45 protein-coding genes (1 of these 45 running past the window's edge) are annotated in these 57,671 nt (G+C 42.5%); 19 read left to right on the forward strand and 26 right to left on the reverse strand.

Annotated elements, in window-relative coordinates; genetic code table 11:
- The first annotated feature begins 141 nt into the window (after window positions 1-141).
- The 9 genes from DW103_RS04980 to DW103_RS05020 all read left to right on the forward strand — a co-directional run bounded on the left by DW103_RS04980 (window position 142) and on the right by DW103_RS05020 (window position 13,457).
- Entirely contained in the window at window positions 142-6,165 is a 6,024-nt protein-coding gene (locus tag DW103_RS04980; RefSeq protein ID WP_147381179.1) for a YDG domain-containing protein, read from the forward strand.
- Window positions 6,166-6,434: 269 nt separating this feature from the next.
- The gene (locus DW103_RS04985) at window positions 6,435-7,298 is read left to right on the forward strand and encodes a sugar phosphate isomerase/epimerase (protein ID WP_122274568.1); all 864 of its coding nucleotides are present in this window, start codon (window positions 6,435-6,437) and stop codon (window positions 7,296-7,298) included.
- 129 nt (window positions 7,299-7,427) lie between these two features.
- Window positions 7,428-8,156 carry a DUF4271 domain-containing protein gene (locus DW103_RS04990; protein WP_122274569.1) on the forward strand — a complete coding sequence of 243 codons (729 nt, stop codon included), beginning with the start codon at window positions 7,428-7,430 and terminating at the stop codon, window positions 8,154-8,156.
- The gene (locus DW103_RS04995) at window positions 8,153-8,920 is read left to right on the forward strand and encodes a uroporphyrinogen-III synthase (protein WP_199652969.1); all 768 of its coding nucleotides are present in this window, start codon (window positions 8,153-8,155) and stop codon (window positions 8,918-8,920) included. The genes DW103_RS04990 and DW103_RS04995 overlap by 4 nt, the downstream gene beginning before the upstream one ends.
- Window positions 8,910-9,296: a ribonuclease P protein component gene (gene rnpA / locus DW103_RS05000; protein ID WP_122274571.1), complete on the forward strand. Its 387-nt coding sequence runs from the start codon at window positions 8,910-8,912 to the stop codon at window positions 9,294-9,296. The genes DW103_RS04995 and rnpA overlap by 11 nt, the downstream gene beginning before the upstream one ends.
- The gene (gene yidD / locus DW103_RS05005; RefSeq protein WP_233545616.1) at window positions 9,296-9,517 is read left to right on the forward strand and encodes a membrane protein insertion efficiency factor YidD; all 222 of its coding nucleotides are present in this window, start codon (window positions 9,296-9,298) and stop codon (window positions 9,515-9,517) included. Before rnpA ends, yidD begins: the two co-directional genes overlap by 1 nt.
- Before the next feature lies 1 nt (window position 9,518).
- Window positions 9,519-10,193, forward strand: coding sequence for a TatD family hydrolase (locus tag DW103_RS05010; protein WP_122274664.1), 675 nt, complete (start codon window positions 9,519-9,521; stop codon window positions 10,191-10,193).
- A 116-nt stretch (window positions 10,194-10,309) separates the two neighbouring features.
- Window positions 10,310-11,602: a tyrosine--tRNA ligase gene (gene tyrS, locus DW103_RS05015; protein WP_122274573.1), complete on the forward strand. Its 1,293-nt coding sequence runs from the start codon at window positions 10,310-10,312 to the stop codon at window positions 11,600-11,602.
- Between the two features lie 298 nt (window positions 11,603-11,900).
- On the forward strand, window positions 11,901-13,457 hold the full coding sequence (locus tag DW103_RS05020) for a sulfatase (protein ID WP_122274574.1): 1,557 nt from the start codon (window positions 11,901-11,903) through the stop codon (window positions 13,455-13,457).
- Here the strand turns inward: DW103_RS05020 and lpdA are convergent.
- From lpdA to DW103_RS05050, 6 genes are all read right to left on the reverse strand, one after another.
- Window positions 13,452-14,801, reverse strand: coding sequence for a dihydrolipoyl dehydrogenase (gene lpdA / locus DW103_RS05025; protein WP_122274575.1), 1,350 nt, complete (start codon window positions 14,799-14,801; stop codon window positions 13,452-13,454). The two genes, DW103_RS05020 and lpdA, sit on opposite strands and share 6 nt — an antisense overlap.
- Before the next feature lie 10 nt (window positions 14,802-14,811).
- Entirely contained in the window at window positions 14,812-15,204 is a 393-nt protein-coding gene (locus DW103_RS05030) for a hypothetical protein (protein ID WP_122274576.1), read from the reverse strand.
- Window positions 15,205-15,217: 13 nt separating this feature from the next.
- Window positions 15,218-15,634: a PH domain-containing protein gene (locus DW103_RS05035; protein ID WP_122274577.1), complete on the reverse strand. Its 417-nt coding sequence runs from the start codon at window positions 15,632-15,634 to the stop codon at window positions 15,218-15,220.
- A gap of 18 nt (window positions 15,635-15,652) precedes the next feature.
- Window positions 15,653-17,029 carry a sulfatase gene (locus DW103_RS05040; RefSeq protein WP_122274578.1) on the reverse strand — a complete coding sequence of 459 codons (1,377 nt, stop codon included), beginning with the start codon at window positions 17,027-17,029 and terminating at the stop codon, window positions 15,653-15,655.
- 6 nt (window positions 17,030-17,035) lie between these two features.
- On the reverse strand, window positions 17,036-18,172 hold the full coding sequence (locus tag DW103_RS05045) for a glycoside hydrolase family 43 protein (protein ID WP_122274579.1): 1,137 nt from the start codon (window positions 18,170-18,172) through the stop codon (window positions 17,036-17,038).
- Window positions 18,173-18,405: 233 nt separating this feature from the next.
- The gene (locus DW103_RS05050) at window positions 18,406-19,107 is read right to left on the reverse strand and encodes a hypothetical protein (protein WP_122274580.1); all 702 of its coding nucleotides are present in this window, start codon (window positions 19,105-19,107) and stop codon (window positions 18,406-18,408) included.
- A gap of 200 nt (window positions 19,108-19,307) precedes the next feature.
- On the opposite strand from DW103_RS05050, the gene nadB reads away from it, so the two are divergent.
- Window positions 19,308-20,882 (forward strand): L-aspartate oxidase, encoded by a 1,575-nt coding sequence (gene nadB, locus DW103_RS05055; protein WP_122274581.1) that lies wholly within the window; start codon window positions 19,308-19,310, stop codon window positions 20,880-20,882.
- A gap of 27 nt (window positions 20,883-20,909) precedes the next feature.
- On the opposite strand, the gene DW103_RS05060 is transcribed toward nadB, so the two are convergent.
- The 10 genes from DW103_RS05060 to DW103_RS05105 form a co-directional block, all read right to left on the reverse strand.
- A complete protein-coding gene (locus tag DW103_RS05060) occupies window positions 20,910-22,361 on the reverse strand; it encodes a lipopolysaccharide biosynthesis protein (RefSeq protein WP_122274582.1) in 1,452 nt (483 codons plus the stop codon).
- 307 nt (window positions 22,362-22,668) lie between these two features.
- Window positions 22,669-23,694, reverse strand: a complete 1,026-nt coding sequence (locus tag DW103_RS05065) for a Gfo/Idh/MocA family protein (protein ID WP_122274583.1) — start codon at window positions 23,692-23,694, stop codon at window positions 22,669-22,671.
- Between the two features lie 11 nt (window positions 23,695-23,705).
- Window positions 23,706-24,857, reverse strand: a complete 1,152-nt coding sequence (locus tag DW103_RS05070) for a DegT/DnrJ/EryC1/StrS aminotransferase family protein (protein ID WP_122274584.1) — start codon at window positions 24,855-24,857, stop codon at window positions 23,706-23,708.
- A gap of 23 nt (window positions 24,858-24,880) precedes the next feature.
- The gene (gene metG / locus DW103_RS05075) at window positions 24,881-26,920 is read right to left on the reverse strand and encodes a methionine--tRNA ligase (RefSeq protein ID WP_122274585.1); all 2,040 of its coding nucleotides are present in this window, start codon (window positions 26,918-26,920) and stop codon (window positions 24,881-24,883) included.
- Window positions 26,921-26,970: 50 nt separating this feature from the next.
- Complete coding sequence (locus DW103_RS05080) at window positions 26,971-28,611, reverse strand: PCMD domain-containing protein (protein ID WP_122274586.1); 1,641 nt, start codon at window positions 28,609-28,611, stop codon at window positions 26,971-26,973.
- A 3-nt stretch (window positions 28,612-28,614) separates the two neighbouring features.
- On the reverse strand, window positions 28,615-29,343 hold the full coding sequence (locus DW103_RS05085; RefSeq protein ID WP_122274587.1) for an outer membrane beta-barrel protein: 729 nt from the start codon (window positions 29,341-29,343) through the stop codon (window positions 28,615-28,617).
- Between the two features lie 6 nt (window positions 29,344-29,349).
- Window positions 29,350-31,581 carry a DUF4493 domain-containing protein gene (locus tag DW103_RS05090; protein WP_158576670.1) on the reverse strand — a complete coding sequence of 744 codons (2,232 nt, stop codon included), beginning with the start codon at window positions 31,579-31,581 and terminating at the stop codon, window positions 29,350-29,352.
- Between the two features lie 12 nt (window positions 31,582-31,593).
- Entirely contained in the window at window positions 31,594-32,928 is a 1,335-nt protein-coding gene (locus DW103_RS05095) for a DUF4493 domain-containing protein (RefSeq protein WP_122274589.1), read from the reverse strand.
- A gap of 14 nt (window positions 32,929-32,942) precedes the next feature.
- Window positions 32,943-33,689 (reverse strand): DUF4493 domain-containing protein, encoded by a 747-nt coding sequence (locus DW103_RS05100; RefSeq protein ID WP_122274590.1) that lies wholly within the window; start codon window positions 33,687-33,689, stop codon window positions 32,943-32,945.
- A gap of 3 nt (window positions 33,690-33,692) precedes the next feature.
- Window positions 33,693-36,347: a DUF4493 domain-containing protein gene (locus tag DW103_RS05105; RefSeq protein WP_122274591.1), complete on the reverse strand. Its 2,655-nt coding sequence runs from the start codon at window positions 36,345-36,347 to the stop codon at window positions 33,693-33,695.
- A 323-nt stretch (window positions 36,348-36,670) separates the two neighbouring features.
- Between DW103_RS05105 and DW103_RS05110 the strand changes: the two genes are divergently transcribed.
- Entirely contained in the window at window positions 36,671-37,516 is an 846-nt protein-coding gene (locus tag DW103_RS05110; RefSeq protein WP_122274592.1) for an AraC family transcriptional regulator, read from the forward strand.
- Window positions 37,517-37,571: 55 nt separating this feature from the next.
- Here the strand turns inward: DW103_RS05110 and DW103_RS05115 are convergent, their stop codons facing one another.
- Window positions 37,572-39,086: a GH3 auxin-responsive promoter family protein gene (locus DW103_RS05115; RefSeq protein WP_122274593.1), complete on the reverse strand. Its 1,515-nt coding sequence runs from the start codon at window positions 39,084-39,086 to the stop codon at window positions 37,572-37,574.
- 81 nt (window positions 39,087-39,167) lie between these two features.
- On the opposite strand from DW103_RS05115, the gene DW103_RS05120 reads away from it, so the two are divergent.
- Entirely contained in the window at window positions 39,168-40,181 is a 1,014-nt protein-coding gene (locus DW103_RS05120) for an ATP-dependent 6-phosphofructokinase (RefSeq protein WP_122274594.1), read from the forward strand.
- Window positions 40,182-40,193: 12 nt separating this feature from the next.
- On the opposite strand, the gene rnc is transcribed toward DW103_RS05120, so the two are convergent.
- Genes rnc through DW103_RS05135 form a run of 3 tightly spaced genes read right to left on the reverse strand, consistent with a single transcriptional unit; the run spans window position 40,194 to window position 42,600 of the window.
- Window positions 40,194-41,075 carry a ribonuclease III gene (gene rnc, locus DW103_RS05125; protein ID WP_122274595.1) on the reverse strand — a complete coding sequence of 294 codons (882 nt, stop codon included), beginning with the start codon at window positions 41,073-41,075 and terminating at the stop codon, window positions 40,194-40,196.
- Window position 41,076: 1 nt separating this feature from the next.
- Window positions 41,077-42,342 (reverse strand): beta-ketoacyl-ACP synthase II, encoded by a 1,266-nt coding sequence (fabF, locus tag DW103_RS05130; protein WP_122274596.1) that lies wholly within the window; start codon window positions 42,340-42,342, stop codon window positions 41,077-41,079.
- A 21-nt stretch (window positions 42,343-42,363) separates the two neighbouring features.
- Window positions 42,364-42,600 carry an acyl carrier protein gene (locus tag DW103_RS05135; RefSeq protein ID WP_122274597.1) on the reverse strand — a complete coding sequence of 79 codons (237 nt, stop codon included), beginning with the start codon at window positions 42,598-42,600 and terminating at the stop codon, window positions 42,364-42,366.
- A gap of 154 nt (window positions 42,601-42,754) precedes the next feature.
- Here DW103_RS05135 and purN point away from each other — a divergent pair, with 154 nt between their 5' ends.
- Entirely contained in the window at window positions 42,755-43,318 is a 564-nt protein-coding gene (purN, locus tag DW103_RS05140) for a phosphoribosylglycinamide formyltransferase (protein ID WP_122274598.1), read from the forward strand.
- A gap of 5 nt (window positions 43,319-43,323) precedes the next feature.
- Here the strand turns inward: purN and DW103_RS05145 are convergent, their stop codons facing one another.
- The 4 genes from DW103_RS05145 to DW103_RS05160 form a co-directional block, all read right to left on the reverse strand.
- A complete protein-coding gene (locus DW103_RS05145) occupies window positions 43,324-44,523 on the reverse strand; it encodes an MFS transporter (protein WP_122274599.1) in 1,200 nt (399 codons plus the stop codon).
- Between the two features lie 20 nt (window positions 44,524-44,543).
- Window positions 44,544-45,653: a 4-phosphoerythronate dehydrogenase PdxB gene (gene pdxB, locus DW103_RS05150; protein ID WP_122274600.1), complete on the reverse strand. Its 1,110-nt coding sequence runs from the start codon at window positions 45,651-45,653 to the stop codon at window positions 44,544-44,546.
- Between the two features lie 44 nt (window positions 45,654-45,697).
- Window positions 45,698-46,576 (reverse strand): hypothetical protein, encoded by an 879-nt coding sequence (locus DW103_RS05155; RefSeq protein ID WP_122274601.1) that lies wholly within the window; start codon window positions 46,574-46,576, stop codon window positions 45,698-45,700.
- 390 nt (window positions 46,577-46,966) lie between these two features.
- Window positions 46,967-48,472 carry a CotH kinase family protein gene (locus DW103_RS05160; RefSeq protein WP_122274602.1) on the reverse strand — a complete coding sequence of 502 codons (1,506 nt, stop codon included), beginning with the start codon at window positions 48,470-48,472 and terminating at the stop codon, window positions 46,967-46,969.
- Between the two features lie 215 nt (window positions 48,473-48,687).
- Here DW103_RS05160 and DW103_RS05165 point away from each other — a divergent pair, with 215 nt between their 5' ends.
- Genes DW103_RS05165 through DW103_RS05180 form a run of 4 tightly spaced genes read left to right on the forward strand, consistent with a single transcriptional unit; the run spans window position 48,688 to window position 52,566 of the window.
- The gene (locus DW103_RS05165) at window positions 48,688-49,293 is read left to right on the forward strand and encodes a DUF4254 domain-containing protein (protein ID WP_122274603.1); all 606 of its coding nucleotides are present in this window, start codon (window positions 48,688-48,690) and stop codon (window positions 49,291-49,293) included.
- Between the two features lie 7 nt (window positions 49,294-49,300).
- Window positions 49,301-50,356, forward strand: coding sequence for a glycosyltransferase family 9 protein (locus DW103_RS05170; RefSeq protein ID WP_122274604.1), 1,056 nt, complete (start codon window positions 49,301-49,303; stop codon window positions 50,354-50,356).
- Window positions 50,357-50,374: 18 nt separating this feature from the next.
- Window positions 50,375-51,403: a glycosyltransferase family 9 protein gene (locus DW103_RS05175; RefSeq protein ID WP_122274605.1), complete on the forward strand. Its 1,029-nt coding sequence runs from the start codon at window positions 50,375-50,377 to the stop codon at window positions 51,401-51,403.
- A gap of 20 nt (window positions 51,404-51,423) precedes the next feature.
- A complete protein-coding gene (locus tag DW103_RS05180; protein WP_122274606.1) occupies window positions 51,424-52,566 on the forward strand; it encodes a glycosyltransferase family 1 protein in 1,143 nt (380 codons plus the stop codon).
- 1 nt (window position 52,567) lies between these two features.
- Here the strand turns inward: DW103_RS05180 and DW103_RS05185 are convergent, their stop codons facing one another.
- Window positions 52,568-54,493, reverse strand: coding sequence for an LTA synthase family protein (locus DW103_RS05185; protein ID WP_122274607.1), 1,926 nt, complete (start codon window positions 54,491-54,493; stop codon window positions 52,568-52,570).
- A 21-nt stretch (window positions 54,494-54,514) separates the two neighbouring features.
- Window positions 54,515-55,537: a polysaccharide deacetylase family protein gene (locus tag DW103_RS05190; RefSeq protein ID WP_122274608.1), complete on the reverse strand. Its 1,023-nt coding sequence runs from the start codon at window positions 55,535-55,537 to the stop codon at window positions 54,515-54,517.
- Window positions 55,538-55,744: 207 nt separating this feature from the next.
- Here DW103_RS05190 and DW103_RS05195 point away from each other — a divergent pair, with 207 nt between their 5' ends.
- Window positions 55,745-56,722 carry an SDR family oxidoreductase gene (locus DW103_RS05195; RefSeq protein WP_122274609.1) on the forward strand — a complete coding sequence of 326 codons (978 nt, stop codon included), beginning with the start codon at window positions 55,745-55,747 and terminating at the stop codon, window positions 56,720-56,722.
- Window positions 56,723-56,754: 32 nt separating this feature from the next.
- Window positions 56,755-57,671, forward strand: partial view of a nucleotide sugar dehydrogenase gene (locus DW103_RS05200; RefSeq protein ID WP_122274610.1) — the 5' portion only. 373 nt of this gene lie beyond the right edge of the window; 917 of the gene's 1,290 nt are visible here — the first part of the coding sequence; the start codon lies at window positions 56,755-56,757; its stop codon lies off the right edge, out of view.

Consider the following 57,671-nt stretch of genomic DNA (forward strand, 5'->3'; position numbering starts at 1 on the left):
AAACAACACACCTGTTAACTTACATTGATGAATTGATGATTATAAAGTGCGGAAAGTAACTGGGGTAAAAGGGGTAAATAGCTTATAATAAATGTATAGGGAATAAACGATTAACAATTAACATTTTAAAATTTCACAATCATGAAGAAAAGATTACTCATGTTGTTATCAGTCTTTATGACGATAACAAGCGTAGGGTGGCTGCACGCGCAAAATGAAGGCTACACACAAGATGGTAATAATTACAAGGTAACCACAGCCAAGGGACTGCAAGCGGTATTTGCGAAGCTGAACAAAGCTACTACCGCACAAACTACCACAATCACGTTGGAAAATGATTTGGATATATCCGATGGTGCCGGAGTTACGGTTCAGGGACCGAACTTGGACTTCCAAGGTATATTCTATCTGACTGCCGATACTGACAAAATTGCATCTTTGACTATCGACGGGCAAGACTATGCGATAGCAGGGGAAAATACAAGCGGACAGAATTTCGATCCCTCCAAGAAATATGTTTTCTATTTGGATGGTTCCGGAGATAGTCCGATTACTTTTAAAAACCTAACGATTGAAAATACAAACATTTTGGCTTTCAATCTTTTCAACCTAAATAACCTGAAGTTCGACAAGGTGGCTTTGAAGAATAATGCAGAAGGAGGTTTACACCTGAATTCTGCACAACTGGAAGCTACCGGTTTTACAACAAGCGGGAATGGCAAATTCGCCGTTAAATTGTCTCGCGAAAGGGACAATAAGCCGAAGTTTACACTTGTAAGCGGAACAATTGGCGAAAAAAATGTTCCGCAAATCGCTTTCTTCGACAGACATGCTTATGAAGTTTGGTCTGGCAATCCTCAAAGTTCTATTGAGGATATTTCAAATGCAGTGGTAACTCCTGCCGGAGAAAGCTGGTATCGCTCTTTGCAGTATGCCAAGATGCACACTAGCAACAACAGCAACTTGGCATACGTTTGGACAAAAGACGATGCAAGCGTTTTAGTCAGTACAGCCGGACAGCTTGACTCTACCTTCAGTGTAGGTTTTGCCACGGCTACCGAAATCAATCTGGCTGCAGGAACATACGATTTGAAAAAGGTAGCAGAGGTTAAAGGTAATCTGGCAATAATCGGTGAGGACTCGACCAAAACAGTTGTTTCGCAAGGATTTAAGCTGAGCGGAACGGACAAACAAATCGTTTCTTTCAAAAATATGACGATTAAGGATGCTGCTACTGCTATTGAACTGACAAATCCGAAGGTTGATTTGACAATAGAGAACGCTGCTTTACATGGTACGTATGGCGTTAAATATAACAATTATACGGATACGCAAGCAACGGAAGCTCCAAGCTATACGGTTAAGAATTCGTACATTAAAGCAAATAAATATTATGCTTTGTGGACACGTTCGACAGGTAAATACACTTGGACAATTGAGAATTCTGTGTTGGAAGGTTGGAGTGCATTGTATACATCATTGGGAACTCCTAATATTACTGTTACTGATTCGAAATTGTACGGAATTACAACTTCGACAGCATCAGCTACCCCGGCTTATACCAATGGCTCCTCCGGAAACGGATTTGCTACGATTGTATTTGAAAGTACACAAAACGGAAATATAACGTTAGATAATACGGAAGTCAAATCTTCTTGGACAGCATCAGCTAAGGATATTCTGAACCCGGTTATTTTCCAGGTAATGGCAGATCAAACAAAGAATCCGAAACATTTTGGTGTTAGCGGTAATACCTTGACCTTAAAGAATAACTCTTCCATGTGGATAGAAAAGCCGGTGTTGACTCCTATCTTTATTTATCACGGAGCTTCCGATGATACTTATGGAAAAGAAGAGAACAACTGGGTCAATGTGGACAATTCTGTAAAATTCACTTACGGAGCAGAAAATAAGAGTGCCATGGTAGTGGCAGCGGCAGACGGAAAAATCCGTACGGCAGTTGCTCCCATACAGGATGGTATCGATAATATGAATTATTGGACGGCTGATGGAGACATCGTTACATTGCCGATTGCTACCATTGATTTGACAAAACAATGGGAAATAACAAATGCTGTGACTTTACAGGGAATTATTTCCGGAACAGATACAACTTCTATTGTGGCCGCTACAGAATGGGAAAAGTGCCCAGATAAGAACGATTCTACCTTGATTGAAATCAAGTCGGACAATGTTTCTTTTAAGAATCTGAACGTGAAAAATTCTATGCGTAATGGTATCAATGTATTTGAAGCCAAGAATGTTACCCTGAATAATGTAACGATACAGAACAGTAAAGCTGCCGGTATGGTAGTAAACAGCTCCGAAGTAGCTATCTCCAATTTCAAAACTTCCGGTAATAAGTGGGGATATGGTGTCAATGTGGATAAAGGTTCAAGAACAGATGCTCCGGAACCGTTACTGACTATCGGTTCGGGTTGCAGCTTTGGCGAAGCGATTGCCATCAAGTCTGATAATCCATCGGCATCCGATAAATATGTTTCTGGAAACGGATGGGTAAGGATTGAAAAAGAGGGTATTGCTTACTGGATAAATTCCGCAGCCTCCGGCATTAATTTCGCTATCACTTCTATCCCTGAAACTGTTGTTTACGGGCAGAAAAACCTGCCGCTGGTAGCCAATATAACAGGTGATAATGTTTCTATCACTGTTCCTGATAATAATGGTGTGGTATCGATAATAAAAAAAGACAGTGCACCCGACTCTTTGCAATTCTTGAAACCCGGGACAGTTGACTTGACTTTATCCGTGGGAGACACAACCGTTACCCAGAGCTTGACAGTCTTGAAAAAGACACTTACCGTTACAGGTATCACTGCAAAGAAGAGAGCTTATAATGGTAATACAACAGTTGAACTTGTTACAGACGATATTGTTGTAAAAGGTCTTGTCGGTGAGGATACTAAAAGTATTTTAGGAACTCTGACAGGCACATTAATGTCTGCCAATGCAGGGAATGCGGTACCGGTTAAAGTAAGTGCTACCTTAAGCAGTAAAGCCGACTATTACGAACTGGCAGAAATAACAGGCGTAACGGATACCATTACGAAAGTAGATTTGACGATTACGACTAAAAAACCATCTGCTGTCGACTACGGTCAAGTAAGCAATGTAGTCTTTGCTGTAGATAACACCGATCTCGTTAATAATGAAAATTTAGTCGATTTGTCAGGAAACCTTCAATTTGACTGTCCGGCAACCAATACTTCTTTGGCCGGTAAGTATCCGGTAACGCCCTATGGTTATACATCCGGCAACTACAATATTAAATATGTAGCCGACACATTGGAAGTACAAGCTATCGCTCCGACTGCCGAATTGACGGGAGTAAAGGTAAATTCGGTAGGTAAAAATGCATCGATTACCGTCAGCGGCCGCATTCTCTCGAACGGAGGTACGCCAAACGACAAGATAACAGCAGAATTTACACCGAAATTCGGAAGTACTACCGGTACGGCTAAAACCGTAAATGTGGCAAATGATGGAACATTCTCCGCTGATATAACCGGATTGTCTGATGCTGAATATACAGTCGAGCTTAAAGTAACAGGTAGTGATAAAACTTCTTCTGCAATAACATCTTCTGCCGTTGATTTGAATGCCCAATTACAGAATGTAGAGTTGGCGTCTATTCCTACTCGCCTGACTTATGGTAATTCTGTTGCCATATCAGCCAAGTCGACCGAAGCGGATGCCAAAATCGAATTCTCATTGGAAGGAACCTCCGGTGTTCTTGCGTTCAATAAAGATACAACAGCTGTAATTGCGACCCAAAAAGGGGAAGCTACTATCGTTGTAAAAGCTACGAAAGACCAGTTTGTAACCGCTGTTGCCAAACAGACCATCTCTGTAGAACCGAAGCTGGTAACCGTTACGGCAACAGCCGAGGATAAGGTATATGACGGAAAGACCGATGCGAAAGTTTCCTTCAAGGCAAGCGGTATTTTGGATAGCGACAAGAATACAGTCTCTCTTGCTTCTACCAGCGCTATCACAGCCGCCTTTACAGACAAGAACGTAGGCGACAAAAAGACCGTAATCCTGACTGGCGAATGTGAATTGGTCGGTAATAACGCCTCTAATTACACGCTTATCCAGCCGGCCAACCCGACAGCCAATATCACAAAGGCAACAATCAAATCTATCGCTGCCAATGCTGATGGTGTAAAGCGCAAATACAACGAAAAGACTTTGTCTTATAAGTTGGTAGCCGATGGTCTGGTAAATGGCGAAACGTTGACAACGAAAGACTTGTACTCCGGTACAATCAGTCTGAAAGAGAATAAGGATGGCGATGAATTGAATGGCAAATACACATTGACGGTTGATGCTACATTCCGTAATTACAATTATACAGGTAGCAAGACCATCACTGGAAATGTAGAAATAGAAAAAGGTATTCCTACGGTTATCACATTCAATACAACTGAGCAAGGAAAACCTGGCGGCTATATCGTGGATAAAGCAGGTTGGGCGGATACAAGATATGATATTGTAACTGTTGATGGCAGTGCTCACGCGATTTGTTATTATAATAATGACCAGAGTAGCGTAATCGGTAATACTGTGGATGCTAAGCAGACAGCTCCGGTATTGAATATTTCTTTGGGAGAGGCTACTTCAACTCAAACTGCCTCTGTTCGTCGTAACGCACTTGTTACCCGTGCGGGAAGCGCTAATAGCATGACCTATGGGGAAGAAAGAAAACTGACGATTTCTACAGGAGGCACTTTTACACTTACAACCGCTACCCCGTCTGTCCTTATCATAGATAACCAGAATAACATCACTGCGGTCGGAACAGGACAAGGTGCTATTTTAGCTGAGCGTACAACTGACGGTGCTATTGCCGAAATACTTATTTCCGTAGCTCCTAAGACGCTGGGCGTCACTTCTGCCAATGTAAATAAGGAGTATGACGGCACGACAACCGCCAACCTCTCCCTGACAGTGGCCGACAACATCGACAATGTATCGCTTGACTTGAAGGATATCTCCTTCAACTACGCATCCAAAGATGCAGGAAGTCAGAGAAAAATTGCTCCTTCTTTGGAATTGGCCCTGACGGGTGCGAACAGCAACAATTATGAACTGGATGCTTCATCGTTGACTACAGCTCTGCAAGGAACCATCTCTCCGCGTACACTGACCGTTACCAGCCAGGTAAGCAAGTTCTACGACGGTACGGCAACAATGACGCTGGATGACTATTCAGCCGAAGGTCTGCTGACGGAAGAAGCTGCTCCGAAACTGGAGGCTACATTTACAGGAACAGGAGCTGCAAATGTCGGTACGGCTAAGAATATGAAGTTGTCGTTGACAGGTAGCAACAACTACCGATTGGATGCTGATAAGAGTCCGAAGACCGGTAATATCGTCAAATCGACTTTGGAAGCTATCTTCCCGGAAAAGGCTACAAACGTAACCGACCTGAAGAACAAGCTTACATACGTCTTACATCAAACCGGTGATACGATTAAGGCAAATGCCGCCATCAACGCAAATATCACGGTGACGGGTACAGGTACGGAAAAGGACCCGTTTATGGTAAAGGCAACAGAAAACGACAACTGTACGTTTATCATCAACAATAAGTCCGTTGACAAAGCAGAAGTTCCTCCTGTTACTCCTCCGTCGGATATAGATGTGAACGGTATCGAGCTGGATGAAACTTCTCTGACTCTTCAGCTGAACGAAACTGCAACGCTTACCGCTGCCATCACTCCGGATAATGCAACGAACCAGAAAGTGGAATGGAGCAGTAGCGACCCGACAATCGTAAGTGTAGCTGCTACGGAAGCAGACGGAAAGATTGCGAAGATAACAGCCCTGAAGGCAGGTGAAGTAACAATCACCGTTACCTCTAATGATAATTTCAACTTCACCGCTACTTGTAAAGTGAAGGTGGAAGCACCTACAGGTCTGGAAGAAGCGTTGGCTAATTCGAAAGTATATGCGAAAGAAGGATATATCTATATCGAACCGCTGGCAGAAATGCAGGTAGTTGTAGTAAGTATGTCCGGTAAAGTAATATACAATAGTCGCATAAGCAGTCAAAAACAAATACCGGCTACCCCAGGCGTTTACGTTGTGAAACTGATAAGCGCTCATAAATCAATAACAACAAAAGTCGGTATATTTTAAATCCTATTCTTAAATAATTAATTAAAGAATAGTAAGTCAAGAAGAAAGGGGCGTCCGTGATGGATGCCCCTTTTTATATCCTGCCTTTGTCTTATGCAGGAATTGAAAACGCAACCGTATAGGTGATATCGAAGTAAGTAAATTCCTGCTGTATGAAATAAGGGACATTTTTTTTGCGGGGAAAACGAAATTGATGTATCTTTCCGGAATAAAAAGCAGGTACGGGCAGAGATGGCTTATGTATTAACCTTCTAATATATATATGTAATATGACAACACGAAGAGACTTTCTGAAAATAAGCGGTCTGTTATCAGGGGCATGTTTCCTCCCCGGTATTTTATCGGCAATTCCTGCCGAAACGCAGGCTAAGTTACCACATTTTGGGATTATTACGGGAAATACGGCCGGCAAATGGTTGGAAGAAAACCCGCGTAAAGCCTTGAAAGAGCTGGCAGCATTGGGCTATAGGGATTTGGAGTTCGGGGGAGATTTCGGGATGGGTGTCCCTGCCTTGAAAACTTTCTTGAAAGAATGCAAATTGAGGCCGGTTGCCGGTCCGACCTCCATGAATGCCATGCACGACACACAACAGTTGATGAAGGACATCAAAGCCTGCCAGGAGTTGGGGCAGGAGTATATTGTCTGCTACTGGCCCTGGACGGACGGAGGTGAAAACAAGACGCTGGACGACTGGAAAAAGGTGGCCGACAATCTGAACAAAGGCGGAGCCATCTGTAAGAAGGAAGGGCTGAAACTATTGACTCACAACCACGACATCGAATTTCGCCTGACGGAAGGCCAACTCCCCTTCGACACGCTTGTGCCGGCCCTGGACCCGGAGCTTGTCAATGTGGAACTGGATTTATATTGGGTAAATAAAGGAAATCAATCTCCCGAAACATTTATCCGGAAATATCCCGGACGCTTCCCTATCTTCCATGTAAAAGACATGGATAAGACTCCCGGACGCGGCTTTGCTTATGTGGGCGAAGGTTGTATCGATTTCCCTTCTATTTTCCGGTTGAATAAAACTGCGGGAGTCAAGCATTTTATAGTGGAACACGATAATCCGGAAAATCCCGAATTGTGTGTAAAAACGGCGGCACGTTATTTATCCGGTTTGAAATTCTGACTCTTATAAACTGAGGAGTCATGGAGTATCTTCCAAGCCCCACTTTAACAATAGATACCGGTAGCTTTTATTTCTTTTGCGTAAATCCGTAAATGAATCATTATCTTTGTACCCGAAAAATACAGGTGCATGGATTTGTTCGAAGGATATGTGGGGATTCGTCTGTGGGACGGGCAGTTGGTGGATGATATCATCTTTTCCTTGCTGCTTGCCCTGCTGATTGTTTTCGCAATCATATTCCGTACCAATTTCCGGTTGTTTGTGAAAATGCTTAAAGACGTGGCTTTTGTGAAAGAGCGGCCGAATATGTTTGACGAAGCCGTGAGGCGGGACAGTCCTTTTTTCCGGAACTTTATGGTTTTTCAAACATTGTTTCTTTGCAGTATTACTTTTTTTGTATTTGCAAGAATAAGAGGTTTTGTTCCCTATCCGGGCGAAAAAGGGGTATTGTATTCGATAGGTATTGCCTTTTTCGTTCTTTTTTTATTTTATCAGTTTAAGCAGTTTTGCTATTATTTACTGGGAACTGTTTTTGCTGACCCGGAACCTTATAGGCTTTGGAAAACAAATTATAATGCCATTATCGGGACGTGGGGTTGCTTGTTGTATATTCCTGTGCTTTGGTTGGTATTTGTAGGAACCTATTTAACAATACCTATTCTATTGTTTTGTATTCTTTATATTTTGTGTCGTTTTGTAATAATTTATAAGACAATACGGATATTTCACACGAAAAGTTCAGGTTTATTATATATAAGTTTGTACCTTTGCACCCAAGAAATTTTACCTCTGGTATTTTTGTACGAAGGTATGGTTTATTTGTATAACTTTATCGAGACAAGTACTCTATGGCATTGAACATCAAAAAGTTGCTGGTATCACAACCGAAGCCTGCATCCGAGAAGTCACCGTATTTCGACATTGCAGAGAAATATGGGGTTGAAATTGATTTCCGTCCGTTTATCAAAGTGGAGCCTCTTTCCTCCAAAGAGTTCAGACAACAAAGAATTTCCATTCTAGATCATACGGCTGTTATTTTTACGGCCCGTACGGCAATTGACCATTTCTTCCATTTATGTGGAGAATTGCGGGTTACTATTCCTGAAACGATGAAGTATTTCTGTATGACGGAAGCAATTGCTGTATATTTGCAGAAATATATTGTCTACAGAAAGCGTAAGATATTTTTCGGTCAGACCGGGAAACCGGAAGATTTGGTTACGGTTATCGGCAAGCATGCGAAAGAGAAGTACCTGATACCTGTTTCCGATGTGCACAAGGAAGACTTGATTGCTATGCTGGAAGCGAAGAAAATCAATTATACGAAAGCAATCATGTTCCGTACGGTAAGTAACGATTTCTCGAAAGATGAAGCGTTCGATTACGACATGTTGGTTTTCTTCAGCCCTTCAGGAATTTCCTCTTTGCTGAAAAACTTCCCCGATTTTAAACAGGATGACATAAAGATTGGCTGTTTCGGTCCTACCACGGCAAAAGCAGTGAAAGAAGCCGGATTACGTCTGGACATCGAAGCTCCGACCCCGGAAGCTCCATCGATGACGGCTGCTCTTGAATTGTATCTGAAAAAAGAGATGGGTAGTAACAAAAAGAATGGTAAATAAAAGGTATTCCCTTTCCAAAGAAGAGCGCCTGTCGTGGAAACGTTACATTGACCAACTGTTTGCGGAAGGACAATCGTTTGTTGCGTTTCCACTGCGGGTTGTTTATTTACCGCTGGAGGAGCAAATGCAGGCTCCCGTATCCATTCTGATAAGTGTCTCCAAAAAGAAATTCAAACGTGCTGTGAAACGTAACCTGATAAAGCGTCAGGTTCGCGAAGCTTACCGCGTACGCAAATACGATTTGATAGACCCGTTAACCGAAAAAGACAAGCGGATGTTGGTCGCTTTCCTCTATCTCGATAAAGAAATTCATCCTTTCTCCGATATAGAAAAAGCCATGACGAAAGCATTAAACATATTACGCGACAAAGCATGATAAAGCGTTTCTTTACCACACTTCTATTGTTGCCCGTCTATTTTTACAAATACTGTATTTCTCCCATGACGCCGGCATCGTGCAGATACACACCTACCTGCTCCGAATATGCTGTGCAAGCACTCAAAAAATATGGCCCGATAAAAGGTGCTTATCTGGCAATTAAACGAATCCTCCGTTGCCATCCCTGGGGTGGAAGCGGTTATGACCCTGTACCCTGAAATGACATACTACGACATACATACCCATCAACCCTCCGTTCGTCCGGAAGATATTGCTATCGTGAATACGATTGTTGAGGCCGGCCATTCTCCGGAGAGCGACGAGGCGGATAACCTGGAAGCCTCCCTTTCGCCGAATTACCGTTCCGTAGGCATTCATCCTTGGTATATAAATAACGTACACGTGCAATTGGCCGAACTGGAAATGCTTGTTTTTCAACCCGACGTGGTTGCTATCGGCGAAGCCGGGCTGGATAAGCTGGCGGAACCCCCGCTAAGTATCCAGGAAGAAGTTTTTCTGACTCAGATAGCTTTATCCGAGGAAGCAGGCAAACCGTTAATCATCCATTGCGTAAAAGCCTGGGCGGAAATCATAGAGATACGGAAACGGCTGAAGCCCCGTCTTCCCTGGGTGATTCATGGTTTCCGCGGGAACAGCGACCTTGCCAGGCAACTGCTTCGCCAAGGTCTTTATCTCTCTTTCGGCGAGCATTTCAATCCAGATGCGCTGCGGGTGGCATGGCCCGGAAGCCTTTTTGCCGAGACGGACGACAAGACGGACGACATACGTTCCGTCTACCGCCAGATAGCTTGTGCGCTCGATTTCTCTCCGGAACAAGTCGCAGCCCAAATAGCGGAGAACGTAAGAAATATATTCCCGTCCTTAAGTGTATGATTTACTGAAAAGCGGCTTATCTCCCTATATTTCTTAATTATCAATTTTCATTTATCAATTCTCAATTAAAAAGTCGTACCTTTGTCCCCATTCAATTAATACTATACTTTAAAACGATGAATTTTGTTGAAGAATTAAGATGGAGGGGCATGATTCATGATATGATGCCCGGAACAGAAGAACAGTTGCAAAAAGAAATGACTTCTGCTTACGTAGGTATTGACCCGACGGCCGACTCACTGCATATCGGTCACTTGGTATCGGTGATGATGCTGAAGCATTTCCAACGTGCCGGACACCGTCCTATCGCTCTTGTCGGTGGAGCCACCGGTATGATTGGCGACCCTTCAATGAAGTCGGCGGAACGTAATCTGCTGGATGAAGCCACGCTTCGCCATAATCAGGAAAGCATCAAGAAGCAGTTGGCCAAGTTTCTGGATTTCGATTCGGATGCGCCTAATGCTGCCAAGTTGGTGAACAACTATGACTGGATGAAAGATTATTCTTTCCTGAACTTTATCCGCGATATCGGTAAACATCTTACTGTAAACTATATGATGGCGAAAGACTCTGTAAAGAAACGTCTCAGTTCGGAATCGAGCGTGGGCATGTCTTTCACCGAATTCTCTTACCAGTTGTTGCAGGGTTACGATTTCTTGTACCTGTATGAACACGAGGGTTGCCGCCTGCAGATGGGTGGTTCCGACCAGTGGGGCAATATCACTACCGGAACGGAGCTTATCCGCCGTAAACTGAGCGGTGAAGCATTTGCTTTGACCTGCCCGTTGATTACGAAAGCCGATGGTGGCAAGTTCGGTAAAACGGAAACCGGCAACGTATGGTTGGACCGTCGTTATACCACTCCATACAAGTTCTATCAGTTCTGGCTGAACGTAAGCGATGCCGATGCTGCCCGTTACATCAAGATTTTCACGGCTCTGCCTAAAGAGGAAATCGAAGCATTGGAAAAAGAGCAGGAAGCAGCCCCGCATCTCCGCCCGTTGCAGAAATGTCTGGCTCAGGAAATAACAGTGATGGTACATTCCGAAGAAGATTACAATGCAGCCGTAGAGGCTTCCAATATCTTGTTCGGCAACTCGACTTCTGAGGCCTTGAAACATTTGGACGAAGAGACTTTGCTGGATGTATTCAACGGTGTTCCCCAGTTTGAGGTTTCCCGCGATGAACTGGGTGCCGGTGTGAAAGCTATCGACCTGTTCACGGAAAAAGCTGCCATCTTCCCTTCCAAAGGCGAAATGCGCAAGCTGGTACAAAGCGGAGGCGTAAGTGTGAACAAGGAAAAACTGGCAGACCAGGACGCGGTTATCGACTGTTCTTCCCTGCTCGACGAAAAGTATTTGCTGGTTCAGCGTGGTAAAAAGAATTATTACCTACTGATTGCAAAATAAGAAATTTGCTGAAAAGCTTGCAAGATAAGAATATTCTTCTTACCTTTGCATCGCTTTTAATAAAGCACAGGATTGTCTCATGGTGTAATGGTAGCACTACAGTTTTTGGTTCTGTCTGTCGAAGTTCGAATCTTCGTGAGACAACTCACAATCAAAGAAAACCATCTATTATCGCTCTGATAATAGATGGTTTTTCTTTTTGGGGAGAAGGGAATATAGCTCTGTTAGTTAACGAACTTTGTCATTTACAATTCTTTTCCTACATTTGTAACATTGGAGTTCTTTAATCTTAAATGCCATGAACACGAAATTATTCCTTTCATTAGCCATATTGCCATTGGCTACTCCCTTGCAAGGAAAAGAAGTTGCCGGGCAGGAGAATACCACTCGGCAGACACGTCCTAACATCATTCTTTTCTTAGTTGACGATATGGGCTGGCAAGATACGTCCTTACCTTTCTGGAAAGAGAAAACACACTATAACGAAGTTTACGAGACACCCAATATGGAACGCCTGGCTAAGCGGGGCATGATGTTTACGCAAGCGTATGCGTCCAGTATCAGTTCCCCCAGCCGGTGCAGTTTGTTTACCGGAATGAATGCCGCGCGTCACAGGGTCACGAATTGGACATATCCTAAAAATGCTTCTACAGACCGGAAGAGTGAGGTGCTGACATTGCCGGACTGGAACGTGAACGGTATTTGTCAGGTATCCGGTATCGCCCATACTTATCAAGCTACTTCGCTGGCACAATTGCTAAAGAACGGTGGCTATCATACCATCCATTGCGGTAAGGCCCATTTCGGAGCTGTCGACACACCGGGGGAAAATCCGTATCACATGGGCTTTGAAGTCAATATAGCCGGTCATGCCGGTGGAGGACTGGCCAGCTATTTGGGGGAAGCCAATTTCGGAAACCGTACGGATGGCAAGCCTAACCCTTGGTTTGCAGTGCCCGGCTTGGAGAAGTATTGGGGAAAAGATATTTTTATTTCCGAAGCACTGACGCAGGAGGCCGTGCAAGCACTCGATAAAGCCCGCCGGTACGACCAGCCTTTTTTCCTTTACATGGCCCATTACGCCATTCACGTTCCCATCGATAAAGACAAACGTTTTTATCAAAAATACCGCGACAAAGGTTTGACGGAAAAAGAAGCTGCCTACGCTGCCCTGATAGAAGGAATGGATAAGAGCCTTGGAGACCTGATGGATTATCTGGATAAATACCGTCTGACCGATAATACGATTATCCTCTTTATGTCCGATAATGGCGGTCTTTCGTCCGAAGCCGGATGGAGGGATGGCGTACTACATACACAAAACTCTCCTTTAAACAGTGGCAAAGGTTCGGCTTACGAAGGAGGCATACGTGAACCGATGATTGTCAGTTGGCCGGGTCATGTACAGCCGGGCAGTAAATGCGACAGTTACCTGATAATCGAAGATTTCTACCCTACTTTGCTCGAAATGGCCGGTATCCGCCATTACAAAACCGTCCAACCGATAGACGGCATCAGTTTTATGCCGCTCCTCGAAGGTAAGGACTCTTCTTCCAAAGGTCGTAGCCTTTACTGGAATTTTCCGAATTTGTGGGGAAATACGGGTCCGGGTATCGGAGCCACTTGCTCGGTCCGGGACGGCGACTGGAAATTGATTTACTATTATGAGACAGGAAAGAAGGAACTCTTTAATATCAAGGAAGATATAGGAGAAACACACGACCGGACAGAATCCCACCCAGCCTTGGTAAAGCGTTTATCCAAAAAGCTGGGTAAGTATCTGCGCAAAGTCGAGGCTCAACGTCCTTCCTTTAAGGCGACAGGACGACCTTGCCCTTGGCCTGACGAGCTATGAGAGACTTTCTTTTATGATTTCTCCTACAGTCGGATGCGGGAATACGATGGCTTTCAGTTCGTCCGCCTTCATCCCTTTTTCGATGGCGATACCGGCTATGACGATAAGTTCGGAGGCCGGATTTCCCAGCAGGTGAGCGCCTATAATCGTTTCATCTACCGCTAAAATCAGTTTGCAGACGCCGTTCCCCATTTCATTCTCGGCAACAAAACGACCAGAGAAAGCCATCGGTATTTTTTTCACGACATAAGGGATGCCCTCAGCCTGCAATTCCTCTTCCGTTTTGCCTACTCCGGCAATTTCAGGGTTCGTGTACACAACACCGGGGATGGCTTTGTAGCTCATACCTGCTTCCGGCTTGCCCAAAATATGTTTCACTGCCACTTCTGCTTCGCTTACAGCTGTATGGGCCAGCAAAGAAAAAGCCGTGATGTCGCCACAGGCATATACATTCGGGATGGAGGTCTGCATAAACTCGTTTACCTTGATGCCGTTACGGAAAGGTTCGGGGGCCAAGTTCTCCAGGCCGAAACCTTTAGTTACAGGTCGACGGCCTACACTCAACAGTACCTTTTCACCTTGGATAGCGAATGTTTCTCCTTCTTTCTCGACTGTCACTTCACCATCGTGTACAGCTGTTACCTTATGGCTCAGATAGAATTTGATACCTCGCTTGGCATATTCCGCCTGAAGCATTTCAGACAGTTCACGGTCCATCGGTCCCAATATCTTATCCATCATTTCCACCACATGCACTTCCGTTCCCATGCTGTTGAAGAAGGAGGCGAACTCCATACCGATAACACCGCCGCCGATAATCACCAACGAAGCTGGTAATTCCTTGGAAAGCAATGCTTCCCGGCTTGTCCAATAATCCGTCTCCGCCAATCCCGGAATGGGGGGGATAACGGTTTCCGAACCGGTACAAATCAGCAAGTGGGCTGCTTCGTAGGTCTCTTCACCGCAGGCAATCGTGATAGTACCATCGGCTGCACGGCTTTTTATTTCAGCTTCACCGTTCACGACAACTACTCCGTGTTCGGTCATTTTCATGCGGATACCGGCAGTCAGCTTCTTGACTACTTTATTCTTGCGGGCAATGATTTTAGGAAAATCGAATGTCGGGTTTTCCGCTTTTACGGCATATTTAGGCGCATGTTTAATCGTGTCATATACCTTCGCGGAATAGAGTAACGTCTTTGTCGGTACACATCCTTCATTCAGGCAGACACCTCCCAATGCGTTCTTTTCGAAGAGCAGGGTCGACAATCCTCCGGCAGCTGCTCGTTCGGCAGCGGTATAACCGGCAGGTCCTCCTCCGATTATGGCAACATCGTATTTCATGTTTTCAGATTTAATTAAGTTTTATATTCGGGTTAATTTGTAGTAATGTATCAATGAATAATTGTTCATCTTTCGGATAGTAGCAACGACTGCGTTCCCGGCCATTTTCCATTGCGGTGTAAAACAACGTTAAACCGCCTTTTTCTTTACATTCAATGCGTTTAACAAGCGGTATGCTGGTAATGCCATTCCCTGTTAATTGTTTATTGTCGGTAACCGAATAAGGAACTAATTGTATATAAAGAAGGAAAAACATGACTATTAGAACTGTTAGAGGACATATATTTGCCACCTTATCGGTATTAATTAATACAACTATACCCCAAAAGATAATGCTTACAAAAACAACAACCCAACCATAAATATGAGCGTCATAGATGTTTTTTTTTATTCTTTGTTTCATGATATTCTTGAAATTAGATGATAGGTTCTTTTATCTGTATCTCCGGATTATGCTTCCGAAGCAAATGTACGAAATCTTTCTTATTCACAGGTGAAATCAGCAACCACTGTTGTTTCCCCTTATAGATAATTATCCGGTCGAGCGACAATGCGTAACTGGAAACGGGCATTACCGTTGCTTCGAGTGCCGATATGTCCGCTATGGCAATCCGCTTTTCCGGGAAAATACTGCAATGGGCAATCAGCATCCCGTCGGCCGTAATCTTATACCAGGTGTTCAGGAGGACGTGCAACGTCAGCATGGCTATTGCCAGCATCCCTACCATCAGCACGATATTCGTCCCGAGGAATACCTTAACGCATCCCGCTATTATTAACACGATTGCCAGGTGATACCACCAACCTACCTTTGATTTGAATACTCTATCCATGTCTCTACTTTTTGTTTCCTAACCTCCGTGATTTTCTATCTCTTTCCGCACCTTTCTTTTTGCAAAATACCAATCGATTACTTTTTCGCTTAGTTCCGAGCATAATTTAGGATACTTATCGGCTATATTGGTTGTTTCGTTCGGGTCTTTTTTGATATCATATAGTTCTAAGCCCGTCTTATCCGAGTTAATCAACAGTTTAAAATCTCCTCTGCGGATAGCTAAATGCGAGCTTTGATGATGCTTCTTTGGAGGTTTGTTGAAGAAACGGTTTCGTCCGAAGTCCCACATCATATCTTTTTTTCGCTTCTGTGCTTTGATGCCCAAGAGTGCTTTACTCATATCTTCTCCGCTATAATTATAGCCTTTGGGTTGCTTGGCACCTGTTATGGAACAAAGGGATGGGAAGATATCGACGGCATTAACCATTGTTTCATTTTCTGTTTCACCAGCTTTGATGTGCCTTGGCCAACTGATTATGAAAGGCATATTTACTCCTCCTTCGTATAAGCTAATCTTAGAACCTCTTCGTCCGCCGACTCGTATCTCATCGAAAGTAGGCATGGCTCCGTTATCGCTGGTAAAAATGACTAATGTATTTTCCCGGATACCCAACATTTCAAGTCCTTCCATTAATCGGCCTATTTGCTTGTCGTATTCTTGTAATACAGCAACAAAGTTCTCCTTACTTACCCACGATTTTTTATCTTTGTAATATCGGGCTTCTGGTATCCATGGGGTGTGCATATCATCCGGCCATAGATTGACGAAGCAGGGTGCATCCTTATGCCTGGAAAGGAAGTCAAGCGTTCGGTCGACAAAATAGGCGGTACGATTCCATCTTTGGATACTATCTTGCTCACTCCATATCCAATTTGATGCCGTAATAAGAGGGTCTGGGTCCGGACCTTCGTAAGTCGTTACATATTCATCGAAACCATATAAGGGGATTTGAGGAGCGTCATCTACATCACGCCCGCCTCCCATGTGCCATTTCCCAATGTGGGCGGTCGAATAGCCGACTTCCTTGAGCGATTTAGCTATTGTCGGGGCGGAAGTAGCCAGATAATCGAACTGTTCACAATTTGTATTTGATTTACGGTCGTTCAGAAATGTATTGATACCCCATTCCGTCGGGAACATGCCTGTCGTAAGTCCTACGCGCGAAGGGGAACTAACCGGGGAGGAGGTATAGTAGTGATTGAATTTCAGCCCTTGCGATGCCAGTTTGTCGATATTGGGGGTCATCACCCAACCACTGTTGTAACAGGACAAGTCGCCAATACCCATATCATCCGTATAAATGATGATAATGTGAGGCTTTTCCGTAGAAGTAGCCATTGCCATATTTGTCGCAAGTCCGCAAGCACCTAATAGTAAAATTGAACTTCTCATGATAGTTTACTTTTGTACGGTTTCAAGTTTCTGCGGCGTAGTGGTTGGGCCGTCCACATAAAGGCGTCCTTGTTTGTCCACGCCCATTTTATCGATGAAGACTACCCGTTCATCGCCCGTTTCCTGTGTCCGTCCGTGATAAACACAATACATTTGTTTCCCGTCCAGCGAGTAAGTGACGCTGTTATGGCCGGTTCCCGTAACGGTTCCCCCTTGCTCGACATTCTTTTGCAAGACAGGGTTGTCGGGAGATTTCACAAAAGGTCCTAACGGGTGTTCGGAGGTTGCGTAACCTACTGCATAATTCTTCCCTCCGAAGAAGTTGGCGGAATACATCATATAGAAAGTGTCGCCTTTCTTAAAAGTATAAGAACCTTCTGTCCAACGGCGGTTTACCTCACCGGAGGTCACGGAGCGGCTTTCCCATTCGGACTGCTTATCGTCGTTGGTGACGGGCGGACGGAGGATTAAGACCGGTTCGCCGATTATAGCTGTAAAGTCCGGCTTGATTTCTACCCCGTAAATCCAGCTTTCCTCTATCTCGTCGAACATCCCCTGTTCCTTTGCCCATGTAGCTACCTCGCTTTCCACCGGGTGTTTGTAGCAGCAACGGGAGAAGTAGAGATAGCAACGTCCGTCGGAGTCTTCCACGATATTCCCGTCGATAACCGGATAGCCGGGGTCGAAGAGTGGGCGGTCGCTCATTTCCTTGAAAGGGCCGGTCGGTTTGTCGGCAACAGCCACTCCGATGCGGAAATTCTCTTTTTCGTTGGTCGGGTTCTCCTTCCAGTCGGCACTGAAGAACATATAGAACTTGCCGTTGCGTTCGTACACCTCTGGCGCCCAGAAGTTGGCCACAGCCCATGAGCCGGGAATATTCCCGTGGTAGACTTGTCCTTCGGCTTTCCAGTTTACCAGGTCGGGAGAGGAATAGGCACAGAAACCGTCCACTGCCCCGGCCCCGGTTCCATACATATAATATATACCGTCCGATGCAAGCAATACGTAAGGGTCACCAAACTTTACCGGCAACGGGTTTGTGTACGTGATATTTTCCTGCTTATCCGCTTGCGTGCGGTATACACAGGAGGTTGTTGCTATACAGGCAACCAAAAAGGCGGAAATGAGATACTTCTTTTTCATCAGGTAATAAAGTGTTTTTCTTTTCTGTCATTCTTTCGCCTTCAAAAATACGCATAATAGTTAGATTAAGAACAAATACGGGCTACATTTATGCGGCGGGACGGCATAACTATCAGGGTGGACGCAAGCCGGACACAGCACAGCCTCCGGACAGAAAATACGCTGTAACTTCGCAGCTACAGCGTATCCACTTAAACCGGTCAAACAATTCCAGAGAAGGAATATATGTCTCTTTATTTGACTTCTTCCAGAACGGTATAATATTGCAACTGATTATTGTTGTTATACTGTTCGTTGCGTACCACTCCGATGTTGGGGGCATACCATTCGTATCCGTAACCCTCGATAGTCTCTTTTGGCGAACGCGATTTGATTTTGTATTTTACTTTCGTACAATCGAACGTACCGGCAGGTGTCTGTACCTGTTCGGTCGTGACGTATTCGCGGTCGTAGATGGAAATATTCTTTCTGTCTTTCTTGTTCTTTTTCGAATAGATGCGGATGAGGGCATCGTCGAAATACATGCCTTGTCCGTCGCCGGAAGGACTATTTGCCACGCTCGGATAGTTGATGACATCGTCCACCACGGCAATATCCGACTGCATATCCGAAACAAAGGAGGGATTGCTTAGCACCTCTTTCATATCCATGAAGAACTCACCGTTCTGGCAATAAGCGTCCAAGTCGCCTTTGTCGATTACCGTCCCGGCCTTGTTGGTGAAGATGTAATCGGCTTCTACTTCGATGCCTGTCGGGGTGTTGCCGACTTCGTCCACCGTGTAGGTCATGACGCCTATCAGGTTGCCTTTGCCGTCATATCCCTTTTTTACTAATTGTGCTCCCTGCGTCTGCGGGAAAAAGAATGTACAATCCTGAGCCATGGCGCCGGCTGTGAACAGCAGGGCCAGGGAGGCCAATAATACTTTAGATTTCATATTTTAAAACGTTTAAGTGTTAATAATTAGCAGGATATCCAATGCCCCAATAGAACACGGCTGCAATCGGAGATGTTTACGTGATTGCTTTAAAATATCAAAAGAATAGGTAATACGGACTATATTTACATGAAAGCGGCCCGGAAGGGTACAACCAACTAAGTTAAATGTTAACTTTGTCACGCTAAACGATATGAATTATGGTACAACAATTCGATTTCTTAGTAATCGGTTCCGGTATCGCGGGCATGAGCTTCGCGCTGAAGGTGGCCGACAAAGGAAAAGTAGCCATCATCTGTAAAACAGAGTTGGAAGAGGCAAACACCTATTTCGCACAAGGGGGAATTGCTTCGGTTACGAACATGCTGGTAGACAATTTCGACAAGCATATTGAAGATACAATGATTGCCGGCGACTGGATTAACGACCGGGAGGCCGTCGAAATGGTAGTCCGCAACGCCCCTTCGCAGATAAAGGAACTGATTAACTGGGGAGTGAATTTCGATAAGAACGAAAAAGGAGACTTCGACCTGCATCGTGAAGGCGGTCATTCCGAGTTCCGTATCCTCCATCACAAGGATAACACGGGGGCGGAGATACAATTGAGCCTTATCGAAGCCATCAAGCGCCATCCGAACATCACGATATTCAACCACCACTATGCCGTGGAAATCATCACGCAGCATCATCAGGGTATCATCGTCACCCGCTATACGCCGGGTATCAAATGCTACGGCGCATATGTGCTCAACGAGGGCACGGGCAAGGTGGAGACTTTCCTCTCGAAAGTGACGGTGATGGCTACCGGAGGTTGCGAAGCTGTCTACCGGAACACGACCAATCCGCTGATTGCTACCGGCGACGGTATTGCCATGGTGTACCGTGCCAAAGGGGCTGTCAAGAATATGGAATTTATCCAGTTCCACCCGACTGCCTTGTTCCATCCCGGCGACCGTCCTTGTTTCCTGATTACCGAAGCGATGCGGGGATATGGTGGCGTTCTGCGTACACAGGATGGGAAGGAGTTTATGCAGAAATACGACAAACGCCTTTCGCTGGCTCCGCGCGACATCGTGGCTCGTGCCATCGACAACGAGATGAAGCTCCGGGGTGAGGACCATGTGTATCTGGATGTCACGCATAAAGACCCGGAAGAGACGAAGAAACATTTCCCGAACATTTATAAGAAGTGCCTTAGCTTGGGCATCGATATCACGAAGGATTATATTCCGGTAGCCCCTGCCGCCCATTACCTGTGTGGAGGTATCTGTGTCGACCTGACCGGACAGTCCAGCATCCGCCGTCTGTATGCTATCGGCGAATGTTCATGCACAGGCTTGCACGGCGGAAATCGTCTGGCTTCCAACTCGCTGATAGAAGCCGTTGTATATGCGGACGCGGTAGCCAAACATGCCTTGAGCGTCCTCGAACGTTACGATTTCAATACGGATATACCGGAATGGAACGATGAAGGAACCATTTCCACCGAAGAACGTATCCTGATTACCCAAAGTATGAAGGAGGTGAACCAGATTATGGAAGCTTACGTCGGTATCGTCCGCAGCAACACCCGCCTGACCCGTGCCTGGAACCGCCTGGACATCCTTTACGAAGAGACGGAAAGCCTCTTCAAACGCAGCAAAGCTTCCCGCGAATTATGCGAATTGCGTAATATGATAAATGTAGGCTACCTGATTACCCGCCAAGCGATGGAACGTAAGGAAAGTCGCGGGTTGCATTATACATTGGATTATCCGCCGGTGAAGAAGGAATAAAGTATAAAATGGGGATGTGCCGGACTGTCATTTCCCCCTTTTCATGAACATTAAAGACTCCCGGAAAATAACGGAATTAAATTTCATCAGTGCTCCAATATACAAAGCTGCAGAAAGTAATATTTTAACAACAAAAATCAACGCATCGTTTTGCAAGTCGATTATGCGCAGAAAGCACCAAACGATTGCAAAGATTATAAGAGTAAGTCCTAAGTAAGGCGAAAAATCTTTTACTATTTGAAACAATGTTACCGGTATCAACTTACTAACAATCCGATGCCAAACCAGTATATAGAAACAACTTACGACAACATTCACAAATGCCATCCAATATATGCCGAATGGTAAAGCAAGAATTGCCGCTCCTATCTGAATAACCGCAAACAACAAACCATTGACAAAGAAACAATTCGAACGGCCATAGGAAATAACAACTTGTGTATATAATAAAGAGATAGGAGAAAATGCAGCCCAGATACAATAACATTGAAGTATTGGGACACTGGGCAACCAATCTTCATTAATTAACCCAAAAAATTCTCTTCCGACAAATGCCAAACCCAACATGGTCGGGAATGAAATAAATGCGATAAAACGTATCATCTTACGAAAAATCAGCGCGAATCGTTTTGGCTCTCCTTGCAATTGAACAAAAATGGGTTGCGCGACATTACTGACCATTCCATTTATTACTTGCCCACCCATCCTGGACCATTTTACTCCCTGTGAAAAGTTTCCCACATCACTTGTTGTATTGTATTTACCCAATAACACTGAAAAAATATTAGCCTGTACTTGAGAAACGACAGAAGAGATTAACATCCTGGAACTAAAACCAAACATCTCTTTTATCGGCCTGAAATCAATCTCGAAATTCGGACGCCAAGGCGAATAATACCACCGGAGTATCATACCTACAGTTGCCGTAACAAGGGTTTGTATTGCTAAAGCCCAATAGCCATAGCCGCTCAATGCCATATACACACCGATTCCCCCACCTATTAAAGTGGAAAGAATATCAATTTTAGCACGTTCCCGAACAAGCAATAATTTAAAAAGAACCGCATTATGAGCTGTACTCAAACTTCCTATCACAATGGACAGAAATAATATTCTGGATAATAAAACAAGCTCCGGTTGATTATAAAAATCAGCAATTAACGGAGCACAGAAATACAATATAATATAGATAGAACATCCTACGATTAGATTGAACCAAAATACAGCATTGAAGTCTTTATTTTGAAAAGTTGGTTTATTGGTTAAAGCCATAGTAAAACCGCTATCCTGAATGATGCTCGCTATTCCCATAAAAATAGCCAACAGTTCAATCATTCCATAGTCACCCGGAGAGAGATTTTTAAGAAATATAAGACCAATCACTACACTTAGCAGCTGCTGTACTCCATTACTTATTCCGCCCCAGAATAATCCTTTGACTGTTTTTTGCTTCAGTGTATTTTCAGGTCTCAATTCCATTATAAGCAGTTTCTAAATAATTCTGTTTGTAAAGAAAGCTTGTTTTATAAACGAACGAACTGGATGTTTAGTATAAAAAGTATGAAATGGATAAAAAACAAGGGAGAGGTCGGTCGCGAACCGCCTCTCCCATCCATAGTCAAGGTATTCTTGCAACTAGCTTGGTTGCAAGTGAAAAACGTTTTTCTTGAATAATATATATATTATTTCTTCTATTACGAGACAAACATAGTACAATATCTTCACATACAACCATAAAAATATATTTATTTTTAATAAAGTGTTTTATAACATATAAAATAGGCTTTTATTCCTTCTTTAAGGCATAAATTCGCTGAATTATGTCGACAACTTTCATGCCCTCCAATACATTTGTTGTAATACTTTCAGCTTTTGTTCCTGAAAGGACACGGACAACATTTCGAATTACAAAATTATGATTTTGGGCAGAACCTTTATAAGGGCCATAATCATTACCCGGATTAGTCGGGGCCAACACCGGGATTTCGTAATTTTTAACATGACAATATTCTACCTCATTCATATATTGCCCACCTATTTTAACACTACCGTTCTCTGCTATAATCAGCATACTACTCTCCATATTTTTGTCCCAGACAGAAGTTGAATAATTTAAACTTCCTATACCACCATCAACAAAGTTAAAATTGACAAATCCGGAATCTTCAAAATCAGTTAAGCCTGCATGGTTAAAATCAGCAAAACGAGCTTGAATATTGCAAATATCCCCAAATAACCAATACATAATATCTATAAAATGGGAAAATTGGGTAAAAAGAGTTCCACCGTCCAATTCAGCATTGCCATGCCAACCTTCCGGTTTATAATAACGTTCGTCACGATTCCAGTAACAGTTTAATTGTACCATATAAATTTTTCCCAATTTACCGGACTCAACTATTTCTTTTATCCACACGGATGGAGGAGAATAACGGTTTTGCATGACACAGAAAACTTGTTTCCGGTATTTCAATGAGGTATAAACAACTTTTTCGGCATCAGCCAATGTCAATGCCATAGGTTTCTCGATTACAACATTGCAACCTGCTTCTATCGATTGAATAGCCATAGAAGCATGCAAACCGTTAGGAGTGCAAATATTAACCACATCGATGGAAATGTCACTTTGGAGCAAAGAAGTCAAATCCGGAAAGAATGGTACATCGTATGCTTCAATGCCTAATTCTTCACGAGGACGGATATCGCATAAAGCAACCAGTTCTGCATCCGGCTCACGGGTAACCATCTCTGCATGACGCTTACCGATATGACCGCAACCGACTACGGCAAATCTTATTTTATTTTGTTTCATAACCTTTTTCTTTAAGACAGACGAGCGATTGCCAGAATAGCCTCAGCAAAAGAGTCTGTTATATGTCGTTGTTCACTTTCTGTCATTTCCGTATGAATAGGCAGGGATAACACACTCCGGCTCAATTTGTCCGACTCCTGTAACGAACCGCCAATACGAATTATTCCGCGATAAGCTTCCTGCAATTGCAAAGGCAGCGGATAATACACCATGGACGGCACACCTCGTTCTTTCAGATATGCTTGTAACAAGTCCCGTTTTTTTTCTTCAACCTGAATTGTGTATTGATGATAGACATGGGTGGAAAAAGAGGATTTTAAAGGTAACAGAACATCTTGACAAGAAGAAAGAGCTTCATCATAACGGGAAGCTACTAATTGACGAGCTTGCGTAAATTCGGACAGATACCGGAGTTTTACATCCAAAATAGCCGCTTGTAAAGTATCCAAACGGGAATTACATCCGATTTGTTTGTGATGATATTTCCTCACCTGCCCATGATTGGCAATTTGATGAATACGTTCTGCCAATTGTACATCCGAAGTTATCAATGCACCTCCATCTCCATAACAGGCTAAGGGCTTGGATGGGAAAAAGGAAGTGGTCCCGATATGACCGATTGTTCCGGTTTTCTGCGTACGGCCATCCGGAAATGTATAAGTTGCCCCTACAGATTGAGCGTTATCTTCTATAACAAACAAATGGTGGACATCTGCCAACGACATAATCGACTCCATATCACACGATTGTCCGAACAGGTGAACAACAATGATAGCTTTTGTTTTAGGAGAAACAGCAGCCTCTATCAGGGAAGGATTGATATTAAATGTCCGCGAATCGACATCAACCAACACCGGTGTCAATCCTAAAAGAGCAACAACTTCAGCCGCTGCCACATAAGTAAATGCCGGAATAATTACTTCGTCGCCCGGTTTAAGCCCTAAAGCCATCAAAGCAATTTGAAGGGCATCCGTCCCGTTTCCACAAGGGATAACACTGGGGACATCCAGATATTCGGCCAAATGGCGGGAGAAAGTCTTGACCTGCGGACCATTAATGAAAGAGCAATCATCCATAACAGATTGCATGGCAGTGTCTATATCATTCTTAAGACGAAGATATTGCCTATGCAAGTCGACCATTTGTATTTGCTTTTCAAACATCCTCCCTCCCGGCATCTTGCTTGTTATTTCACTTCACTACCCGGCTTCACTTCTTTTTCAGGAGTGATTACAGCCAGTTTGCCATCGAAATTCTCGGCTGACAGTATCATACCTTCGGAAACGATACCTTTCAATTTACGGGGAGCCAGGTTGGCTATAAAGCAAACCTGCTTGCCTACCAGTTCTTCAGGAGCATAATGCTGGGCGATACCGGAAACAATCGTACGTTTCTCTAAACCGTCGTCGATACGGAATTGAAGCAATTTGTCGGCTTTCGGAACTTTTGTACATTCCAGAATAGTTCCCACACGGATATCCAACTTTGTGAAATCATCGAATGAGATATTTTCACGGACAGGTTTTGCCTTGTAGTTGGCTTCTTCGTTTGCCTTTTTGGTATCCAAAAGCTTCTGAACCTGCGTTTCAATTACACTATCCTCTATCTTTTCGAACAGAAGTTCGGATTTACCCAGTTGATGACCAGCTTCCAGCAAATCGGTTGCCCCTAAACGGTTCCAGCCTAAAGGTTCTACATTCAGCATTTTATTCAGTTTTTCCATGCTAAAAGGAAGGAACGGTTCGAATGCGATTGCAAGATTCGCCGTAATCTGCAAAGCTATATTCATAATAGTAGCGACACGAGCCATATCGGTTTTCGCCAATTTCCAAGGTTCAGTATCAGCCAGATATTTATTACCGATACGCGCCAGGTTCATCGCTTCTTTTTGAGCGTCACGAAAATGGAATGTATCGAGCAAACGTTCTACATCAGCTTTTACATCTGCAAAGTCGGTCAATGTCTGACGGTCGTAATCCGTCAGTTCACCGGCTGCAGGTACTTTCCCTTCAAAATATTTATCGGTAAGAACCAGGGCTCGGTTGACAAAGTTGCCCAAGATGGCTACTAATTCATTGTTATTGCGAGCCTGAAAATCTTTCCATGTAAAATCGTTATCCTTTGTTTCCGGGGCGTTAGCTGTCAGGACATAACGAAGTACATCCTGCTTACCCGGCATATCCACCAGATATTCGTTCAACCATACAGCCCAGTTACGGGAAGTAGAGATTTTGTCTCCTTCCAGATTCAGGAACTCATTTGCCGGAACATTCTCCGGCAGATTATAAGAACCTTCAGCTTTCAGCATAGCCGGAAATACGATACAATGGAATACTATATTGTCTTTGCCTATGAAATGAATCATTTTGGTTTCAGGGTCTTTCCACCATTTTTCCCAACTATCGGGTAATAATTCCTTCGTGTTGGAAATATAACCGATAGGCGCGTCAAACCAGACATAGAGAACTTTCCCTTCTGCTCCTTCTACCGGAACAGGAATACCCCAATCCAAATCACGGCTTACCGCCCGCGGTTGCAATCCCATATCCAGCCAACTCTTACATTGTCCGTACACGTTCGGTTTCCACTCCTTATGTCCTTCCAAAATCCATTCTCGAAGAAACGGTTCCCATTTATCAAGAGGAAGATACCAATGTTTGGTTTCTTTCATGACAGGCTTACTCCCGCTTATAGCCGATTTCGGGTCTATCAGGTCCGTCGGACTCAGAGAGGTGCCACAGGCCTCGCATTGGTCACCATAAGCCTTTTCATTGCCGCAATGGGGACAAGTTCCGGTGATATAACGGTCAGCCAGAAATTGTTTTGCTTCCTCATCGTAGTATTGTTCGCTCGTTTTTTCGACAAATTCGCCTTTATCATAGAGAGTACGGAAGAAATCCGAAGCCATCTGATGGTGCGTAAGAGAAGTGGTACGGGAATAGATATCGAATGTGATTCCGAATTCTTCAAAAGATTTCTTGATGATACCATGATAACGGTCTACCACATCTTGCGGAGTAATCCCCTCTTTTTTTGCTCTCAGCGTAATAGGCACTCCATGTTCGTCCGAACCGCCGATCATCAAAACCTCTTCCCCTTTCAGGCGAAGATAGCGGGCATAAATATCGGCAGGCACATATACTCCGGCCAGGTGACCGATATGTACCGGTCCGTTAGCATACGGTAACGCTGTAGTTATCAGCGTTCTCTTAAATTGTTTTTCCATACCTTGTGTTCTCTTTTGAGGCACAAAGGTATGGAAAATATTGTAAATAACTATTCGTATATCAGCTCAAAATCGTCAATCCAGAGCGTGCTGCCTTCACCTCCGGTAAAATAGTCTCCGTATTTACTTGCGGAAGCCACAATAAGAATATACTTCGGCTTACGTGTCAGAGAACGATAATCCAATTTGAGTTTGAATTCAGTCCAGTTACTGACAGTCTTATCTACTATCATCTCCTGATAAGCAATGATATGGGAATCGTTTTTGTCGAAAAGCTGACGCGCAGATTTCATTGTTCGAATTCGTACCGGAGCATCCCAATCGCCTAACGCTATATAAATATGGGCTTTGTCATTCATTCCTTTTTGAGCGTCTTCAATCGGATCGTCTGCCGATACACGGGTAATGGGAGTAGAAGTGTATTTAAACCAACCTTTTAAAGTGGTTGGTCGAACAGTAAAAGGACGTCCGAAATCCAAAATTCCATCACTACTGTTCGTATCCAAATCTACAAATTTTCCGGTAAAGATATTTCCGGCAGCAAATTTGATTACGACCCATTCCGAACCTAACCGGGCAGAACGTCTCCCCCCATGTACAACGGTTTCATCATAATTTGTTACATTTTTGCCTATCACGGCAGCACCGCCATTACCGGAATCCCAGAACATATCTCCTCCTTCGGCATAAATCATCCAAGCTTTTCCATCTTTCCACCAATCTTCAAAACCCGGATTAGGCAACTGGGAGACAGGGTCCGTCGTAAATGTACGGATATCGTTTACCTGCGAGCCGACCGTAGCTTGGTATTCATAAACCGTAGAAGGAGAAAGATGCCGCATTACTGCAGTAAAACTCCCATTTGAAAACTCTATTTCATCATCGAAAACCCGGTCCCATTCTTCTTCCCCTTGTTTACGATATTTGATATCAATTGCTGTTCCTTCAGCAGCATCACCAACCAAATAGGCGCGTTTAGACCAGGCAGACAGAGTGATTGAAGAACCCGTAAAATGAACTACACTCACCGTCCATTCTTCTGTCTCGCCAAAAGCCGTGACTTTAAATTTTAAAGGACGACGAAAATCTGTTATCCGCATAGGTTCCGGTTCCGTTTTTGCTATAGAAGACCCTAATACAAACTCTTCAACAGATAAACGACTTAAATCTGTTTTCTCTTCCACATAAATAATCACCTGTTTATTCTGCTCGTCGACAAGCGGGATGCCTACCTGCACATCTTGCCCGTCAGCGCCTTTTAGCTTAAAGCTTCTCTGAATATTCCGTTTAGCCGTAATTTGCCAGATATAATCCTGATAAGTGCTTAAAACAAAGTGTACCGGAGAAGACAAGTCTATATGCGTATTGGCTCCGGTAGCCAAACTGTCCAAAGATGCAAATCCGGTATCCGGAAAATGATTATAATCTTTACAAGCCAATGTATCCGGAGTAATTTTAACATCTTCGGATACAAGCAATTTTGTAATCCTGACATCACGCAAATCAGTTGTATCGTCAACCAATATCACAACTTCCCTGGTCTCTTTATTTATTGAAGCAGAAATAAAACCATCGGTTTCAATCTCTTTTATCTCTCCTTTTATAACCGGATAAGGAATATCATTTTCTATACATCCGGCCAATAGGTTGATGATAAACAGATAAATTATATATTTTTTATATCGCATCATCAATTATAAATAGAAAGTAATACCTAAACTGATAGACAATAGATTTATCTGAAAATTCGCACCACTGCTTGTCCTTTTACCTGTTTCCACCTGGTTAGTTTTCTGGTCATACCATTTAAAATCCAGTCCTAAAACGTCGACACATGCCTCTACAGCCGTAAAGTCGTTGATAAAGCAGGTAATCCCCGGTGCCAGACCAAAATTCAGATTCTGCTTAATCTGATGCGTCCCTTTCAAATCATCCCCTTTGCCATCTTCTACTTTACTTTGTCCGTAGCCATAAGTTACGCGTGCTTCATTGAACAAGCCAAATCGTTTGCTGTCCCCCAAGTTCAGATAGGTACGGACAAAAAATGAACCGGACACGGTATGAGACCTATCTTTGTAATCAGATAAATCAAAATTAAGGTCATCCCCCAAATCTAAAGACAGATTTCCTAAATCCGTCAAACTGCGGGAATAAGCGACACGTCCGCCGATTGCGACATTATCACGGATAAAATAACTGACAATCGGAGATACTTTAAAAGTATATCCCACACTGTTCACTTCGTCCAAGACCAACCATTTAAAGTTATCATCCGTATGTTCAGAATAAGAGAATGATGCTCCACACATCCATTGCCCTTTCGGAATGAATGTTTTCTGTTCTATACCACGGTCAAATTTCTCCCCTCTTGCCATTGCCGGTACACTACATGCCAGCAAAAGCATCACCAATATATGCTTCATTGTTTGTTATTTGTTCGTATTAGCCGGTGTCAGTTCTTCCAAGAAAGTACCGATAAAAGAATTTTCATTATAATCAAAACCTAATTCATAATCATCGATATAAAGGACACTACTTTCACTCCCTGCAAAATAATCGCCATACTTACTGGCAGATGACACGATTAATATATATTGAGGAATACGCGTCAAATCACGATATTTTATATCAATATTAAACTGAACATAATCATCTTTTGATTTGATTGAATTAGAAGTAGTCGTACCTGTCTCAAATTTGCCGTAAGCAATGATTTCTTTATTATTTTCTGAGAAGTCGATAAATGTCTCCGGTTTGTTTGTATTAATCTGATAGGGAGCAGACTTGTCCAACAATGCGATATAAATACTGCATGTATCAGGTTGCCCCACAGACAAATTGGAATTACCTTTATAATCTATCGGGCCGGTTGTATAATGATAATAACCTGTAAGTTTTGTCGGTCTGAGATTTACTGAAACTTTCTGACCAAAATTCAAAATACCCCCCATTCCTGAAACATCTACAAAATTACCGGTAAACAAACTTGCCGCAGCAAATTGCCCCAAAGAACCAAAGCCAACAAAAACAGAAGCTAATTTTGCGGCATATTGACCACCGTGAGCTATCGTTGTTTTTGATGTCGGGTTTTTAGTCCCAATCGTATTGGCACCCCTATTCCCGGAATCCCAGAAAACAGGTTCACCTTCCAAATTGGCCATCGCACTTTTCCCATCTGAATATGTAGTCCAATCGTCAAATCCCAAATTCGGAATAAAAGGTTTACCACTCGTATCCGAATTCACAAAACCAGTAGTAAATTGAACTTCATTACCATAAACAGTAACTCCAGCCGGACTTACTCCTACCGCACGATACAGGTAAGCAGTACAGGGCTTCAAACCAACAATCAAACTCGAAAAAGCTTCCCCTTTCTTTATCGAATCAAAGGAGACTTCATTCCAATCTTCTGCCGACAATTCCTTATATTGGAAACCTAAACCGTTTTCATACTCAGTACTTCCCTTTAATACTGCAAATGTAGCCCACAAACTTTCAACATCGGCAGTAATAACATCTCTATTGGGTTTTGCCTCATACGTCAACGTTATCGTTTGTTCCTGATGCTTTTTATCCATTACACAGAATGTAAACTGATGTTTTTGGATAGCATCTTCATCGGAAAGCAATTTACCGCTCATGGCACTCAAATCGAGAGTCAATTCCGTTGCCGAAACATCCGGTAACGGGAATTCCATTGTTTCCAATTTAGCACGGTCATCGGCCGTAAGCTTCACAAAATCAAAATCATACAGGCCTTGTTCATTCAACTGTTTGGAACGGACAGACATCGTAAAGGTTTCTATACCTGCTTTTACTTTCAATGTCAAGCCATTAGGTGCTCCGACGCCCGCTTTCATACTCAATGTATAATTCTCGTCAAACCCTTCCAAACTAAATTCCGGAACCTTCAAATTATCCAAATCCTCCACTTCAATCGGAATTCGGACAAAGACAGTATCCGCCGTCTCATCTACCGTTATATCAAAATTTCCACCTGCAACTCCTTCCTTATCAGGGACATCCTCTCCCAAAGAGAATTTTAAGTTATAATGACAACGTTCTTTTATATCCGGAAAAACACGTTTTAATTCGAATTTCTGTCCGTCCTTATTGACTAGGTTCAATAAAGCAGTTAGCTTTTCCGCAGCAAAAAAACCTCCGCGTGTTTCTCCTTTTTCATATCTCAGAGAACCGGAACTATTACTTACGGTAGTACTATAATCAGGAAAATACTCCTTAAACTGGTTTGTATAATCGACCGTCACTTTCGTATTCGCTATTTTACATACGACTTTCACAACACTTACTTCATTCGCCACAATCTGAAATTCTTCCTTCCCATAAAAATAAGGAGTCTCCCATACTGCAGAATCAGCCTGACCTGAAGTTATTACAACCTGATAAGCACCGGCATCGAGCAATATATCCTCCTTCATTGCCGTACTATCATAACCCGGAATAAATTTCACCGTATCTTCAGCTTCGTCCAAAATCAATACGTTCAAATTAATCTCATAGGCCTTTGTTTGTAACGCGACATTATTTTCTATATCCAGAAACAGATAACCCTTATTCCCTTTCGCTCCCGCATGTTCATCATCGCATGAATAAAAGCAAGCAACGAGTATCGATAATATACCATAAACAAACTGTTTCATATTCTGCATCTTTTATTTAACCACTAAAGTCAATGTTGCTTTAGCAGATTTACCATCCACATCCTTTACTTCTATATTGAACTTATGCGTACCTGATATTTCAGACAGTATCGGCATAAAACCTGTAATATCGAACGTAATTGTTGTTTTCTGTCCTTCAACAGGCAATGTCATCGTCGAGAATAAATTCTTTTGGATTTCCGTTAAATTCAACATGTCAAAACGAGAACCGCCAACTGCCGGCAATAAAGGAGCCAATGTGGGCGAATCAATATTTACAATTAACGATTTCAAACCAGCCGGGGCCGTAATGGCGACTTTTACCTTCGAATTGGCATCTACCGTAAACGCCCCCGTAATATCAGCAGGGATAATCCCCTTAATAGTCGGCTTGGTATTTATGGTTCCTCCCCCTTCACCGGAACCACTATCCGAGCTACCTCCTCCATCTGCCGGAATAAAATTGGATGGAATTTCAATCGTATAATCACGTTCCACCAATTTCACATCCACTTTAATAACAGGACGCTCCACGCTACCGCCTTCTTCATCCGTACCCGGTCCCGGCTCAGGCTCCGGAGTTGGATCGACAACCCCGATTGAATCCGAAGGAATAGAAGGTATCGTATCAGGCACTACATCAAGGACAACAAGTATATTATTGTAGTCCTTAACTGTCGGATTTTCAAATAAATCACATTGATAATTTACATCCAAACCTTTTTTCGTCGTCGCATGCAAAATAAAATTCAGATTATCGGTCGTTTTAAAATAGGGTATTTTCGTATCTCCGGCATGTGAAGTCAGAACTCCTAGACCATTGGTCATTACAATATCATAATCTGACTCAAAACGTTCCAAAAACTCATCGGAAAAAACGACTGTCACTTTTTTATTTTCCAAGACACAAGGTGTCACGACATCTGCAACTTCTTTCGGATTTACTACACACAATTGTATACCTTGGTAATATGGCTTATCATATGCGGCAATTTCCAATTCGCCTTTTGCTGCTACCACCTGATAATTTCCGGCAGGAAGCAATAATTCATCAATATCGGCATAAGAATCATAACGACGCACAGCTTTACCCTCTTCATTCAATATTTCTACTGAAAAGTCATTTACATCTAAAGTCTCATCAGAAGCTTTAGTATTAGCAGAGGTAGACACTTCCTTTTGAGGATCCAGCTTCAAGGCCAATAATCCCATTTGTTCCGAGGAAATTGTATTTTCATTTTTTTCGGGGGCTTTTACTCCACCTGTCAAATCCTGCTTCATTTCACAAGATGAAAAGGCAAGTAGCAATCCAATCGATAAATAAACTATACTAATATACTTTTTCATTGTCTATTACGTATTTAGAAAGACACTTTTACAGCGGGTTTTTCCCCATCAAATGTTATAATATAATACTCGCCTATCGACGGATTTCCATTTCCATTCTTGACATAATAAGTCCGTGTAGGATAAGGCTCACCGGCATTTTTAGGTTGTACTGTAACTGTCAGTTTAATTGACTCCCCTATCCGGTCAAAATAGATAATTTGTCCTTTATTTTCCCGGGTATAAGTCACTTTCCCATTTTGCCCGTTTTCAACAATAATCGAATAATTATCGCTGAAAAGATAATTAAAGTTATCCGACATACGGATATCAACTCCCACGTTACTAAACTTACAGACTAACTTATCAACCGTGGTAACTGTTTTATCTTCAATTTCAAAATTTTGTTCAGCCATAAAATAAGGTTTATCATATACACCGTTTTCAGGTTCGCACGAATAGACATAAACTTTGTACGAACCGACAGGAAGGACAACCATCGGACGTTCCCCATCCAGCATTTCCTGATAAGAAGTATATTTTTTTACAGTTTCCCCCGTAATACGGTTTATGATTTCCACTTGGAAAGTAGTAACATCCATATCGAAGCTTTTCGTACGAATGACTGTTATTTCCGAACTATCCTCAACCGCGACAGTACGGAGATTCAGCCCGCCACATCCTTCAGGCAATGCTGTATCATCCATATCTTTTTGACACGAAGCTACCAGCATACAAAAAAGGCTGAACAACAAGATTGATATGTTATATTTCATTTTCATATTTTATTCGTAAATTAATTCGACGTCATCGATGTAAAGTTGGCTACCTTCGAAATACTTATATGTATTATTATGGTGTCCAAAATATTTATCCAAATAGTCATTCGCATTTTCACTCAAGCTACCTCCTATATCTTCATATTTAGAAGAAGACAAAAACTCTAAATAGAAATGGGTTGCTTTCAAATTCATATATTTAGAATCATACTTTATCTCAAAGCTTTCATCGACATAGCTATTAGTGACCATAGTTCCAATATATTCACTATAACCAATTCTAATAGAAGAATCTCCTTCTCTATGTTCAGCAACTGCACGAATTTTAAAAGAATTATCTTCCCCATATGATACATACTTATACGCAAATTTCACTCCTGATGGTCTTGAAGTAAAAGGTATTCCATAATCATAAGTTTCTTCATTATTCTTGTGATTATAACTATAATCACCTAAAAACAATTTCCCTACAGAAAAATGCTTTATGACTGTAGCCAATCCTAAAACTTTATAAGAGTTTCCAGATCCATTATCCCAGCCCACACTACGAAGTAAAACACCATTTCCTTCTTTACCTGATGTCTTAACCGTAGAAGGACGCAAATTCCAAGTTGATAAAACATTCGGAGAACCTCCAAATGTTTTATCATTCACAGTTGACCATCCTTTTGGTTGATTCGCTGTAACTGTATATTTTTTACTCCATAGAAAAACATCAGCACCACTATATAAAGATTTATTCCAATCCTCTTCCCAATTATCCATCCCACCATTTTCCAACATTTTTGCATCTTCTGTTACAAAGGAAAATTCTTGATTTCTATTTCTTTCATTCTCATAAACAGCTCGCACCATATAATTCGCACTTGGTGTAAGCCCTTTCAACGTATCAATCACCACTGTTCCCTCTTTGACGCGAGCATCAGCAGACACATCCACCCAGCTATCTCCTTCCTTCTTCTGGAACTTCAACTTTGTGGAAAGGCCCACTTTTACATCAGCCCTGAGGATTGCTCGCTTAGCAAACACATCACCTTCATTTTCCGCCATTACGAATTCGAACACTGGTATTTTGACCAAGATAGTATTAGTCAGAGTCGTACTCATCAAAGATTCCGAGCCTTCTTTCGCATCAACTGTAATACTCAATTCATAAGGTTGGTCACTGTCTGATAAAGCATTTAATTTTTGAGTAAACTCCTTCGATATAGTTAATACACCTTTTGTATCAGCATCACTCAATACCAGTTCAGCACCGAATGCTGCCAACTGTTCAGTCGTATATTTCGTTTCCTCTCCGACAGCATCTTTCAGTGAGACAGTCACCTCCTTGATACCCCCTTCAGCTTCCAGCTTGACAACCAAATCTTGATTCAAAGACTCCCCTTCAACAACCCCGTTAACCGGCCATTCCGTTTCCGGTTTTATTTTCGGAGACGCATAAAAACGTTTCACAAATAAGCGGACAGTATCCGTATAGTTCGTTACCGGTAAATTATCTTTAATAAAGAATATAAATTCATATTCCTTATCTTCGCCAATATAAGGCAGACGTTTGAATGCTTCTTCAAGTTGCAAAGCTGCATTCTTTTTATAATTGAAAAGAGAACTGCCGCCCCAATCGAAACCGGCATTCACAGCAGCTACCGCCCCTGCAGAATTCGCAATATCATATTTGACCGTATCTTCAGAACCCGCTATCGTCTGCCAGATATGGAAACTACCGATACCCGAAGGAACGCCAAACGCAAGATAAGGAGGAACATCCAGCCCATCACCCGAAATAGCAACATGGTCGCCATTTTCAAAATCCTGCGCTTTCAGTGTCGGTTTATCAAAAGGTTTCCACATAAAATCAGGAATCGTATCATTCAATTCGACTTCCTCCATCGTATCATCCAATACAACAGATAAAGCAAGGCCATCGCCGGTCTTTCCGTCCGTCGTGAATTTTAATGTAATTGATTCTTTCGGCAGGATAGTAATTGCAGGGTTGGTAACCGTATAAACTTTAGCCTCCGTCCAACCGTTCCGTTTTAAAGAGATAGCCACATTCAAAGCCGTTCCATCCCTATCCGTCTCCAGATAAGCATAGCGTGTTTCTTCTTTCGAGATAAGAAAAGGAGAATCCAGATAAGAAGTTTTCAGCATCACGGTATAATTGGTATATGCTTTCAGGAAATCCTCGCTATATTCGGTTTTTACACGTGCGTTAGCCATCGTACAAGTCACTTCCAAGGGCGTTTTCATGCCCTCTTTAATCGTAAATTCCCTGCTTCCCTCAAAATAAGGATTATCAAATGCAGCCGGGATGTTTTCTCCTTTGAAAGCTTTCAAGGTATAATTACCTTCTTTCACAGCCAACTCATTTGGGAAATCCCGATACAAAAAGCTTTCAAGCGTATCCTCCTCTTGAATGATACGGATTGCATAGTTCTCCACTTCCTGAAAACTATCAAACTCACCAATCGCTTTAGTAGTCAGAGTTCCTCCCCTAATACCCGTCGTATCCGCGGACAGGCTTAAACTTAAACTTCCCTTGCGTTGAGTCTCACTCAAACGGTCGGAATCGCAAGAAAAAAGTCCTGCAGTCCACGACAGGACACAAACAAAAATTATCATAGCCTTCACCAGACCATACCTCAATTCACATTTTTTCATCTATACAGCGAATAGTTCTATTTTCGTCTTAACTTACTCTCAATCAAAAATCACTAAACAATTTGATAATATTGCTCTCCCTTTAAATATATCTTGACCCAAAAAAACGCTGCAAATTAACGGTAAACGCAAAAAAAGTACAAGGTCTATTTATACGATCACGTGTCCTCTTTTTTAGATTCTCAACAAATTACAGCAATGAAACGCATTGAAACACATAGGATAATGTTTTTTTTCACAACGCGAGTGTCCCATACTTAAGATAACCGGTATCCCTTTTACAAAAATCTACTTATCTTTGCGAGCATCACAATTTTTGAAAGATGGAGAATGATATACCTAAAATAGACTTACCCGGAGACTGGGTAATCGGAACAGACTTGAGCCGGGAGATACTGAGTTTGTACACCAATTTTCCCTGCCGGTTGAAGGCGGAAATATTCGTACTTTGCATGCAAGGGGAAATTGAAGCTTCTATCAATCTGGCACATATACAGGTCAAACCGTTCGACTTTGTCACAATTCTGCCGGGGAGTATTTTTCAGATACATAAGGTGAAAGGAGATTTGAAGATTTATTTTATGGGATTTTCTTCCGGCTTTATCAGCTATGTCAATATAGCGAAATCATCTATGGACCTTGCTTATTCCATCCGGGAAAGACCGGTTATTTCTTTTGATGAAAGGGCGGCACAACTATTAGAGGACTATTTCTCCTTATTAATAAAGACATACGGTTTTTGCGGGGATAAACTAAATAAAAAAGTGACAGAGCACCTGTTTTCCGGTATACATCTCGCTATAGGAGCAATGTATAAAGACAAAACTTATAACAACGAGAAAATTCTGTCGAAAAGCCAACAGATTAGTAAAGATTTCGGGCAGCTCGTCATGCAAAACTATCACAAGGAACGGAATGTTTCCTGGTATGCCCAAAAATTAGGTATCACACACGCCCATCTTTGCACGACCGTTAAACAGGTGACAGGGCAAACTTGTATCGAAATTATTTCGGCAATGGTTATTATGGATGCCAAAGCACAACTAAAATCGACCGACCTTTCCATACATGACATCGCTTATTCGTTGAATTTCACAAATATGTCATTCTTCGGGAAATACTTTAAACGGCATGTCGGCGTCGGACCACAAGAATATAGAAATAGCTAAATTCTATATTCTACAAAAACCAAGGTCTCTAAAATTAAAAGGCTTCCCTTGCCGATTACCGGTCGTCAATCTTTATTAATTCCTCAATAAACGTCCGGTCGTTGCTGAGACGAGGTATTTTATGTTGCCCGCCTAATTTCCCTTTACTTTTCAGCCATTCATAAAAGGTACCTTCGCGAGCAACAATAATTTTGAGAGGCTGAAGGGATATTTCTTTATAGCGTTTGGCTTCGTAATCGGAATTCAGTCCCTGCAACGTTTTGTCCAACAATGAGGCGAAATCATCGACAGAAAGAGGCATCTTTTCAAATTCGATAAACCATTGGTGGTAACCTTTTGCCTTATCCAAAACAAAAAACGGAGCGGCCGTATATTCTTTCACTTTGGCTCCCGTTTCCCTGCTTACCAAGCTAATCGCTTTATCCGCATTATCCACCATCAGCTCTTCACCAAAAGCATTGATATAGTGTTTGGTACGTCCGGATATTACAAATTTATGCGGATACAAAGAAGTGAAACGGACGGTATCCCCAATCAGATAACGCCATAATCCTCCGGAAGTCGTAATGACCATCGCATAGTTTTTGCCCGTTGTGACCGCTTCCAAAGGAAGCACGGTCGGGTTATCGGAGCCAACCTCGTTCATCGGGATAAATTCGTAAAAGATACCATAATCCGGCATCATCAACAAGCTTTGCTCCGCCGGGTCATCCTGCATGCCGAAGAAACCTTCCGAAGCGTTATAGGTTTCCATATAATGCATCTTATCCGACGGGATAAGCGTCTTATACTGGTCCCGATAAGGCTCGAAACTGATACCTCCGTGAAAAAAGACTTCCAAATTCGGCCACACATCCGTCAGATATTCACATCCGGTTTTCCTCAACACGGATTTAATCAGCACCAACATCCACGATGGGACACCGGAGAGACTGTTCACATCCTCTTTCCAAGTACTATCTACGATGGCCTTTATCTTACTTTCCCATTCGTCCATCAGAATAATACGCTTGGCTGGAACCCGTATCAGGTTGACTAATGGATTCAAGTTCTGCAATAATACAGCAGACAAGTCGCCGCAATGCGACTTGTGATTAATTGGTGAAGGGCTGTGGCTACCACCCAATATCAACCCTTTCCGGGAAAAGAAATTACTTTCAGGATTGTTTCGAAGATAGAGAGCAACGGTATCGAAGCCTCCTTTATAATGGCAACCTTTCAATATTTCAGGGGTAACAGGCAGGAATTTACTCTTATCGTTCGTGGTACCGCTACTTTTAGCATACCACTTGACCACCGAAGGCCACAGAATATTCCTTTCCCCGTTAATCATACGCGCGACATAAGGCTTAATGTCGTCATATATCTGCAATGGTACCCGCTCACGAAAATCAGCATAGCTACGGATGCTTTTATAATCATACTTCAGACCCCACTCCGTATTTCGTGCGGTCGAAAGGAGGGATTGCAGCTGTTCCCGCTGGATACTGTCCGTATCCTGCCCAAACCTTGCAATCTCTTTTTGTCGTGGACGGAAGAGTAGTGATATTGTGTTTGTTAAAATATCCATGCTCCTTTTAATTGTATCAAGCACAAAGGTAGGCATTCTCTTTTTATTTATATCTTTGCTGTATACATAATTAACATAACGATGAAAATAGGTATCCTTTCTTCAGGTGGCGATTGTCCGGGTATTAACGCAACAATCCGGGGCGTAGGTAAAACAGCAATCATGCATTACGGGATGGATGTGATTGGCATCCACAGTGGATTTATCGGACTGTTAAACAAAGACATTCAGGCTTTCGACGAACGTAGCCTGTCCGGTATCTTGAATCTGGGAGGAACCATTCTCGGTACTTCCCGCGAAAAACCTTTCCGCAAAATGCTGGCTTCCGGCGAGAGTGAAAAGCCGCAAATTATTCTACAAAATTATGAAGAATTAGGATTGGACTGCCTGGTTTGTATCGGAGGGAACGGTACGCAAAAGACCGCTGGCATGCTTTCCGCACTCGGAATGAATATTGTCGGTGTTCCCAAAACCATCGATAATGACATCTGGGGTACGGATATCACGTTCGGTTTCGATACCGCAGTCAATATAGCGACAGAGGCTATCGACCGCCTGCATTCTACAGCCAGTTCGCATAAACGCGTCATGGTCGTTGAAGTGATGGGACATCATGCCGGCTGGATAGCTTTATATGCCGGTATGGCGGGAGGTGCCGATGTAATCTTGCTTCCCGAACTGGGCTACGATATGGAAAAAGTGAATGAGACTATCCTGAACCGAGCCCACCGTGGAAAACCTTATTCTATCGTTGTGGTCGCCGAGGGTATCACAACCCCCGACAAGAAACGTCCTTCCGACTATATCACCCGTGCCATCGAGGAAGCTACCGGCATCGAATCACGAGACACTGTTTTAGGATATATTCAGCGCGGCGGCAATCCCTCGCCTTTCGACCGTAACTTGGCAACCCGTTTAGGCGGACATGCCACGGAACTGATAGCAAAAAAACAGTTTGGACGCATGGTCTGTATGAATGGGGAAAAAGTAGAATCCATTCCATTATCGGAAGTAGCCGGCAAATTGAAATTAGTGACGCCCGATCATGACTTAATCATACAAGGGAAAAGAATGGGAATTTGTTTTGGGAAATAAAGAAGCCGGATATTAATTTCCCACAGTAGAAACAGATTCTACTTCGACTGTTTCTTGCTCACTGTCCCCTGCAACTTCTTCGGGCAGCTCTTCAAACTCATGCCCGGCTGTGCTTTCGTCGGTTTGCTTCTTTTTAAGTTCCGATACAAACTGTTGGAATTCTCTATCCGTACGCAGCTTCTTAATAGCCATCCTGGCTGCATTTTGTTGCGATTCTTTCTTTGAATATCCGATACCCACGCCAATCTGCGTATCCGAAAGAATAATTCCGGTTTGAAACACAGGATTGCCTTCGTTATCCACAAATGACTCTATCAAATCGAACGAAATTTCAAGTTTATTCTTCTGGCTCCACTCGATTAGATTCGATTTAAAGTTCACTTCCTTACGGGCAATCGTTTCCAGATTGATATGCTGCCTGATAATAACATCCTGCACAAACTTATAGCAAGTCTTATACCCTTGGTCCAGATAAATAGCACCAATCAATGCTTCCAAAGCATTCCCGTACAGGTGGTTATTGTGTGAAGTCAATTTTGCGGAATAAACAACCATTTTATCTAACCCCAACTCCACTGCAATACCATTCAAAGTTTCACGCTGTACTATTTTGGAACGGGTATTGGTCAGAAAGCCCTCCCGTTTATTTTGAAAACATTTATACACAATATCAGCGACGACAGCATCCAATATCGCATCACCCAAGAATTCCAACCGTTCATTATTCAACCATTTTCCGTCGCCATTCTCCACTGAAGAAGATTTATGCAGAAAAGCCTGTTCGTACAGATGGATATTATCAGGATAAAAATTCAGTATTTTATATAAAGAAGAATAAGGCTCCTTATTTTTATTCTTCAGGAGCCTTATCCATTTGTATAGCTGTGTAAACACGTTACTTCACAAATTTTTTTACGATTGCACAAGCATTATGACCACCAAACCCGAAGGTATTCGACAGTGCAGCCCGTACTTCTCTTTTTTGAGCTTTATTGAATGTAAAATTCAGTTTATAATCGATTTCCGGATCATCATCACCTTCTGCGTGATTAATAGTCGGAGGAATGATACCATTCTGTATAGCCATAATGCAAAGCATTACCTCTATGGCTCCGGCTGCGCCCAACAAATGTCCGGTCATAGACTTTGTAGAACTGATATTCAGATTGTAAGCACTATCTCCGAATACTTCTTTGATTGCTTTTACTTCTGAAATATCACCTACCGGAGTGGATGTTCCGTGAACATTGATATAATCAATATCTTCCGGATTCATTTCTGCATCTTCCAATGCATTGCGCATAACCAACATAGCTCCCAGTCCTTCCGGATGAGAAGCCGTCAGGTGGTATGCATCGGCAGACATTCCGGTTCCGGCAATTTCGCAATATATTTTAGCTCCACGCGCCAAAGCGTGTTCCATTTCTTCCAATACCAAGCAAGCTCCACCTTCTCCCATTACGAATCCGTCACGACTGGCACTAAACGGACGAGAGGCTGTTTCAGGTGAATCATTGCGCGTAGACAGTGCATTCATCGAATTGAATCCACCGACACCCGATTCTGATATAGCGGCTTCCGCACCACCTGTAACAATAACGTTCGCTTTTCCCAAACGAATATAGTTGAACGCATCACTAATCGCATTAGTAGAAGAAGCACAAGCCGAAACCGTAGCGAAATTCGGACCATGAAATCCATAAAGCATGGAAATATGTCCGGCCGCGATATCTGAAATCATTTTCGGAATAAAGAACGGATTGAATTTCGGACCGATTGTGTCTTTCGTTTTTGCATATCCTAATACTTCTTCGTCGAATGTTTTGATACCACCGATACCGGAGGCGAAAATAACGCCGATACGGTTTTTATCTTCCTTGTCCAAATCCATGGCAGAGTCGGCAATCGCTTGTTTTGCGGCATTAATTGCGAATAAACTATAGCGATCACACTTACGGGCTTCTTTACGATCCATCATTTTCAAAGGATCGAAGTCTTTTACCTCGCACGCAAATTGTGTCTTGAATTTGGAGGCATCAAACTGAGTAATAGGCCCAGCTCCACTCTTTCCATTGATAATACCTTCCCAGGTTTCCGGGAGGGTATTACCAAGAGGAGTAATGGCACCCAGACCTGTTACTACAACTCTTTTTAATTCCATACCTTTAATTAAAAGGATTGATTACTTCGCGTTTGCTTCGATGTAAGCGATAGCATCACCTACAGTTGTAATCTTTTCTGCTTGATCATCAGGAATTGAGATTCCGAATTCTTTTTCAAATTCCATAATCAATTCTACCGTGTCAAGAGAGTCTGCTCCCAGATCGTTAGTAAAGCTTGCTTCGTTTGTAACTTCTGTTTTCTCAACGCTCAGTTTGTCAACGATGATATCCTTTACTCTTTCAGCAACTTCAGACATAACTTTTTCAATTTAGATTAATAAATACGAATATACTTTTTAAATTTGCAGTGCAAAGAAAAGAATTTTTTATGTTACAAAACAAATTTAATAAGCTAAAAATGCGGAAAACTGCACATTTTTTCTTTTCGTGTGCACTAAAACATAGAAAAATATGAAAAACGTAGCAATTTTTGCCTCCGGGTCGGGTACGAATGCCGAAAATATCACCCGATATTTCTCTCAAAGTGAAAGTATTAAAGTTGCAGTTGTTTTGTCAAACAACAAGAATGTCGGTGTGCATGACCGCGTAAACAAATTAGGGGTTCCTTCGTTCGTCTTTTCGCGTGAAGAATTTGTGGAAGGAACAGTTGTTCTTGCAAAACTTGCCGAATATCGTACAGACCTGATTGTTCTTGCCGGTTTTATGAACAAAATATCCGACGCATTACTAAAAGCTTATCCCGGAAAAATAATCAACATCCATCCGGCTTTACTGCCCAAACATGGCGGGAAAGGGATGTATGGCATGCATGTACACGAAGCGGTAGTTGCCGCCGGAGAAAAAGAGTCGGGCATCACCATCCATTATGTCAATGAGAATTATGACGAAGGAACCACTATTTTCCAAGCCAAATGTCCGGTATTACCGACTGATACGCCCGAGGAGGTAGCTGCCAAAGTTCATGCACTGGAATACGCGCATTACCCGCATGTCATTGAAGAGTTGCTGAAATAAACAGCCTACCGCAATTTATATCTGTTAAAGTGAGGTCCTGCTTTGACCAGAAAGAAGACAGCAGACAGTACGGTCAGGCAGGCTCCGAACAGGTAAGCATAATCAAACCCACCGAACGCCTGTGCAATACTTCCTCCAATCATCAATCCGATACCGATACCGACATCCCAACTGGTCAGGTAAGTAGAGGTAGCTGTTCCACGCTGACTATTAGGAGCCAGATTGACGAACAACGTATTGAAGGCCGGAAACATGGTTCCGAAAGCCACACCTTGCGAAAGCGCGATTCCTATATATAAATAAGAAGTGAAAACCGGATTCCATTGCATCAACCTATCCAATGAAGCCAAGACAAAAAAACTGAGGCTGGCCAGACACATGCCAAGAGAAATAACCAACGTAATCCGCCCTTTATCGACTTGCCGCCCGGAGAACAGACGGGAGACTGCCAGCCCGATTGCCATAAATGTAAAATACAAACCGGAATTGACAGAAATACCGATATCTTGTGCATACATGGCTACATAAGTCGTTGTCATGCCATACGGAATAGAGAGCAACAGCAAGGAAATCCCCGCCCAAGTCCCTTTCACTAAGAAAAAACGGTCTAACGAAACCGGCTCTCTTTTTACCGGCTGCTTATAAGGAGTCTTCACAAGAAAAGCCATGATAAAACCGAGGAAACAGGAAATCAGCGAACAGGAAAATATCGTTTCATACGAACAACTCCCCCGCATAAACAAACCAATCATCGGTCCGAAACTCATCGCCAGGTTATTGGCCAGACCGTAATAGCCCAATCCCTCGCCGCGCCTGGACGACGGCAGGATATCAATCACAATGGTATTCCCCGAAACCGTCACCATCCCAAAAGCGAACCCATGCAAGATACGCAAAATGATAAAAATACTTAGCACGCTTGCCACCATATAGCCGGCAAAAATAACCATAAAGACAGCATACGCCACCAAATACAAAGGACGGCGCGCAAACGTATCCAGCAAATAGCCCGAAAAAGGACGGATACAAAGGCAAGCGATTGTGTAGCACGATAATATAAAACCAATCATCGAATTGTCTGTCATGAACCGTTCTCTCAGATAAAATGGCAAAACCGGCAATATCAGATAGAAAGCAAAAAACAACAAGAAGTTGGCTGCCAATATATAGCAGAAGCCGGGTGATACGAGTTTGTCCTTAGTCATAAATTTTCCGATATCCGTTATTAATAGAGTTGAAAACCGAGATTTTTTAATAAAGCACCCTCTGCCACAGTCGCGTTCCTGGCTGTATAAGCAGCATATTCCCGTGGATGATGATAATTTGAACGAAACTCTTCAAACTTTCCGGGCGTTTCCCGCAGAGCGGCATCCACAATAAGGGGATTGAAGCTTGCCAAAATCGCCCGTTCGACACGATAGTCCGGGAAATGCTCCAAATCTATCACCGGAGTAGCCGGCGCGGGAGGTACGACCTCTCCTTTCTTTTCTATTTTGACATGAAAGAATGTTTCAATATTCTCAAGGCACATACGAGTTCCATTCGCCTTTCCGTCTGCCGAAAAGCCGGCGATATGCGGAGTTGCGATAGCCGCAATATCCAATAATTCCCGGTCGATATTCGGTTCGTTTTCCCAACAATCGATAATTAATTCACCGATTATCCCCTCTTTCTTTGCTTTCAACAAGGCGGACGTATCATGAACAGCACCACGGGAAGCATTGATAAACCAAGGATTTTTCTTCAACTTTCTAAAAAAGTCTTCATTTGCCAAATGAAAGGTAGCAAAACGTCCAGCCCGGGTCAAAGGTGTATGAAAAGTAATAATATCAGCCCGTTCGGCGATGGCATCCAATGAAATGAATCCCTCATTCCCCTCTGCTTCAGCGCGGGGCGGGTCGTTTCGCAATACATGCATACCATAAGCCACGCAAAGCTTTTCCACTTCTTTCCCGACATGCCCGACTCCGACGATACCGATTGTCTTTCCTTGCAGGGACTCATTTCTGCGCATACCTACCACAACAAGCGAAGCCAACACATATTGGGCTACAGAGACGGCATTGCAACCCGGTGCATTTTTCCAAGTGATGCCTGCCTCATCGCAATACAACGTATCTATATGGTCGAAACCGATGGTCGCACTTGTTATCAGCCTGACGCGACTTCCTTCCAGCAAATGCCGTGTACATTTATCTATACTCCGAACAATCAGGGCATCTGCATCATGGATATTCTCCGGGGTAAACGCACTCGCATTCAGATATTTCACATCTGCAACCGATTCTGCAATTCCTTTCAGGTAAGGGACAGTGTTGTCAGCTACTATTTTCATCTTACGACTCACTTTTAGAGGAGGCAAAGATAGCAGTTATTCCGTCAGGTCTCCCTATTATTTAGAGAACCTTTGTTGAATTTTATATAATTTAAACGGGTATAACAAATACCCCGGTTTTCATACGTGCCGGAAATACGTGCCGAAGCGATATGCAGAACTTCACCGGGTTGGAAAGCATGTTCCAGCGAAGGTAGCCTGCCGGAAACCAAGCTGGGAGTGCTGGACGAAAAAGCGAGATTTACCAGATTCCCGTTCGCATCCACGGCAGTCAGCCGCTGACGGACATAAAACAAAGGCGTTGTTCCGCTAAGTTCCGTTTTATAGGGGTCATCCTCCAAACGAACGCGAAGTACTTTCAGAGTCAAGTTCGTCAGTTTCTCCCCCTTCACCCCCAAATAACGGCTGAGCGGCTGGGTACGCCTTCTTTTTCCCGACATTTTATCCAGGTAAATCGTATTATAGGCCTGAGCCATCTTAACAAAACGTTCCTGCTTCGGTATCCTTGCCGTGAATTTAAAAGCAATCCAATTCACATAGGAAGGGTCTATCCGTAACACCTCATACAAGAAATGTCCGCGATATTTACCGAAAGAGACCAAGTCGTCACCGTTGTGCGACATTCTTTTCTCATTATATTGGGTGACAAGCACCTGCCGGTTTACATACCAGAGTACAGAAGTGGCAATCCGGAGGGAAGAGACAATATCGGGTTTTAAATCTTCAATAAACAAAATATTCCTCCGTTCGAGGAAAGGGGTATAAAACCAAAGGCTGTAATCAGGATGTCCCTCCCGGGGAAGGACTATCAAATAACATCCGGCTTCCTTGTAGGAAGTCCTGTTCCGGTTGTACGCATTCAACTTCTCATACAGAAGGTTTTGTTCTGCTTCTGTGATATCAGGTAATCTCGGATTTGCCATATTATTACCTCCTTTTCGTCAAATATACAAAAAAGGTGGGAAATACGCAAAAGATACCGTACTTTTATCCGGATGATTAGTATCTTTTTTCAATTTTCACCCAAGCAAATTTCCTTTCCATTCTCATTGAAATCAAAAACAACAATTGTATACTTTGATTTCAATAATTGTTATTTTTACTTTCAACATATATTGAAAGTAAAATAGCTTGAATGAAAATCAGGCAAAGGTAAGGACGTTTCCTATGATTCGTAAGGCAGGATTTACAAAAGGGAAGTAGCGGTATCTGCAAAAGAAACAACAATAGAGCCAAAAATATTATTGCCGGGTATCAATTGCATTTCCTGCAACGATACCCGGCAATAAACATTGCTTTATAGAGTAGCACTATTAAAACTGGCTTACTTCCTGATCTATATAGTTGGCTCTGTTTTTCAGCCAAGTTTTCAATTCTCTCACTTTGGCGTCATATGAGCGGGTCTTTTCCCAAATCTCACTATCTTTTTTCGCAGATGGTTTAAGCACTTCGGAGTAATCATCTATATATTGTAGCAGCTGACTTAATTTATTCTTCTTAAAATCTTGCCAAACTTCTTTATACAATGCTCTCACCCGGCTGTCTTGCAGGAAACGCTGGAAAAAGACCGTTCCGATACCTTCCCCTACCTGATTAGAAAAAAGCGGGGTGTTATACCTACCAAAGTGAACTCCTGTCCCTTCATAATCAAATGCCCAGTCAAAATCCCAAAGAGGACCCATCACATATTTACCACCTTTCTCCTTATGGATAAAAATACTTTTCGGATGATTAATTTCCATATTGTGCACCAGATTAAAGGTAATTAAATACTTAACGACTGATTCTATATCAATCATATCCACATACGTGTTCGTATTCAACGGTTCTTTAGCGAACTGCCCCATAAACGCGTTAAAATCCTTCCGCCAGTAATCAAACTGTTCCGCTGACAAATCCGGATCTTTCACCATCACAGGAAGGTTATATATTTCCGACTTGAACTTCGGGTCTTCATCAAAATAGGAATCAAGCTCCCACATGACACTGTTATCTTCGTCCAAATCCACGCGATTTTTTTTCACTTCAATCTGTTCTGTCAGCAAATAAGAGCCTTTATATTTGCCATTCAGGACTACATCTACAGGGATTGCATGATTTGTGAAAGGAAGTTCCAACAGATGTCCGATTTTGAAAGTCACCGAATTCAACATTAATGTCGGGTCGATATAGTTTGCCAACAATACATAGTTCTTAGCCTCTCCAAAACCGCAGATTTCCGCTTTCTTATCGAGTTTCAACCGGTAAGGTTTCTTTGGATAGCCCCAAGTTGAGTTACCACGTCCCTTTATCTGGGTTTTACCGGTATAGTCTTCGTAAACACCTTTTCCCTTCACCGTCAAAGTAGCATCCAAGTAATCGTCTTTACTTGGTATTTCAGTTATGGAAGGATCATTCAGCGTTATGACGAATTCGGGAACGCCCAATACCCGGTCCGGGTCATCATTCATCAAATCAATCTTGACAGTGTAGGAGACTTTACTTCCGTCTTCAGCCACCACTGCGATAATCAATGGTTGGGAATAATCATTCGCGGTCACACCCGATTTCTGCTCCACACCATTTATCGTAAGGGCTTTCCCTTCATATACGAACGTAGCAATCAACGAGGTCAAGTTATTGGACCGATAAAACGGCAATACGACCTGGTCGCCTTGAATAACTGCTTCTACATCACCACTGATTTTACCTTGATTGTCACTTTCCAAAAGAGAAAAGCTTACCAACTGTTTCGTTGAAGAAAGTGGAGTTTCTTCGTCTTTACAAGCAGAGAACAGTAATATAAAAACTACCAGAACTCCAAAAATTTTATTTACCATAGCATCAAATAAAAAGTTGTTTGCACAAATATATGATTTTATCAAGTAATCACAACATTATTTTTATGTTTTTTCAAAAATATCTTTACAGAAAGACCTATTCTTTCACGCTCGACATACACCGTCTCTTTGACAAAAAAGGGTTGCATGCTAAAAGGATAAAAATTCTTTCTATCTTTGTGCTTTAGTATTTACAGAAAGAAAAAAAGACGCGTATGAATTTCAGCGAACAATGTTGCCGGGTTTTCGAGCAGGCAACAAAAGCTTATCATGTTACTGACCATGTGGATGCAACGGTTCACAATCCTTACGAAGTAAAAAGTATAGAGTTTTATCTCTATCTGAAAAACTGGATTGATGCCGTACAATGGCATTTGGAAGATATAATCCGTAACCCGGCTATCGACCCGGTAGAAGCATTGGCTATCAAAAGGAGAATTGATAAATCCAATCAGGATCGTACCGATTTGGTTGAATTGATAGACAGTTTTTTTCTGGACCAATATAAAAATGTAAAAGTTCAGCCCAACGCTACCATTAACACCGAAAGTCCGGCTTGGGCGATAGACCGTCTTTCCATTCTGATTTTAAAAATTTATCACATGCAGCAAGAGGTGGCTCGAACAAACACAAGCCAGGAGCATAAAGCACAATGCCAAGAAAAGTTGCATGTTTTGCTGGAACAGAAAAAGGATTTATGTACTGCCTTGGACCAACTGTTGGAAGACATTAAGACCGGACGTAAATTCATGAAGGTTTACAAGCAAATGAAGATGTATAACGACCCGGCATTGAACCCTGTACTGTACGGCAAACAGTAAATAACGGATGAAAAAAACGATTAAACATATTTTAGTTATTCGTTTTCGCCGTGTCGGGGACTCCGTCCTTGCTACTTCGTTGTGCTCCAGCTTAAAGAAATCTTTTCCGGAAGCACAGGTAGACTTTGTTTTAAATGACAATATCATTTCTTTATATGATAATCATCCGGATATCGACCGTATAATTTCTTTTAATAATGAAGAAAATCATTCTATCCGGAAGTATCTTTTACGGGTCCGGCAAGTGATGCGGGAAACAGATTACGATGTGATTATAGACATGCGTTCCACAATAAAAACATTGTGGTTCAGTCTTTTTTCCTTACATACGCCTTACCGGATAGGGACAAAGAAGAGATATAATTTCCTGATACACAACCATCGGATTGACAATCACAAGGACAATTCCCTGGACATGGTACAGCACAATCTGGCTTTATTAAAACCATTGGAGAAAGAGAGTAAAATTGTATATGACCCGGCCTTTCGTCTTTATGTAAGCAAAGATGAAAAGAGCAGATTTCGTTCCTATATGGAACAACAAGGCATAGACTTCTCCAAGCCGGTGATATTGGCATCTGTTGTTACCCGCGTTGCAGACAAAATGTGGAGCCTGTCACTAATGAAGGAAGTTTTATTCCGTATCATAGATAAATACGAGCCTCAAATCATTTTTAATTATACAGGAACAAAGGAAGAAGAACTTGCTAAAAGACTGTTCCGGGAGATGGAATGCGACTCACATTTATTCGTAAACATTCAGGCTGATGCCTTGTCCGATTTACGTGCAATGATTGCAAACTGCGATTTCTTTTTTGGAAACGAAGGCGGCCCGCGCCACATTGTGCAAGCACTCGATATTCCGTCTTACGCTATCTATTCGCCTGGAATTTCCAAGTCGGTCTGGTTGCCGGAAGATGGCGACAAATTTCAGGGCATAGAAGCCGGTGATAATAAAAATCCGGAAGAAGTAAGAGCTACAGCCGACGGACACACCGCAGTTTCAGTTGATGAAGTCTGGTCAGGAGTATCTCCGATGCTGGATAAATATTTGAAAAAATAGATAATTATTTTAATATTCATGGCAAATATATTGGTAATAAGACTTTCTGCCATTGGCGATGTCGCAATGACCGTTCCGGTTATTTACTCGGCCGCTAAAGCTAATCCCCAAGACACGTTCACCGTGCTGACGCAGGCATTCCTGATGCCGGTCTTCATGAACCGTCCCGCCAACGTGGATGTCATCGGCATAAATACCAAAGCGGCAGAAAAAGGACTTACCGGTCTGCTTAGATTTGCATCAGCCTTGGTCAGATACGACTTCGACATTGTTCTGGATTTACACAATGTAATCCGTACGATGATTCTCCGTACCTTCTTCTTCCTTAAAGGAAAACATGTTTTTGTGGTAGATAAGGCCAGAAAAGAACGCAAACAACTGACAGCCAGAGAAAAGAAATCCAGAAAACCACTTCGCCCCGTAATAGAACGTTATGCGGATGTATTCCGGGCTGCCGGATTAAATTATACGGAAACATTCACTTCGCTTTACGAGAATCATCCGGCAGACCTTTCGGTCATAAAATCGCTGACCGGCCCCAAATCCGGGAAATGGATTGGTGTGGCTCCTTTTGCCAAACATGATGGAAAGATTTATCCAATCGATGATATGGAACAGGTTGTTGCCAAACTTTCCAAAAATGAGGAATATACAATCTTTTTGTTTGGAGGACGCGGATACGAGGAAACGGTTCTGGAACAATGGGAATTTCAATATCCGCATGTCGTAAGTGTAGTAGGCAAATATTCGTTGGATTACGAGCTGGCCTTAATAAGCCTGCTGGATGTATTGCTTTGCATGGATTCTGCCAATATGCACTTTGCCTCTTTAGTCAACACACGAGTGGTTTCAATCTGGGGTGCGACACATCCGTATGCCGGTTTTTACGGATACCATCAAAATCCGGAAGATGCCATTCAGGAAAAACTGCCGTGTCGTCCTTGCTCCGTTTTCGGACAAAAGCCCTGCTTCCGGGGAGATTGGGCATGCTTGACAAAAATTAAACCGGAAGCGGTTGTGGCTAAAATAAAAGAAGTTCTTAAGTAACATTATTGCCCTTTGGAATCATGAATATAGGATATGAAGCAAAACGGATTACACATAACGCGACCGGACTGGGAAATTACGGGCGTTTCATAATCAGAATATTAGCGACATATTATCCGGACAACATATACAATCTGTATTCTCCTTCTCCGGGGAAAGAACGGTTGCGTTGCCAGATAGAAAACCTTTCAGGTATCCGGTTTCATTATCCGGAAAAGTTTTTCCATAAAATGTTCAAGTTTATCTGGCGTTCAGGAGCCTTGGTCACAACATTGAAGAGAGATAAAGTTGAACTTTTTCATGGTTTGAGCAATGAACTCCCACTAGGGCTGGCAAAAAACCATATTCCTTCCATTGTCACTATCCACGATTTGATATTTCTCCGTTATCCTGAGTTTTACAAGCCGATAGACCGTTGTATTTATACATACAAATTTAAAAGAGCCTGCCGGCAAGCTGACCGGATAATAGCTGTCAGCGAAATGACCAAACAGGATATTATTCACTTTTTCGGTATTGATGAGAAGAAAATATCCGTAGTTTATCAAGGATGCGATGCCTCCTTTACGCATCCGGTTTCCAATGAGGTTAAAAAGCAGGTAAAAAAGACTTACCGGTTACCGGAAAAATATATATTAAATGTCGGAAGCATCGAAAGCCGGAAAAATCTGATGCTGATAGTAAAAGCCATGGCATTGCTGGAAGACAAAGAAATAGCATTGGTTGCGGTCGGCAAACATACGCCTTATACGGATGAAGTGGAACAATACATACAAGAACATCATTTATCCGACCGCATTTTTCTGCGAAGCGATGTTTCTTTTGCCGATTTGCCCGCAATCTATCAAATGGCCTCCCTTTTCATTTATCCTTCTTTTTTTGAAGGATTCGGTATTCCCATCATCGAAGCAATCCATTCCGGACTTCCGGTAATTGCAGCAACCGGTTCATGCCTGGAAGAGGCCGGAGGACCCGGTTCTGTTTATATTAACCCGAACGATGAAGTTGCGCTGGCCGGAAAGATTAACCAAATATTTTCCTCTCCCGAATTAGCTGAAAAGATGAAAACGGAAGGCAAAACATACGTGCAACGTTTTGAAGACGAAGTCATTGCAAAACAACTGATTGATATTTACCAATCGGTTGCCCGCCTCCGCCCTTAGCCTATTCTTTTTGTTTGACTATATACTGTGCAGCTTGTATCATAGAAGCTGCATATTCCTTCATTTCCTGTGCTTTACCGGATAAGAAGTCCAAAGAATCTTCCGCACTGCCTGCCGCATAATTATAAAGACTTTCCCGGCCATCCAACCGATTGACATAATAGTATTTACGGTCGACACAGGCATACGAATCATCTGAAGAAAAATACATATAAGGCCGTGTTTCACGGAATAAATCGATACCGAATGTCTCGTTTCGATAAGGTATCCCCAGCATACCCATAACAGTCGGGAATATATCGATTTGTCCGGCCAGTTTGTTTATAACCTGAGGATTGTCACAATCCGGTTGGAATATGATTAAAGGGACTTGATGATAGGCAAGCGAAACGTCATATAAATTATCCCCGGCAGGGGAACCATGATCTCCCGTCAGCACAAAAATAGTATTCTCATACCAAGGCTGCTTGCCGGCCCATTCGAAGAAACGTGCAATAGCCCAGTCGGAATACTCGATAACCTGGTCTTTCCGGCTTCCTTCTTTAGGGGTGAAATATTCCGGAATAACAATCGGCTGATGATTGCTGGCAGTCATCATTGTTGCAAAAAACGGCTTTCCATCCTGACTGACCCTATTCAAGACTTCAATGGAACGCCTGAACATATAATCGTCGCATACCCCCAGATTACTATGTATTTCTTCGCTCGGATAATCTTTCTGGGATATAATTGTTTCTACCTGGTTAGCAAGCAGGTAACCTCCAATATTGTCGAACTGGTCGTCATGAGTCGTAAAATACAACGTGTGATAACCGTTTTGTTTCATAACAGCCGGCCAACAATTGTAAGATTTGATATTTCCCGTTTTAAACGGATGTTGGCTCAATAAAGCCGGGAAGGAAAACAAGGTACCGTAAACCCCATTCATGGTATGTATACCTGCCGAAAACGCATAAGGGAAATAAATGGAACGCCGGACCAAATCGTTTACAAACGGAGTCCGGTCCTTTTTGTCCAGGAGGTTTGTACAAAAACCCTCCATTAAGATAAATACTACATTTTTATGCGGAAGCGTGTCATTTCCTGCCACTTCCTTACAACAAGTTTTACCGGATACATCCGTAAACTTCAGACTCGCAGCAACTTTTTGTATTGCAATACTGCTATCCATTAAATGTACTTCACTGTTTTTTTCCTTTTTCATATCGAGGACAGAACGCAGAAAAACAAAGGCCGGGTCGAGTCCCAATTGGTTCAGAAAAGAATTATTACAGAAATAAGCCGTACCTATCCGTATCGGTGATTTACGTGCCAAGCGTCCGCGAATGCCCAGAAAACAGACAGTACAGACGAGCAAGCAAACAAAAGGGGTCAATCCGTAATACAGTTTTACAGGCTCTACTCCCTCTTGCAAACGAAGCATCCTCTTTTTTATATATCCCGCCAACGAGCAAAATAGAATATCCACCACAATAAAAAGGACAATATATACAAGAAAACTCTTTTCCTGGAATAACATGCCGGTTACAAAAGAAAGCTCGCCGGCCCAATTCAGTACAGATGCGTTAATTGGCTTATAAAACTGGAGGAAATAAGGAATATTGGCTGCCGAAAGAAGCAAACAGATTGAAAAAAACGTACAACACCAAATATGGATGCCTTTATACAAAGCAGAAGAAGATGTCTTCAAAAAAGAATGAATGCAAATCAGTACAACCGGAAGTATCAATATATAGCATGCAATTACGGTATCAAAACGTATCCCCATGACAAAAGCTTTGAAGATAAGCCCCGATTGAACAGATGCTTCTTTAGCTATATTATCATATTCACACGCAAAGAGTATCAACCTGAATAAAGTTAAAAATAAAATAGCGATGATATAAATAGAAAATAGATATTTTATTCCGTTAAATAGTTTCCTCATTATTATTCCCTTTTATGTTTGTTATAAATATTTGGATGCTTTCTTTTTTTTAAAGAAGTTTGGTTTTAGTACCAATTTCGTAATAAAATCATCCATTTCAAAACGAGCAGCACAACGCGGCATAAGCATTGCATTTGTATTAGATTTCAAACGATCCTGGACTGTGGTAAAAGCAAGTTTATAACCGACTTCCGCCGCAGTAGTTAACGCATAGTTCGTTATGTCCCCCTTGCGATAAATACCATTTGGATAAGCCAGAAAATCACAAGAGGTATGTAGTTTCTCTTCAATTATTTGTTTACTGCCTTGCAGTTGTTCCCTTATATCCTCCTCTGTTTGGTAAATATTGCAAATAAAATGGTCTTTGCAATGCGAACCAATCGTACAATCATATTCCGTATGCAATTTTATCACATCCGTCCAGTTCATAGGCGTTTCCATTTTATGAATATGACATAGCTCCTCATATTCATCAGGGGATACATTTGCAATAAGCTGATTGCAAATTTCATTAACAAGCTGAATATTACAACATTTTAAAACACGGAGAATTGCTTCACAAACTTTTTCCCTCTGCTTGCTATCTTTTAAAGTCACAGAGTATTTAAGACAATCTATCTTCAGAAAAGATAGATTGCTGTATCGTATAATTATACGAGCGATAGCTGTCGGAAAATAGTCTCCGCTTCCGATGTGATTGGTTGAAACAAAAACAGTAAACGGAATATTCAAAGACTTTAAAATTGGCGCAGCCAATGTCAGATTGTTCTTATAACCATCATCAAACGTTACAACTATTTCTCTGCCGGTGAACCGGTTAGTACGGAAACGGTTTTCATATTCATGGATGGATATTATCTCGTAATGCTTTAACAAAAAAATCATTTGCTGTTCAAAGATATCCGGATTTATATGCAAGGAGTTAATACTTTCGGCAAAGTCGACACCATGATAGAAAATAACCCTAGGGTTCTTATTCAGGAAACGTAATAACCCGGTAAGTCCAAATTTCACGAGATTATGTTTCAGTCTACTTTTTCTCATATTTTACTACTCTTCGGATTGAAAGATAGTGGAATTATTTACTCAATTCAACCGCTGTTTGACCAACAGGTACCATTTTCAACACTTATACCAGTGAATAAAATCGGACAAAACTATACAAAGTTTTTGTACAATCCAATTATTCAGGAAGAATATCTTATCTTTGTCCATTCATAACATTTCTTTAAGGCTGATTGGCTATTTAGTATGGAAAAAGGAGCAACAATTCTGATAACAGGCGGAGCTGGTTTTATCGGTTCAAATTTATGTGAGTATTTTTTGAATGAAGGTCATCAGGTTATTTGTCTGGATAACTTTGCTACGGGAAAACCGGATAATATCCGCATGTATTTCGATAATCCGCATTTCCGGTTGATTGTAGGAGATATCCGCAATGAGGAAGATTGCCGGAAGGCAGTAGAAGGCGTTGATTATGTGCTGCACGAAGCTGCTTTAGGCTCGGTTCCCCGTTCCATCAAAGACCCGGTTACTACTAATGCCGTTAATATAGCAGGTTTTCTGAATATGCTGGTAGCCGCCCGCGATGCAGGGGTAAAACGGTTCGTATATGCAGCCAGTTCTTCCACCTACGGCGATTCCCAATCGCTGCCGAAAGTAGAGGATGTCATCGGTAAGCCGCTCTCCCCTTATGCTGTAACGAAATATGTCAATGAGCTTTATGCAGACGTATTTTCCCGTACTTATGGAATGGAATGTATCGGTTTACGCTATTTCAATGTATTCGGACGCCGCCAAGACCCGAACGGAGCTTATGCAGCCGTAATTCCTCTGTTTGTAAAGAAGCTGATGCAGCACGAATCACCTGTCATTAATGGCGACGGCGAATATTCGCGTGATTTCACTTATATCGAAAATGTTGTGCTGATGAATAAACTGGCGCTCTCTACCACCGATAAAGCGTCTGTCAACACTGTTTACAATACCGCTTTCGGAGAGCGTACAACGTTAAATCAGCTTGTCGGCTATCTGAAAGAATATCTAAGTATTTATGACCCGAAAATTGCCGGGGTAGAAGTGAAACATGGCCCTGAACGTTTAGGCGATATTCCGCATTCGCTCGCTTCCATCGACAAAGCACGCCGTTTACTGAAATATGAACCGCTTTACAATATGCGGGAAGGATTACGGGAAGCCGTAAAATGGTATTGGGAACATCTGAAATAATAATCTGGTTCGCTTAATTAAGAAAGTATAGAATGGAAAAGATAAAAGTGGCCGTTGTCGGTCTGGGATATGTCGGCTTACCGTTAGCCCGTTTGTTTGCAACCCGTTATCCGGTAGTCGGTTTTGATGTTAAAAAAAGCCGGATTGCCGAACTGATGTCCGGACACGACGCGACATTGGAAGTTTCCGATGATGTATTGGGTTCGGTATTGCTGCCGCACGTACCCGGTGAAACGGAAAAAGGATTATATTGTACCGACAATCTGAATGATATCCGCAGTTGCAACTATTATATCGTAACGGTTCCAACCCCGGTTGACAAACATCACAATCCCGATTTGACCCCCCTATATCGTGCCAGCGAGACAGTAGGAAAAGTAATAGGAAAAGGTGATATCGTCATCTACGAATCAACAGTTTACCCCGGTGTCACGGAAGAAGAATGCGTTCCGGTTATCGAAAAGACATCCGGCCTTGTTTTCAATCAAGATTTCTTTGCCGGTTATTCCCCCGAGCGCATCAATCCGGGAGACAAGGAACACACCGTTGAAAAGATAAAGAAGATAACCTCCGGTTCCACACCGGAAATAGGAGAGAAGGTAGACGCACTCTATCGTTCGGTTATCACAGCAGGGACATTCCGGGCATCCGGTATCCGGGTTGCCGAAGCCGCCAAAGTAATTGAAAATTCCCAGCGGGATATCAATATCGCTTTTGTAAACGAACTATCGAAAATATTCAATGTATTGGGAATCGATACGTTCGAAGTACTGGAGGCAGCTGCGACCAAATGGAACTTCTTACCCTTCAAACCGGGGCTGGTTGGAGGACATTGTATCGGAGTCGACCCGTATTATCTGGCACAAATAGCACAAGACAGGGGCTATCATCCGGAAGTAATCCTTGCCGGCCGCCGTATTAATGACACAATGGGCGAATACATCGCCAA

Source organism: Parabacteroides sp. AM08-6 (assembly GCF_003473295.1).
Taxonomy (GTDB): domain Bacteria; phylum Bacteroidota; class Bacteroidia; order Bacteroidales; family Tannerellaceae; genus Parabacteroides.

Excerpts from the sequence above, each read along its gene's own strand:
- DW103_RS05085 (WP_122274587.1), bottom strand. The coding sequence starts at position 29,343 with ATGAAGCATATATTGGTGATGCTTTTGCTGGCATGTAGTGTACCGGCA.
- DW103_RS05095 (WP_122274589.1), bottom strand. The coding sequence starts at position 32,928 with ATGAAAAAGTATATTAGTATAGTTTATTTATCGATTGGATTGCTACTT.
- DW103_RS05195 (WP_122274609.1), top strand. The coding sequence starts at position 55,745 with ATGGAAAAAGGAGCAACAATTCTGATAACAGGCGGAGCTGGTTTTATC.
- DW103_RS05090 (WP_158576670.1), bottom strand. The coding sequence starts at position 31,581 with ATGAAACAGTTTGTTTATGGTATATTATCGATACTCGTTGCTTGCTTT.
- pdxB (WP_122274600.1), bottom strand. The coding sequence starts at position 45,653 with ATGAAAATAGTAGCTGACAACACTGTCCCTTACCTGAAAGGAATTGCA.
- DW103_RS04980 (WP_147381179.1), top strand. The coding sequence starts at position 142 with ATGAAGAAAAGATTACTCATGTTGTTATCAGTCTTTATGACGATAACA.
- DW103_RS05010 (WP_122274664.1), top strand. The coding sequence starts at position 9,519 with ATGACATACTACGACATACATACCCATCAACCCTCCGTTCGTCCGGAA.
- DW103_RS05045 (WP_122274579.1), bottom strand. The coding sequence starts at position 18,172 with ATGAAAAAGAAGTATCTCATTTCCGCCTTTTTGGTTGCCTGTATAGCA.
- DW103_RS05180 (WP_122274606.1), top strand. The coding sequence starts at position 51,424 with ATGAATATAGGATATGAAGCAAAACGGATTACACATAACGCGACCGGA.
- DW103_RS05120 (WP_122274594.1), top strand. The coding sequence starts at position 39,168 with ATGAAAATAGGTATCCTTTCTTCAGGTGGCGATTGTCCGGGTATTAAC.
- DW103_RS05050 (WP_122274580.1), bottom strand. The coding sequence starts at position 19,107 with ATGAAATCTAAAGTATTATTGGCCTCCCTGGCCCTGCTGTTCACAGCC.
- lpdA (WP_122274575.1), bottom strand. The coding sequence starts at position 14,801 with ATGAAATACGATGTTGCCATAATCGGAGGAGGACCTGCCGGTTATACC.
- DW103_RS05100 (WP_122274590.1), bottom strand. The coding sequence starts at position 33,689 with ATGAAAATGAAATATAACATATCAATCTTGTTGTTCAGCCTTTTTTGT.
- fabF (WP_122274596.1), bottom strand. The coding sequence starts at position 42,342 with ATGGAATTAAAAAGAGTTGTAGTAACAGGTCTGGGTGCCATTACTCCT.
- DW103_RS05155 (WP_122274601.1), bottom strand. The coding sequence starts at position 46,576 with ATGGCAAATCCGAGATTACCTGATATCACAGAAGCAGAACAAAACCTT.
- DW103_RS05165 (WP_122274603.1), top strand. The coding sequence starts at position 48,688 with ATGAATTTCAGCGAACAATGTTGCCGGGTTTTCGAGCAGGCAACAAAA.
- DW103_RS05160 (WP_122274602.1), bottom strand. The coding sequence starts at position 48,472 with ATGGTAAATAAAATTTTTGGAGTTCTGGTAGTTTTTATATTACTGTTC.
- DW103_RS05020 (WP_122274574.1), top strand. The coding sequence starts at position 11,901 with ATGAACACGAAATTATTCCTTTCATTAGCCATATTGCCATTGGCTACT.
- DW103_RS04990 (WP_122274569.1), top strand. The coding sequence starts at position 7,428 with ATGGATTTGTTCGAAGGATATGTGGGGATTCGTCTGTGGGACGGGCAG.
- DW103_RS05070 (WP_122274584.1), bottom strand. The coding sequence starts at position 24,857 with ATGTTTGAAAAGCAAATACAAATGGTCGACTTGCATAGGCAATATCTT.
- DW103_RS05105 (WP_122274591.1), bottom strand. The coding sequence starts at position 36,347 with ATGAAAAAATGTGAATTGAGGTATGGTCTGGTGAAGGCTATGATAATT.
- tyrS (WP_122274573.1), top strand. The coding sequence starts at position 10,310 with ATGAATTTTGTTGAAGAATTAAGATGGAGGGGCATGATTCATGATATG.
- DW103_RS05135 (WP_122274597.1), bottom strand. The coding sequence starts at position 42,600 with ATGTCTGAAGTTGCTGAAAGAGTAAAGGATATCATCGTTGACAAACTG.
- DW103_RS05030 (WP_122274576.1), bottom strand. The coding sequence starts at position 15,204 with ATGAAACAAAGAATAAAAAAAAACATCTATGACGCTCATATTTATGGT.
- DW103_RS05060 (WP_122274582.1), bottom strand. The coding sequence starts at position 22,361 with ATGGAATTGAGACCTGAAAATACACTGAAGCAAAAAACAGTCAAAGGA.
- DW103_RS05035 (WP_122274577.1), bottom strand. The coding sequence starts at position 15,634 with ATGGATAGAGTATTCAAATCAAAGGTAGGTTGGTGGTATCACCTGGCA.
- DW103_RS05170 (WP_122274604.1), top strand. The coding sequence starts at position 49,301 with ATGAAAAAAACGATTAAACATATTTTAGTTATTCGTTTTCGCCGTGTC.
- DW103_RS05040 (WP_122274578.1), bottom strand. The coding sequence starts at position 17,029 with ATGAGAAGTTCAATTTTACTATTAGGTGCTTGCGGACTTGCGACAAAT.
- rnpA (WP_122274571.1), top strand. The coding sequence starts at position 8,910 with ATGGTAAATAAAAGGTATTCCCTTTCCAAAGAAGAGCGCCTGTCGTGG.
- metG (WP_122274585.1), bottom strand. The coding sequence starts at position 26,920 with ATGGAAAAACAATTTAAGAGAACGCTGATAACTACAGCGTTACCGTAT.
- DW103_RS05110 (WP_122274592.1), top strand. The coding sequence starts at position 36,671 with ATGGAGAATGATATACCTAAAATAGACTTACCCGGAGACTGGGTAATC.
- purN (WP_122274598.1), top strand. The coding sequence starts at position 42,755 with ATGAAAAACGTAGCAATTTTTGCCTCCGGGTCGGGTACGAATGCCGAA.
- DW103_RS05190 (WP_122274608.1), bottom strand. The coding sequence starts at position 55,537 with ATGAGAAAAAGTAGACTGAAACATAATCTCGTGAAATTTGGACTTACC.
- DW103_RS05185 (WP_122274607.1), bottom strand. The coding sequence starts at position 54,493 with ATGAGGAAACTATTTAACGGAATAAAATATCTATTTTCTATTTATATC.
- DW103_RS04985 (WP_122274568.1), top strand. The coding sequence starts at position 6,435 with ATGACAACACGAAGAGACTTTCTGAAAATAAGCGGTCTGTTATCAGGG.
- DW103_RS05145 (WP_122274599.1), bottom strand. The coding sequence starts at position 44,523 with ATGACTAAGGACAAACTCGTATCACCCGGCTTCTGCTATATATTGGCA.
- DW103_RS05065 (WP_122274583.1), bottom strand. The coding sequence starts at position 23,694 with ATGAAACAAAATAAAATAAGATTTGCCGTAGTCGGTTGCGGTCATATC.
- DW103_RS05115 (WP_122274593.1), bottom strand. The coding sequence starts at position 39,086 with ATGGATATTTTAACAAACACAATATCACTACTCTTCCGTCCACGACAA.
- nadB (WP_122274581.1), top strand. The coding sequence starts at position 19,308 with ATGGTACAACAATTCGATTTCTTAGTAATCGGTTCCGGTATCGCGGGC.
- DW103_RS05080 (WP_122274586.1), bottom strand. The coding sequence starts at position 28,611 with ATGATGCGATATAAAAAATATATAATTTATCTGTTTATCATCAACCTA.
- DW103_RS05175 (WP_122274605.1), top strand. The coding sequence starts at position 50,375 with ATGGCAAATATATTGGTAATAAGACTTTCTGCCATTGGCGATGTCGCA.